Source organism: Enterobacter sp. J49 (genome assembly GCF_002148625.1).
Lineage (GTDB): Bacteria > Pseudomonadota > Gammaproteobacteria > Enterobacterales > Enterobacteriaceae > Enterobacter > Enterobacter ludwigii.
Window position 1 is genome coordinate 1 of the sequence record NZ_MWPY01000030.1, and the last position, 57,671, is coordinate 57,671.

General features: G+C 55.5%; 51 protein-coding genes (1 of these 51 running past the window's edge). 32 read left to right on the plus strand and 19 right to left on the minus strand.

The genetic code is table 11. The annotated features are described in order from the left end of the window. On the plus strand, nucleotides 1-625 hold a 625-nt coding region (locus tag BJP35_RS08855), incomplete at its 5' end, for a molybdopterin-synthase adenylyltransferase MoeB (protein ID WP_047743831.1). Between the two features lie 40 nt (nucleotides 626-665). Here the strand turns inward: BJP35_RS08855 and fsa are convergent. Next, complete coding sequence (gene fsa / locus BJP35_RS08860; RefSeq protein WP_020884894.1) at nucleotides 666-1,328, minus strand: fructose-6-phosphate aldolase; 663 nt, start codon at nucleotides 1,326-1,328, stop codon at nucleotides 666-668. A 128-nt stretch (nucleotides 1,329-1,456) separates the two neighbouring features. Here fsa and BJP35_RS08865 point away from each other — a divergent pair, with 128 nt between their 5' ends. From BJP35_RS08865 to BJP35_RS08880, 4 genes are all read left to right on the plus strand, one after another. Next, nucleotides 1,457-2,356 carry a glycyl-radical enzyme activating protein gene (locus BJP35_RS08865; RefSeq protein WP_047743833.1) on the plus strand — a complete coding sequence of 300 codons (900 nt, stop codon included), beginning with the start codon at nucleotides 1,457-1,459 and terminating at the stop codon, nucleotides 2,354-2,356. 4 nt (nucleotides 2,357-2,360) lie between these two features. Next, nucleotides 2,361-4,793 (plus strand): formate C-acetyltransferase/glycerol dehydratase family glycyl radical enzyme, encoded by a 2,433-nt coding sequence (locus tag BJP35_RS08870; protein ID WP_086463039.1) that lies wholly within the window; start codon nucleotides 2,361-2,363, stop codon nucleotides 4,791-4,793. Between the two features lie 161 nt (nucleotides 4,794-4,954). Beyond that, nucleotides 4,955-5,770, plus strand: a complete 816-nt coding sequence (locus tag BJP35_RS08875; RefSeq protein WP_025204614.1) for a Cof-type HAD-IIB family hydrolase — start codon at nucleotides 4,955-4,957, stop codon at nucleotides 5,768-5,770. A gap of 149 nt (nucleotides 5,771-5,919) precedes the next feature. Next, entirely contained in the window at nucleotides 5,920-7,176 is a 1,257-nt protein-coding gene (locus BJP35_RS08880) for a DUF1479 domain-containing protein (RefSeq protein WP_014169275.1), read from the plus strand. Here BJP35_RS08880 and BJP35_RS08885 read toward each other — a convergent pair. Then, nucleotides 7,173-8,246: a LacI family DNA-binding transcriptional regulator gene (locus BJP35_RS08885; RefSeq protein ID WP_025204616.1), complete on the minus strand. Its 1,074-nt coding sequence runs from the start codon at nucleotides 8,244-8,246 to the stop codon at nucleotides 7,173-7,175. The two genes, BJP35_RS08880 and BJP35_RS08885, sit on opposite strands and share 4 nt — an antisense overlap. 287 nt (nucleotides 8,247-8,533) lie before the next feature. Here BJP35_RS08885 and BJP35_RS08890 point away from each other — a divergent pair, with 287 nt between their 5' ends. Together BJP35_RS08890 and BJP35_RS08895 are read left to right on the plus strand one after the other, a co-directional pair. After that, complete coding sequence (locus BJP35_RS08890; protein WP_020884899.1) at nucleotides 8,534-9,835, plus strand: MFS transporter; 1,302 nt, start codon at nucleotides 8,534-8,536, stop codon at nucleotides 9,833-9,835. Between the two features lie 17 nt (nucleotides 9,836-9,852). Then, nucleotides 9,853-12,216 carry a TIM-barrel domain-containing protein gene (locus BJP35_RS08895; RefSeq protein ID WP_143349619.1) on the plus strand — a complete coding sequence of 788 codons (2,364 nt, stop codon included), beginning with the start codon at nucleotides 9,853-9,855 and terminating at the stop codon, nucleotides 12,214-12,216. A 76-nt stretch (nucleotides 12,217-12,292) separates the two neighbouring features. Here BJP35_RS08895 and BJP35_RS08900 read toward each other — a convergent pair whose 3' ends face one another. Then, entirely contained in the window at nucleotides 12,293-13,888 is a 1,596-nt protein-coding gene (locus BJP35_RS08900; protein ID WP_014169271.1) for an ABC-F family ATPase, read from the minus strand. A gap of 221 nt (nucleotides 13,889-14,109) precedes the next feature. Between BJP35_RS08900 and ldtB the strand changes: the two genes are divergently transcribed. Continuing rightward, entirely contained in the window at nucleotides 14,110-15,030 is a 921-nt protein-coding gene (ldtB, locus tag BJP35_RS08905; RefSeq protein WP_025204618.1) for a L,D-transpeptidase, read from the plus strand. A 70-nt stretch (nucleotides 15,031-15,100) separates the two neighbouring features. Here the strand turns inward: ldtB and BJP35_RS08910 are convergent, their stop codons facing one another. From BJP35_RS08910 to mntR, 9 genes are all read right to left on the minus strand, one after another. Continuing rightward, nucleotides 15,101-15,817 carry a GntR family transcriptional regulator gene (locus tag BJP35_RS08910; RefSeq protein ID WP_086463041.1) on the minus strand — a complete coding sequence of 239 codons (717 nt, stop codon included), beginning with the start codon at nucleotides 15,815-15,817 and terminating at the stop codon, nucleotides 15,101-15,103. Nucleotides 15,818-15,832: 15 nt separating this feature from the next. Then, complete coding sequence (locus BJP35_RS08915; protein WP_014169268.1) at nucleotides 15,833-17,155, minus strand: PTS sugar transporter subunit IIC; 1,323 nt, start codon at nucleotides 17,153-17,155, stop codon at nucleotides 15,833-15,835. A gap of 51 nt (nucleotides 17,156-17,206) precedes the next feature. Continuing rightward, nucleotides 17,207-18,583 (minus strand): glycoside hydrolase family 1 protein, encoded by a 1,377-nt coding sequence (locus BJP35_RS08920; protein WP_032681380.1) that lies wholly within the window; start codon nucleotides 18,581-18,583, stop codon nucleotides 17,207-17,209. Nucleotides 18,584-18,730: 147 nt separating this feature from the next. Continuing rightward, on the minus strand, nucleotides 18,731-19,771 hold the full coding sequence (locus BJP35_RS08925) for an aldo/keto reductase (RefSeq protein WP_047743843.1): 1,041 nt from the start codon (nucleotides 19,769-19,771) through the stop codon (nucleotides 18,731-18,733). 106 nt (nucleotides 19,772-19,877) lie between these two features. Beyond that, nucleotides 19,878-21,398, minus strand: a complete 1,521-nt coding sequence (locus BJP35_RS08930) for an efflux transporter outer membrane subunit (protein ID WP_047743844.1) — start codon at nucleotides 21,396-21,398, stop codon at nucleotides 19,878-19,880. Beyond that, entirely contained in the window at nucleotides 21,398-22,969 is a 1,572-nt protein-coding gene (locus tag BJP35_RS08935) for a DHA2 family efflux MFS transporter permease subunit (protein ID WP_047357135.1), read from the minus strand. The genes BJP35_RS08930 and BJP35_RS08935 overlap by 1 nt, the downstream gene beginning before the upstream one ends. Beyond that, a complete protein-coding gene (locus BJP35_RS08940) occupies nucleotides 22,966-24,060 on the minus strand; it encodes an HlyD family secretion protein (protein ID WP_020884906.1) in 1,095 nt (364 codons plus the stop codon). The genes BJP35_RS08935 and BJP35_RS08940 overlap by 4 nt, the downstream gene beginning before the upstream one ends. A gap of 101 nt (nucleotides 24,061-24,161) precedes the next feature. Further along, nucleotides 24,162-25,271: an anion transporter gene (locus BJP35_RS08945; protein ID WP_040016987.1), complete on the minus strand. Its 1,110-nt coding sequence runs from the start codon at nucleotides 25,269-25,271 to the stop codon at nucleotides 24,162-24,164. Next, a complete protein-coding gene (gene mntR, locus BJP35_RS08950; protein ID WP_014169260.1) occupies nucleotides 25,268-25,741 on the minus strand; it encodes a manganese-binding transcriptional regulator MntR in 474 nt (157 codons plus the stop codon). Before mntR ends, BJP35_RS08945 begins: the two co-directional genes overlap by 4 nt. Before the next feature lie 183 nt (nucleotides 25,742-25,924). On the opposite strand from mntR, the gene mntS reads away from it, so the two are divergent. Together mntS and BJP35_RS08960 are read left to right on the plus strand one after the other, a co-directional pair. Further along, nucleotides 25,925-26,056: a manganase accumulation protein MntS gene (mntS, locus tag BJP35_RS08955; protein ID WP_020884908.1), complete on the plus strand. Its 132-nt coding sequence runs from the start codon at nucleotides 25,925-25,927 to the stop codon at nucleotides 26,054-26,056. A 283-nt stretch (nucleotides 26,057-26,339) separates the two neighbouring features. Further along, nucleotides 26,340-27,923 (plus strand): phosphoethanolamine transferase, encoded by a 1,584-nt coding sequence (locus BJP35_RS08960; protein WP_032677733.1) that lies wholly within the window; start codon nucleotides 26,340-26,342, stop codon nucleotides 27,921-27,923. 96 nt (nucleotides 27,924-28,019) lie between these two features. On the opposite strand, the gene ompX is transcribed toward BJP35_RS08960, so the two are convergent. Then, entirely contained in the window at nucleotides 28,020-28,538 is a 519-nt protein-coding gene (ompX, locus tag BJP35_RS08965) for an outer membrane protein OmpX (RefSeq protein ID WP_020884910.1), read from the minus strand. Nucleotides 28,539-28,892: 354 nt separating this feature from the next. Between ompX and rhtA the strand changes: the two genes are divergently transcribed. The 6 genes from rhtA to ybiO all read left to right on the plus strand — a co-directional run bounded on the left by rhtA (nucleotide 28,893) and on the right by ybiO (nucleotide 35,510). Next, nucleotides 28,893-29,780 carry a threonine/homoserine exporter RhtA gene (rhtA, locus tag BJP35_RS08970; RefSeq protein WP_086463042.1) on the plus strand — a complete coding sequence of 296 codons (888 nt, stop codon included), beginning with the start codon at nucleotides 28,893-28,895 and terminating at the stop codon, nucleotides 29,778-29,780. Nucleotides 29,781-30,080: 300 nt separating this feature from the next. After that, nucleotides 30,081-30,584, plus strand: coding sequence for a DNA starvation/stationary phase protection protein Dps (gene dps / locus BJP35_RS08975; protein WP_010428924.1), 504 nt, complete (start codon nucleotides 30,081-30,083; stop codon nucleotides 30,582-30,584). 362 nt (nucleotides 30,585-30,946) lie between these two features. Continuing rightward, on the plus strand, nucleotides 30,947-31,690 hold the full coding sequence (gene glnH, locus BJP35_RS08985) for a glutamine ABC transporter substrate-binding protein GlnH (RefSeq protein ID WP_014883108.1): 744 nt from the start codon (nucleotides 30,947-30,949) through the stop codon (nucleotides 31,688-31,690). 84 nt (nucleotides 31,691-31,774) lie between these two features. Further along, on the plus strand, nucleotides 31,775-32,434 hold the full coding sequence (gene glnP, locus BJP35_RS08990) for a glutamine ABC transporter permease GlnP (RefSeq protein ID WP_014169254.1): 660 nt from the start codon (nucleotides 31,775-31,777) through the stop codon (nucleotides 32,432-32,434). Continuing rightward, the gene (gene glnQ / locus BJP35_RS08995) at nucleotides 32,431-33,153 is read left to right on the plus strand and encodes a glutamine ABC transporter ATP-binding protein GlnQ (RefSeq protein WP_014169252.1); all 723 of its coding nucleotides are present in this window, start codon (nucleotides 32,431-32,433) and stop codon (nucleotides 33,151-33,153) included. Before glnP ends, glnQ begins: the two co-directional genes overlap by 4 nt. Nucleotides 33,154-33,284: 131 nt before the next feature. Next, nucleotides 33,285-35,510: a mechanosensitive channel protein gene (gene ybiO, locus BJP35_RS09000; RefSeq protein WP_086463043.1), complete on the plus strand. Its 2,226-nt coding sequence runs from the start codon at nucleotides 33,285-33,287 to the stop codon at nucleotides 35,508-35,510. 30 nt (nucleotides 35,511-35,540) lie between these two features. On the opposite strand, the gene rlmF is transcribed toward ybiO, so the two are convergent. Beyond that, nucleotides 35,541-36,452, minus strand: coding sequence for a 23S rRNA (adenine(1618)-N(6))-methyltransferase RlmF (gene rlmF / locus BJP35_RS09005; RefSeq protein WP_044866819.1), 912 nt, complete (start codon nucleotides 36,450-36,452; stop codon nucleotides 35,541-35,543). A 243-nt stretch (nucleotides 36,453-36,695) separates the two neighbouring features. Here rlmF and mcbA point away from each other — a divergent pair, with 243 nt between their 5' ends. The 3 genes from mcbA to ybiJ all read left to right on the plus strand — a co-directional run bounded on the left by mcbA (nucleotide 36,696) and on the right by ybiJ (nucleotide 37,892). Further along, nucleotides 36,696-36,962: a DUF1471 family periplasmic protein McbA gene (mcbA, locus tag BJP35_RS09010; RefSeq protein ID WP_032677729.1), complete on the plus strand. Its 267-nt coding sequence runs from the start codon at nucleotides 36,696-36,698 to the stop codon at nucleotides 36,960-36,962. A 117-nt stretch (nucleotides 36,963-37,079) separates the two neighbouring features. Further along, entirely contained in the window at nucleotides 37,080-37,346 is a 267-nt protein-coding gene (locus BJP35_RS09015; RefSeq protein ID WP_014169247.1) for a DksA/TraR family C4-type zinc finger protein, read from the plus strand. Between the two features lie 285 nt (nucleotides 37,347-37,631). Next, entirely contained in the window at nucleotides 37,632-37,892 is a 261-nt protein-coding gene (ybiJ, locus tag BJP35_RS09020; RefSeq protein ID WP_020884917.1) for a DUF1471 family protein YbiJ, read from the plus strand. A gap of 115 nt (nucleotides 37,893-38,007) precedes the next feature. Here ybiJ and ybiB read toward each other — a convergent pair whose 3' ends face one another. After that, nucleotides 38,008-38,970, minus strand: a complete 963-nt coding sequence (gene ybiB, locus BJP35_RS09025; protein ID WP_073395792.1) for a DNA-binding protein YbiB — start codon at nucleotides 38,968-38,970, stop codon at nucleotides 38,008-38,010. Nucleotides 38,971-39,226: 256 nt separating this feature from the next. On the opposite strand from ybiB, the gene BJP35_RS09030 reads away from it, so the two are divergent. The 5 genes from BJP35_RS09030 to BJP35_RS09050 all read left to right on the plus strand — a co-directional run bounded on the left by BJP35_RS09030 (nucleotide 39,227) and on the right by BJP35_RS09050 (nucleotide 44,596). Then, nucleotides 39,227-39,763, plus strand: coding sequence for a fimbrial protein (locus BJP35_RS09030; RefSeq protein ID WP_014169244.1), 537 nt, complete (start codon nucleotides 39,227-39,229; stop codon nucleotides 39,761-39,763). 68 nt (nucleotides 39,764-39,831) lie between these two features. Further along, nucleotides 39,832-40,506 (plus strand): molecular chaperone, encoded by a 675-nt coding sequence (locus BJP35_RS09035; RefSeq protein WP_068795083.1) that lies wholly within the window; start codon nucleotides 39,832-39,834, stop codon nucleotides 40,504-40,506. Nucleotides 40,507-40,532: 26 nt separating this feature from the next. Next, nucleotides 40,533-43,076, plus strand: coding sequence for a fimbria/pilus outer membrane usher protein (locus BJP35_RS09040; protein ID WP_143349620.1), 2,544 nt, complete (start codon nucleotides 40,533-40,535; stop codon nucleotides 43,074-43,076). Between the two features lie 21 nt (nucleotides 43,077-43,097). After that, the gene (locus BJP35_RS09045) at nucleotides 43,098-44,087 is read left to right on the plus strand and encodes a fimbrial protein (protein ID WP_086463044.1); all 990 of its coding nucleotides are present in this window, start codon (nucleotides 43,098-43,100) and stop codon (nucleotides 44,085-44,087) included. 5 nt (nucleotides 44,088-44,092) lie between these two features. Continuing rightward, the gene (locus BJP35_RS09050) at nucleotides 44,093-44,596 is read left to right on the plus strand and encodes a fimbrial protein (protein ID WP_025204629.1); all 504 of its coding nucleotides are present in this window, start codon (nucleotides 44,093-44,095) and stop codon (nucleotides 44,594-44,596) included. Here the strand turns inward: BJP35_RS09050 and dinG are convergent. Beyond that, nucleotides 44,583-46,760 carry an ATP-dependent DNA helicase DinG gene (gene dinG, locus BJP35_RS09055; protein ID WP_032681388.1) on the minus strand — a complete coding sequence of 726 codons (2,178 nt, stop codon included), beginning with the start codon at nucleotides 46,758-46,760 and terminating at the stop codon, nucleotides 44,583-44,585. The two genes, BJP35_RS09050 and dinG, sit on opposite strands and share 14 nt — an antisense overlap. Nucleotides 46,761-46,856: 96 nt before the next feature. Beyond that, nucleotides 46,857-48,245 carry an ATP-dependent RNA helicase RhlE gene (gene rhlE, locus BJP35_RS09060; RefSeq protein WP_020884924.1) on the minus strand — a complete coding sequence of 463 codons (1,389 nt, stop codon included), beginning with the start codon at nucleotides 48,243-48,245 and terminating at the stop codon, nucleotides 46,857-46,859. A 237-nt stretch (nucleotides 48,246-48,482) separates the two neighbouring features. Here rhlE and cecR point away from each other — a divergent pair, with 237 nt between their 5' ends. Genes cecR through BJP35_RS09085 form a run of 5 tightly spaced genes read left to right on the plus strand, consistent with a single transcriptional unit; the run spans nucleotide 48,483 to nucleotide 54,123 of the window. Beyond that, entirely contained in the window at nucleotides 48,483-49,160 is a 678-nt protein-coding gene (cecR, locus tag BJP35_RS09065) for a transcriptional regulator CecR (RefSeq protein WP_047743855.1), read from the plus strand. Next, nucleotides 49,157-50,152, plus strand: a complete 996-nt coding sequence (gene hlyD / locus BJP35_RS09070; protein WP_014169234.1) for a secretion protein HlyD — start codon at nucleotides 49,157-49,159, stop codon at nucleotides 50,150-50,152. Before cecR ends, hlyD begins: the two co-directional genes overlap by 4 nt. Continuing rightward, nucleotides 50,145-51,884, plus strand: coding sequence for an ATP-binding cassette domain-containing protein (locus BJP35_RS09075; protein WP_032681389.1), 1,740 nt, complete (start codon nucleotides 50,145-50,147; stop codon nucleotides 51,882-51,884). Before hlyD ends, BJP35_RS09075 begins: the two co-directional genes overlap by 8 nt. Continuing rightward, nucleotides 51,874-53,007 carry an ABC transporter permease gene (locus BJP35_RS09080; protein ID WP_047743857.1) on the plus strand — a complete coding sequence of 378 codons (1,134 nt, stop codon included), beginning with the start codon at nucleotides 51,874-51,876 and terminating at the stop codon, nucleotides 53,005-53,007. Before BJP35_RS09075 ends, BJP35_RS09080 begins: the two co-directional genes overlap by 11 nt. A 9-nt stretch (nucleotides 53,008-53,016) precedes the next feature. Next, nucleotides 53,017-54,123: an ABC transporter permease gene (locus BJP35_RS09085; protein WP_014169231.1), complete on the plus strand. Its 1,107-nt coding sequence runs from the start codon at nucleotides 53,017-53,019 to the stop codon at nucleotides 54,121-54,123. On the opposite strand, the gene BJP35_RS09090 is transcribed toward BJP35_RS09085, so the two are convergent. After that, nucleotides 54,085-54,495, minus strand: a complete 411-nt coding sequence (locus BJP35_RS09090; RefSeq protein ID WP_014169230.1) for a YbhQ family protein — start codon at nucleotides 54,493-54,495, stop codon at nucleotides 54,085-54,087. The two genes, BJP35_RS09085 and BJP35_RS09090, sit on opposite strands and share 39 nt — an antisense overlap. A gap of 133 nt (nucleotides 54,496-54,628) precedes the next feature. Here BJP35_RS09090 and BJP35_RS09095 point away from each other — a divergent pair, with 133 nt between their 5' ends. Genes BJP35_RS09095 through BJP35_RS09105 form a run of 3 tightly spaced genes read left to right on the plus strand, consistent with a single transcriptional unit; the run spans nucleotide 54,629 to nucleotide 57,590 of the window. Beyond that, nucleotides 54,629-55,390 (plus strand): endonuclease/exonuclease/phosphatase family protein, encoded by a 762-nt coding sequence (locus BJP35_RS09095; RefSeq protein WP_014169229.1) that lies wholly within the window; start codon nucleotides 54,629-54,631, stop codon nucleotides 55,388-55,390. After that, nucleotides 55,387-56,628 (plus strand): cardiolipin synthase ClsB, encoded by a 1,242-nt coding sequence (clsB, locus tag BJP35_RS09100; protein WP_014169228.1) that lies wholly within the window; start codon nucleotides 55,387-55,389, stop codon nucleotides 56,626-56,628. Before BJP35_RS09095 ends, clsB begins: the two co-directional genes overlap by 4 nt. After that, nucleotides 56,628-57,590, plus strand: coding sequence for a YbhN family protein (locus tag BJP35_RS09105; protein WP_047743859.1), 963 nt, complete (start codon nucleotides 56,628-56,630; stop codon nucleotides 57,588-57,590). Before clsB ends, BJP35_RS09105 begins: the two co-directional genes overlap by 1 nt. Nucleotides 57,591-57,648: 58 nt before the next feature. Here BJP35_RS09105 and BJP35_RS09110 read toward each other — a convergent pair whose 3' ends face one another. Continuing rightward, a protein-coding gene (locus BJP35_RS09110) for a Bax inhibitor-1/YccA family protein (protein ID WP_014169226.1) crosses the window boundary here: on the minus strand, nucleotides 57,649-57,671 show its end. Its footprint extends 685 nt past the window's final position; 23 of the gene's 708 nt are visible here — the last part of the coding sequence; its start codon lies beyond the right edge, outside the window; the stop codon is at nucleotides 57,649-57,651.

Genomic DNA, 57,671 nt, shown 5'->3' on the forward strand with positions numbered 1-57,671 from the left:
GGGCTGCGCTGCGGCCCAGTACCTGGCCGCGGCGGGGGTGGGCAATATGACGCTGCTGGATTTCGATACCGTGTCGGTGTCGAACCTTCAGCGCCAGACGCTGCACAGCGACGCGACCCTCGGCCAGCCAAAAGTGGAATCTGCCCGTGCGGCGCTGGCGCGCATCAATCCTAACGTGAAGTTCACCCTGATTGACGCCCTGCTGGATGATGAGGCGCTGTCGGCACAGATAGCACGACACGATCTGGTGCTGGACTGCACCGATAACGTCACCATTCGCAATCAGTTGAATGCAGGATGTTTTGCCCACAAAACGCCGCTGGTCTCCGGTGCCGCCATTCGCATGGAAGGCCAAATCAGCGTCTTTACCTACGCCGGGGGCGAACCGTGCTATCGCTGCCTGAGCCGTCTGTTTGGCGAGAACGCCCTCACCTGCGTGGAGGCGGGCGTCATGGCTCCGTTAGTCGGTGTCATAGGTTCGTTGCAGGCCATGGAAGCGATCAAAGTGCTGGCGCATTACGGTACGCCTGCCGCGGGGAAAATCGTGATGTATGACGCGATGACCTGCCAGTTCCGCGAGATGAAACTGATGCGCAACCCCGGCTGTGAGGTATGCGGACGCTAAATGGTTGCCGGGCAAGCGTTAGCATAACCCGGCAACCGTATCAGAGCGTCGTTCTGCCAAACGCCCCTTGCCAGTCCTGCTCAAACTTTACTATTGCCGCATCCACCGCAGGCGAAGTAATAAACTGCTGAGCAACATCCAGCGGCAGGGTGATGGATTCACAACCTGCCAGCAGGCAGTCCAGTGCCTGACGCGGCGTTTTGAAGCTCGCGGCCAGCACTTTTGACTGCGGGGCATGCAGCGTCAGAAGCTGCTGCAGTTCAACTACCGTCTGGATCCCGTCCCCGCCCTGCGCGTCCACGCGGTTAACGTAAGGGGCAACATACTCAGCGCCCGCCAGCGCGGACAGCATCCCTTGTGCTGCACCGTACACCGCCGTACCCAGCGTCGGGATCCCTTCCGCTTTCAGCATTTTGATCGCCGCCAGACCTTCCGCCGTTACCGGCACTTTAACCACCAGATCGTTGATAATGGTGCGCAGTTTACGCGCCTCTTCCACCATCCCTTCAGCGGTGGTCGCCATGACCTGCGCGAACAGGCGACCTTTCCCGCCGAGCGCATCCTGCAGCGCCGGTAGCAGCGCCTCGAGCGGCGTTTTCCCTGCCGCCACGATACTGGGGTTCGTGGTCACGCCCGCCAGCGGGAAGATACGCGCCAGCCGTTTCACTGCCGCGACGTCAGAAGTATCGAGATAAAGTTCCATGATGTAACCCTCAAATTTAGCCTGCATTTACCCTATCACGACAAAACCTGCTCAGGAGTTGACCTGCATCAAGATAACTTTCATTCGAAAGTAATTTAATCTTCATATGCAAGATGAGAGGCGAAAACATGATCTTCAATATTCAGCGTTACTCTACCCACGATGGCCCCGGTATTCGTACCGTGGTGTTCCTGAAAGGCTGCTCGCTGGGCTGTCGCTGGTGCCAGAATCCGGAAAGCCGCTCCCGCCACCGGGATGTGCTCTTTGACGCACGGCTGTGCCTGGAAGGCTGCGAACTGTGCCAGAAAGCGGCGCCGGGCATTATCGATCGTGCGCTGAATGGGCTGGTTATCCACCGTGAAAAGCTTAACGAAGAGACTCTCAACGCCCTCACCGACTGCTGCCCAACGCAGGCGCTCACCGTCTGTGGTGAAGAAAAGCAGGTCGAAGAGATTATGTCCACCGTACTGCGCGACAAGCCGTTCTATGACCGCAGCGGCGGCGGGATAACCCTGTCCGGCGGTGAACCGTTTATGAATCCCGATCTGGCTCATGCCCTGTTTAAAGCCAGCCATGAGCAAGGCATACATACCGCCGTGGAAACCTGTCTCCACGTGCCATGGCATTATATTGCACCGTCATTACCGTATGTCGATCTGTTCCTGGCGGACCTGAAACACGTTGATGGCAGGACGTTCAAACAGTGGACCGACGGTTCCGCCAAACGGATCCTTGATAACCTGAAACGCCTGGCCGCCGCCGGTAAACAGGTCACCATCCGCGTACCGCTGATTCAGGGCTTCAACGCCGATGAAGCGTCGATTACCGCCATCACCAATTTTGCCGCAGACGAACTCAACGTCCGCGAGATCCATTTTCTGCCGTACCACACGCTGGGCATGAACAAATATACCCTGCTCGGCCAACCCTACTCTGCCCCTGATAAACCGCTGGATGATCCTGCGCTTCTGGACTTCGCACAGCAGTACGCCTGCCAGAAAGGGTTAACCGCGACCTTACGAGGATAAACTTATGACGACCCTGAATCTCAACACCCTTAGCGAGCGCATAAAAGCACACAAAACGGCCCTCGTGCATATCGTGAAGCCGCCGGTCTGTACCGAGCGCGCCCTGCATTACACCGAGATGTACCAGCAGCATATGGACAAGCCGATCCCGGTGCGTCGCGCGCTGGCGCTGGCGCATCACCTCGCGCAGCGCACCATCTGGATAAAACACGATGAGCTGATCATCGGTAACCAGGCCAGTGAAGTCCGCGCCGCGCCAATTTTCCCGGAATACACCGTCTCGTGGATTGAAAAAGAGATTGACGATCTGGCGGACCGTCCGGGCGCAGGCTTTGCGGTGAGCGAAGAAAACAAGCGCGTATTGCATGAGATCTGCCCATGGTGGCGCGGCCAGACGGTGCAGGATCGCTGCTACGGCATGTTCACCGACGAGCAAAAAGGGCTGCTGGAAACCGGCATTATCAAAGCGGAAGGCAACATGACCTCCGGCGACGCACACCTGGCGGTTAACTTCCCGCTGCTGCTGGAGAAAGGCCTCGATGGTCTGCGCGACAAAGTGGCCGAGCGTCGTTCGCGTATCAACCTGACGGTGCTCGACGACCTTCACGGGGAACAGTTCCTGAAAGCGATCGATATTGTGCTGGAAGCGGTCAGCCTGCACATCGAACGTTTCGCCGCGCTGGCGCGTGAAATGGCGGCAACCGAATCCCGTGAAAGCCGTCGCGACGAGCTGCTGGCGATGGCAGAAAACTGTGATGTGATTGCCCATCAGCCGCCAACAACCTTCTGGCAGGCGCTGCAGCTGTGCTACTTCATCCAGCTTATTCTGCAGATTGAGTCCAACGGCCACTCCGTCTCGTTTGCCCGCATGGACCAGTACCTCTATCCGTACTACCGCCGCGACGTGGAGCTGAACCAGAGCCTCGACCGCGAACATGCCATCGAGCTGCTGCACAGCTGCTGGCTAAAGCTGCTGGAAGTGAACAAAATCCGCTCCGGCTCGCACTCCAAAGCCTCAGCGGGTAGCCCGCTGTATCAGAACGTCACCATCGGTGGACAGACGCTGATCAACGGTGAGCCTATGGACGCAGTCAATCCGCTCAGCTACGCGATTCTGGAATCCTGCGGTCGTCTGCGCTCCACGCAGCCAAACCTGAGCGTGCGTTATCATGCGGGCATGAGCAATGACTTCCTCGACGCCTGCGTGCAGGTGATCCGCTGCGGCTTTGGTATGCCCGCGTTCAACAACGATGAGATTGTCATTCCGGAATTCATCAAGCTCGGCGTCGAAAAAGAGGATGCCTATGACTATGCCGCGATTGGCTGCATCGAAACCGCAGTAGGTGGCAAATGGGGTTATCGCTGCACCGGCATGAGCTTTATCAACTTCGCCCGCGTGATGCTGGCAGCGCTGGAAGGCGGCCGCGATGCCACCAGCGGTAAGGTATTCCTGCCACAGGAGAAAGCACTCTCTGCCGGTAACTTCGATAACTTCGAAGAGGTGATGGCAGCGTGGGATACCCAGATCCGCTACTACACCCGCAAATCTATCGAGATTGAGTATGTGGTGGACACGATGCTGGAAGAGAACGTCCCCGATATTCTCTGCTCAGCGCTGGTGGATGATTGCATAGAACGCGCGAAAAGCATCAAACAAGGCGGCGCGAAGTATGACTGGGTGTCAGGCCTGCAGGTGGGTATTGCTAACCTGGGCAACAGCCTGGCCGCGGTGAAAAAACTGGTCTTCGAACAGGGTACGATAGGTCAGCAACAGCTGGCCGCCGCTCTGGCCGATGATTTCGACGGGCTGACCCACGAGCAGCTGCGTCAGCGGCTGATCAACGGCGCGCCAAAATACGGTAACGATGACGACAGCGTGGATATGCTGCTGACCCGTGCCTACGAAACCTATATTGCCGAGCTGAAGCAGTACCATAACCCGCGCTATGGCCGTGGTCCGATTGGCGGTAACTACTATGCCGGCACGTCATCTATCTCCGCGAACGTGCCGTTTGGCGCGGCAACGATGGCAACCCCGGATGGACGTAAGGCGCATACTCCGCTGGCAGAAGGAGCCAGCCCGGCCTCCGGTACTGACCACCTCGGCCCGACGGCGGTAATTGGCTCTGTCGGCAAACTGCCAACCGAAGCGATCCTCGGCGGGGTACTGTTAAACCAGAAGCTCAATCCGTCGACGCTGGAAAATGACAGTGACCGTCAGAAACTGATGGTGCTTCTGCGTACCTTCTTTGAAGTGCACAAGGGCTGGCATATTCAGTACAACATCGTTTCGCGTGAAACGCTGCTGGAAGCGAAGAAACACCCGGACCAGTATCGTGACCTGGTGGTGCGCGTCGCAGGGTACTCCGCGTTCTTTACCGCCCTGTCGCCGGATGCGCAGGACGATATTATTGCGCGTACCGAGCACACGCTTTAACTCTCTTCAGACTTATGCCCTCTCCCATCAAGGAGAGGGAACCTGTCTTTAAGCGGCAATTTCGGTTGCCGCTTTGCTTTGACTTTCGAATGAAATTAAATTTGTGCTCTCCGTCACCTTGTTATTAGAATGTTTCAAACGCAGTGACTCAGGAGCACAGTATGACCGTAAAAGTTATCGTCACCGATATGGACGGAACTTTCCTTGATGATGCCAAGCAGTACGACCGCGACCGCTTTCAGGCACAGTTTGAGCAGCTTAAAGCCCGTGATATTGAATTTGTTGTCGCCAGCGGCAACCAGTATTACCAGCTCATCTCCTTCTTCCCGGAACTGAAAGATCAGATCTCCTTCGTGGCGGAAAATGGCGCGCTGGTGTTCGATCACGGTGAGCAGATTTTTCACGGTGAACTGACCCGCCATGAGTCGCAAATTGTCATTGGCGAGTTGCTGAAAGACAACGCGCTCAACTTTGTGGCCTGTGGGCTGGAGAGCGCCTACGTCAGCGAACGGGCGCCGGACGCGTTTGTGGCGCTCATGTCAAAGCACTACCACCGCTTAAAACGCATCCGTGATTACCGCGAAATTGACGACGTGCTGTTCAAATTCTCCCTGAATCTGCCGGACAGCGATATCCCGAATCTTGTCGACAAACTGCACGTCTCCCTCGACGGGATTATGAAACCCGTCACCAGCGGTTTTGGGTTTGTCGATTTGATTATCCCGGGCCTGCACAAAGCCAACGGTATTAGCCGTCTGCTGAAGCGCTGGAAAATCTCGCCGCAGGCGTGCGTGGCAATCGGGGACAGCGGCAACGATGCTGAAATGCTGAAGCTGGTGAAATACAATTTTGCCATGGGCAACGCGGCGCAGAGCATCAAAACGATCTGCCGCTACAGCACGGATGACAACAACCATCAGGGCGCACTGAATGTGATTCAGGCCGTGCTTGACGACCACTCCCCGTTCGACGCGTAATCTCTCTCTTGCCGGAGCACTGCTCCGGCACCTCACTCTTTTTCCATCCTGTGGCACACGTCAAATATTTAAACTTGCATTAACTAATTTTTAACTTAAAGTATCACTTGTAGATATTTTTACTTTCGAATGAAAGATGCGAGGCAGTTATGACGTTTACCAGTGAAAGTTTGCCTGCGGACCATAAAGCAGCGATTCGTCAGTTGAAGCGTGAATTACGTGCGCAGATCGGAGACGTTCAGGCGGTATTCGACACGCTCAGCGATAAAATCGCGACCCGCGTGGCGGAAATTAATGCCCTGAAGAACAAAGGTGAAACCGTCTGGCCGGTTATCCCGTTTGCGGATGTGAAAAACGGGACGATCACCCAGGCACAGCGTGACGCGGTCAAACGCCGTGGCTGCGCGGTGATTAAAGGTCACTTCCCTCGCGAGCAGGCGCTGGCGTGGGATCAATCGATGCTCGACTACCTCGATCTCAACCGGTTTGATGAGGTCTATAAAGGTCCGGGCGATAACTTCTTTGGTACCTTAACCGCCTCACGTCCGGAAATTTATCCTATCTACTGGTCGCAGGCGCAAATGCAGGCCCGCCAGAGTGAAGAGATGGCGCAGGTACAGTCGTTCCTGAACCGTTTATGGACCTTCGAGAGTAATGGCAAACAGTGGTTCGATCCGGACGTCAGCGTCATTTATCCGGACCGTATTCGTCGTCGCCCACCGGGTACCACCTCTAAAGGGCTGGGTGCGCATACCGATTCCGGCGCGCTGGAGCGCTGGCTGCTGCCGGCCTATCAGCAGGTCTTTGCCCGCGTTTTTGACGGCAACGTGGATAAATACGATCCGTGGAACGCCGCACACCGTACCGAAGTGGAAGAGTACACCGTGGATAACACCACAAAATGTTCTGTATTCCGTACCTTCCAGGGCTGGACGGCGCTGTCAGATATGATCCCGGGTCAGGGGTTGCTGCATGTGGTGCCTATTCCGGAAGCGATGGCCTACATTCTGCTGCGTCCGCTGCTGGATGATGTCCCGGAAGATGAACTCTGCGGCGTCGCGCCGGGACGTGTCCTGCCGGTCTCCGAGAAATGGCATCCGCTGTTAATCGAAGCGCTGAGCAGCATCCCTGCACTGGAAGCAGGCGATTCCGTGTGGTGGCACTGTGACGTCATCCACTCCGTTGCACCGGTGGAAAATCAGCAAGGCTGGGGCAACGTAATGTATATCCCTGCCGCCCCGATGTGCGAGAAAAACCTCGCCTATGCGAAAAAAGTGAAAGCAGCGCTGGAAACCGGTGCATCGCCGGGCGATTTCCCGCGCGAAGATTATGAAAAAAACTGGCAGGACCGCTTTACCGTGAACGATCTGAATATTCACGGCAAGCGTGCATTGGGTATGGCTTAACTGTCGTATAACCCTTCCCGCTCCACGGCGGTGCGTCGTTTCCCCTGACGTATCCGCCGGACAGATCCCCGCACGGCCAGCGTGCCGTTAAGCAATAACGTTCCCACCGGCGCATCCGGGCGCATCAGCCGTTGCTGAAGCATATGCACCGCTTCGGTTCCCAGTTCATCGCGCGGTACGTGCACCGCCGTGAGCGGAACATCCTGAATGGCCGCCAGATTAAACCCGTCAATGCTCATCACCGAGATATCCTGCGGCACGCGCAAGCCCTGTTTTTGCAGCGCACTGATGGTGCCCGCCGCCATAAAATCGCCGCCGACCAAAAATGCGGTGGGCAGATCCTTACCCTGCATTTGACGGAGCCAGGAGGTGACCAGCTCTTCCGTTTCGCGCGCGCTGAAGCTCGGAGCCACCAGCAGATCGCGTTTATCGTTGAATTTCAGGTTGTGAGATTGCCACGCATCGCGGATCCCGGCCAGACGCAGTTCCATGGTGTAACGCCGCAGGCAGAGGACATTCATCACCTCACGGTGTCCCATTTCAAACAGATAGTCCGCGGCCCGCTCACCTATCGAGCGGTGGTCCGGTGCCACTGCAGGCAGGCGCATATGCCGGTCGCGGCAGTTAATCAGCATGCAGGGTTTACCCACATCCACCGCCAGATCGTGGATATGCGGATCGTCGATACCGAGAAGAATAGCGGCCTGTGTCTCCGGCTCGTTCATCCGTGCCAGAAAAAGCTGTGCGTCGCTGTCATTTTCTTCCAGCGCGCAATAACGCAGACGGACATCGTGGGAAGCAAGGCCTTTACTCACGCTCTGAATCACGCGGTAGTAAAAGATGTCGGACCGCTCGTCAAAGGCGCGCTGTGGCGCAAAAACCACCAGGCTGTTGAGCAGCAGACGCCCCGCCGCCAGACCGTCCATCACCCCCAACTCCCGCGCACAAGCCAGTACTCTGGCGCGCGCTTTTTCACTGGTGTTCGCTTTTCCTGCCAGCACCCGCGACACGGTGCTGATGGAGAGCTGTGTGCGGGCGGCAATTTCGGTGATTTTTAGCCTTTTGTCCATTTTGTGATCTGGCTCCATTTGCGAAATGAAAAAATTTTCATAGCGTACTCATCAGGCAGTAACTGGCATGAAAAGCATCATGCCAGATGATTTATGTCATTGATGAGAAATTTTGCACAAAATCCACTATTGCCCGCTCATTTTCTCCCTTAAGGTGAATTTGTCACACCACTTCCATACTAGTTGTATAGCAACTTCGAAATTAAAACGGATAGAAATCAAAGCCATAAAAATCTGTGTGACACCTGAACCTCCGTCCCCTTACCGTCCGTCTTGTGGAGAGTAAAATGAGTCAGGACATCAATAACACCGTTGCGACAAGCAAAACCCGTCGCGTCATTAAGAACCTGCGCTGGTATGTGCTGGTGCTGTTCTTACTGGGCGTCACCGTTAACTACATCACCCGAAACTCGCTGGGTATTCTCGCCCCTGAGTTGAAAGAGAGCCTTGGGATCACCACCGAGCAATACTCCTGGATCGTCGGGGCATTTCAGATTGCCTACACCATTTTCCAGCCTCTGTGCGGCTGGTTGATCGACGTGATTGGTCTGAAGATTGGCTTTATGGTCTGCGCCGGGATCTGGGCGCTGATGTGTATTTTCCACGCCGGGGCGGGCAGCTGGCTGCACCTGGCTATCTTACGCTTCTTTATGGGTGCTTCTGAAGCGGCCGCCACGCCGGCGAATGCGAAAACCATTGGCGAGTGGTTCCCGAAATCGGAACGTCCTGTCGCGGCCGGTTGGGCGGGCGTAGGGTTCTCCATTGGCGCGATGCTGGCACCGCCCATCATCTATTTCGCGCACGCCTCGTTTGGCTGGCAGGGCGCATTTATGTTTACCGGCGTGCTGGCGCTGCTGTGGGTGATCCTCTGGTGGGCTTTTTACCACAACCCGGAACAGCATCCGAACCTGAGCAAGGACGAACTGGCGTTTATCAAGCAGGATAACGAACCGCCTGCGGTAAAACTGCCCTTCCTCACCGCGCTGAAAAATGTCTCCAAAAATAAGCGCTTCTACGGTATCGCCCTTCCGGCGTTTATGGCCGAACCGGCCTGGGCCGTGCTGAGCTTCTGGGTTCCGCTGTATCTCGCCAAAGAGCACGGCATGGATTTGAAGCAGATTGCGATGTTTGCCTGGCTGCCGTTCCTTGCCGCGGACCTCGGCAGCGTGGCAAGCGGCTACCTCACCCGTCTGTATGCGCGACTGTTCGGCTGCAGCCGTGTGAACTCGGTGGTGGCCAGCTCCGTCACCGGCGCATTCCTGATGATCTCCCTGGCCGTCGTGGCCATTACCCGCGACCCGTATATCACCATCGTGCTGATCTCCATCGGCGGTTTTGGGCATCAGATCATCTCCTGCATGCTCAGCGCCCTGGTCGTGGAGTCATTTGATAAAGGTCAGATGGCGACCGTTAACGGCATGCGCGGCTCGGCGGCCTGGATCGCCAGCTTCCTGTTCTCCCTGTTAATTGGGGTGACCGCCGACAAAATCGGCTTTAACCCGCTCTTTATTGCCATGGGGTTCTTTGACCTGATTGGCGCTGTTTTCCTGGTGGCATTTATTGCTGAACGTCGCGCCAAGCGCGCCTGATAGTGGATGTATTGCATATGAAAACCCTGAAAAACTGGACCGTTGATAAGCAGTCGGCAAATCATCTGGAACTGCTGGTCGATAACCAGCATCGTCTGTGCCTGTATGTGCTGGAAGAAAATCTGTTCCGCGTGCTGATTAAACGCAAAGGTGAGCTGACGCTGGATCGCACCTGGAGCATCGCCCCGCAGCAAGATGTGCCGTGGGAAGGTCGCCGCCGCGACGACCTGAGTGGTTTCACCTGCCCCGCCTGGACGCTGACGCAGCAGGACGACGTGCTGACGGTTGCCACCGAACAGCTGCGTGTGACCGTGCATCAGCCGCTGTGGCTGGAGTGGCACTACCGCAATGAGGCGGGTGAGTGGCAGCCGCTGGTCAACGACCGTCCAACCAGTGCCTATCTGCTGAATGCCCATGGCGACGGTGCGGCGCACTACCTGAGCCGTCGCAAGGATGAACGCTTCTACGGTCTGGGTGAGAAAGCCGGCGATCTGCAGCGTAACGGTAAACGCTACGAGATGCGCAACCTCGATGCAATGGGCTACAACGCGGCCAGCACCGATCCTCTGTACAAACATATTCCGTTCACCCTCACCCGTCGCGATGACGTGAGCTACGGGCTCTTCTACGACAACCTGAGCAGCTGCTGGCTGGATCTGGGCAACGAGATTGACAACTATCACACTGCCTATCGTCGCTGGCAGGCGGAAGCGGGCGACATCGATTACTACCTGTTCACGGGAAAACGGGCGCTGGACGTGACCAAAGCTTTCGTGCGTCTGACCGGGAAAACGCTCTTCGGGCCGAAATGGAGCCTGGGCTACAGCGGTTCGACCATGCATTACACCGACGCGCCGGATGCGCAGAACCAGCTGATGAACTTTATTCGTCTGTGCGAAGAACATGCTATTCCCTGCGACTCATTCCAGCTCTCTTCGGGCTATACCTCGATCAACGGCAAGCGCTACGTCTTTAACTGGAACCACGACAAGGTGCCGCAGCCGAAGGTGATGACCCAGGCTTTCCACGACGCGGGGTTAAAGCTGGCGGCCAACATCAAGCCATGCCTGCTGCAGGATCACCCGCGCTATAACGAAGTTGCGGAAAACGGGTTGTTCATCCGCGATTCAGAAACCGACGCGCCAGAACGCTCTAGCTTCTGGGATGACGAAGGTTCTCACCTCGATTTTACCAACCCACAGACGGTGAAATGGTGGCAGGAAGGGGTAACCACGCAGCTGCTTGAGATGGGGATCGACTCCACCTGGAACGACAACAACGAATATGAAGTGTGGGATGGCGAAGCCCGCTGCCACGGCTTTGGCAAGGAAATCGCGATCAAGCACATTCGCCCGGTGATGCCGTTGCTGATGATGCGTGCCTCGCTGGAAGCGCAGCAGCGTTTTGCCCCGGAAAAACGTCCGTATCTCATTTCCCGCTCCGGCTGCGCGGGCATGCAACGTTACGTCCAGACCTGGAGCGGCGATAACCGTACCAGCTGGGATACCCTGCGCTATAACACCCGCATGGGTCTGGGAATGAGCCTGTCCGGGCTGTTTAATGTGGGCCATGATGTCGGTGGTTTTTCCGGCGACAAACCCGACGCGGAACTGTTCGTACGCTGGGTGCAAAACGGCGTGATGCATCCGCGCTTTACCATTCACTCATGGAATGATGACCACACCGTTAACGAGCCGTGGATGTATCCGGGCGTGACGCCGGCTATTCGTGGTGCCATTGAATTACGTTATCGTCTGCTGCCGTACCTTTATACCCTGCTCTGGCAGGCGCATACCGACGACGAACCGATGCTACGCCCGACCTTCCTCGACCACGAACACGATGCGCAGACGTTTGAGGAGAACGATGATTTCCTGCTGGGTCGCGACCTGCTGGTGGCCAGCGTGGTGGAGGCCGGGCAGCGCGAGCGATGCGTCTGGCTGCCGGATAACGAAACGGGCTGGTACGATTTTTACACCCACGAGTGGTTCGCTGGCGGGCAGTGGATCGTACGTGATGCGCCGCTGGAGAAATTGCCGCTGCTGGTACGTGCCGGTGCGGGTCTGCCGCTCAGCGAACGCATTACGCATGTCAGCGCGGAAAAAGACACTACCCGTGAGCTGAAACTGTTCCCGGTGAAAGGCGTCGGTTCAACCGCGGGCCTGCTGTTTGAAGACGATGGTGAAAGCTGGGGCTATCAGAACGGCAATGCGCTGTGGGTGGAATGGGACATGGCATGCGACGGTGCCACCATCAACCTGAAGGTCAGTGCGCGGGGAGATTATCGTCCGGCGTGGAAAGCGCTGAAGATATCGTTACCGGCCGGGGAAAAACGCACGCTGCTGGTGAATGGTATTGAAGGGAATGAGTGGGCAGTGTAGTGCGGCCTGATGCCCGCTCCCACAGGGAGAGGGCATCAAACACAGGCCCGGTAGGCGTAGCGCCACCGGGCTTTTTTTAACTCTCGATACCTTTACTGCGCAGGTAATCTTCGTAGTTACCGGTGAAGTCCACCACGCGCTCAGGCGTAATTTCGATCACGCGGGTCGCCAGCGAGCTGACGAATTCACGGTCGTGAGAGACGAAGATCAGGGTCCCCTGATACATCTCCAGCGCCATGTTCAGCGATTCGATAGATTCCATATCCAGGTGGTTAGTCGGTTCATCCATCACCAGGATATTAGGTTTTTCCATCATCAGCTTGCCGAACAGCATGCGCCCTTTTTCACCACCGGACAGCACTTTAGCAGGCTTCTTGATGTCGTCCTGGCTGAACAGCAGACGACCCAGAATGCTGCGCACCGCCTGCTCGTCATCGCCTTCTTGCTTCCACTGGCTCATCCAGTCGAAGACGGTCAGGTCGTTTTCGAACTCGTATTCATGGTCCTGTGCGTAGTAACCAATCTGCGCGTTTTCAGACCACTTCACGGTACCGTTATCCGGCTGCAGTTCGCCGACCAGGGTTTTCAGCAGAGTGGATTTACCCACGCCGTTGGCACCCAGAATGGCAATCTTCTCGCCCACTTCCAACAGCAGGTTAAAGTTTTTAAACAGCGGACCGTTTTCAAAACCTTTAGCCAGGGCTTCCACTTCCAGCGCATTACGGAACAGTTTCTTGTCCTGCTCGAAGCGGATGAATGGGTTCTGACGGCTGGACGCTTTCACTTCATCAAGCTTGATCTTGTCAATCTGACGCGCACGAGAGGTCGCCTGGCGAGATTTAGAGGCGTTCGCGCTGAAGCGGCTGACGAAAGACTGCAGATCAGCAATCTGGGCTTTCTTCTTGGCGTTATCCGCCAGCAGACGTTCACGCGCCTGCGTGGCTGCCGTCATGTACTCGTCGTAGTTGCCCGGATAAACGCGCAGCTCGCCGTAGTCCAGGTCCGCCATGTGTGTACACACCATGTTCAGGAAGTGACGGTCGTGCGAGATGATGATCATGGTGCTGTCGCGATCGTTCAGCGTCTGCTCCAGCCAGCGGATGGTGTCGATGTCCAGGTTGTTCGTTGGTTCGTCGAGCAGCAGGATATCCGGATTAGAGAACAGCGCCTGCGCCAGCAGAACACGCAGTTTCCAGCCTGGCGCGACTTCGCTCATCGGGCCGTAATGTTGTTCTACCGGAATACCCACACCCAGCAGCAGCTCGCCCGCACGCGCTTCCGCAGAGTAGCCATCCATTTCGCCGTACAGCACTTCGAGATCGGCCACTTTGTAGCCATCTTCTTCGCTCATCTCCGCCAGAGCGTAGATGCGATCGCGCTCCTGCTTCACTTCCCACAGCTCCGCGTGTCCCATGATAACGGTGTCAAGCACGGTGAACTCTTCAAAGGCGAACTGATCCTGACGCAGCTTACCGATGCGCTCGTTTGGATCGAGCGAAACGTTGCCCAGCGTCGGCTCTAAATCACCGCCGAGGATTTTCATAAAAGTAGATTTACCGCTACCGTTGGCGCCAATCAGGCCGTAACGGTTGCCGCCGCCAAATTTGACGGAAATGTTTTCGAACAGCGGCTTACTGCCAAACTGCATAGTGACGTTGCTGGTAACTAACACGGGGAGATTCCTGCGAAAAGTGTGATAAACACGGCATTATGCCACAATTCCGAATTGAGATCCCGCGTTGCGGCAATCCGCTAAACTTTAACAAAATCGAAAAAAATGTGATTTCGTACACATCTGAATTCCCTGTTAGCGGGAATGCACATATAATGCGCTCCCATCAAGATTCAGACTTATCAACTCATCGCCGGAATGGCTTAGATACCTCGCACAACATGAACATGAAATTAACAACGCTTTTTGCGGCGGCGTTAGCCGTAGTAGGTTTTTGCAAAACCGCTTCTGCGGTGACTTATCCGCTGCCGACAGACGGTAGCCGTCTGGTTGGTCAAAACCAGGTGGTCACGGTGCCTGAAGGTAACGCTCAGCCACTGGAATATTTCGCGGCGCAGTACCAGTTGGGCCTGTCTAACATGCTGGAAGCGAATCCGGGTGTTGACCCGTATCTGCCTAAAGCCGGTACCGTGCTGAACATTCCTCAGCAGCTGATCCTGCCGGATACCGTCCATGAAGGTATCGTCATCAACAGCGCGGAAATGCGTCTGTATTACTACCCGAAAGGCACCAACACGGTTATCGTGCTGCCAATCGGTATCGGCCAGCTGGGTAAAGACACCCCAATGAACTGGACGACCAAAGTTGAGCGTAAGAAAGCAGGCCCAACCTGGACGCCAACCGCCAAAATGCACGCAGAGTACATCGCTGCGGGTGAACCCCTGCCAGCCGTTGTACCGGCAGGCCCGGATAACCCAATGGGTCTGTACGCGCTGTACATTGGCCGTCTGTACGCGATTCACGGGACCAACGCCAACTTCGGTATCGGCCTGCGCGTAAGCCACGGCTGCGTACGTCTGCGTAACGAAGACATCAAATTCCTGTTCGAAAACGTGCCGGTCGGTACCCGCGTCCAGTTCATCAACGAACCGGTTAAAGCGACGTCTGAGCCGGATGGCAGCCGTTACATTGAAGTACATAACCCGCTGTCCACCAGCGAAGACCAGATCAACAACAACGAAATCGTTCCGGTTACGCTGAACAGCGCGGTGCAGTCCGTGACCTCTCAGCCGGATGTAGAGACAGCGATTGTTGACCAGGCCGTTCAGAACCGTTCTGGTATGCCAGTGCGTCTGAACTGACCCTCTGCCCGGTGGCGCTTTGCTGACCGGGTCTGAGAATAAGAAAGCGGGCTCTGATGCCCGCTTTTTTTTATCCGTTATTGACGATAACTATCCCGCCGTGGTCGTAACGGTAGTGACAGTGGGCATACTCAAGCGGTGTGCCATCCTCCAGATAGATAACCTGCTCCACCTCCAGCACCGGATCGGTCTGCTCGCAGATAAGGTGTTGCATATCCAGCGCGTTCGGTTTTAGCGCCCGCACCACCCGGTACGACCCCATGATTTTCAGCCCCAGCGTCTCCTGCACGTAGCGGAACACGGAGCCTTCAAGATGGCTTTTATTCAGACCGGGCACCAGATTAAGCGGCATTACGGTGGAGTCCAGCGACATCGGCTCACCGTTGAGCAGACGCAAACGAACAAAGTCATAGACAGGCGCATCGGCGTTAATCATCAGCGAGGCCTGCTCCTTCTCGTTCGGAAAGCGCAGCTCGAAATGGACCACGACGCTGGAAACGGTGCCCAGATGCTCCCAGGTTTTTGTTGCGCCGAAGTAGTCGCTGCCGGAAAGATCCCACTGCGAGAGTTGCAGGAAATTTTTGCGGATAAACGTCCCCTGCCCCTGACGGGTATAGATCAGCCCTTCCACAATTAACTGGCGTATGGCCTGCTGTATGGTCATCCGGCTGGTGCTGAACTCCGCCGCCAGGGCAAACTGGTCCGGGAGCGGTTCGTTGGCGGAGTATTGCGAGCTAATAATGCGTTTCTTAATTTCCCGCGCTATGGTGATGTACTTCGCCGCCATCGTCCTTCCTTTCTGTTAGTTTTCTGTCCCGCTGTTTTTTAATGCCACTCTCTCGGCAATTTTGAGGAAAGGCAGGTAGAAGAATACACCAAATACAATGATTGCCAACTGCACGACCACGGCGCGCCAGTCCCCTGCCGTTGCCAGCCAGGCGCTCAGAATGGGCGGAGTTGTCCACGGGATCATAACCACACAGCGCGACATTAACCCCAGGGTAGTACAGAACCACGCAAACCAGATACCTATGGCAGGTAGCAGCACAAAGGGGATCATCAGCGGCAGGTTGAACACAATCGGCAGGCCAAAAATGACCGGCTCGTTGATGTTAAACAGGCCCGGCGCCAGCGACAAACGGGCCACCTGTTTCGCCGATTTTTGCCGTGAGAAGATGAAAATGGCAATCAGCAGGGAAATCGTGCTGCCGGTGCCCCCCACCATACCAAAGGTCGGTACAAAGATATTATTGATGATATGTGGGACAGGCTGACCGTTGGCAAAGGCCAGCATATTCTCGTTGGTGTTGATCAGCAGAAACGGCTCCAGCACCACGCTGTTAACCACCGACTGATGGATCCCAAGCGTGAACAGGAAGTTACCAAAGCTATAGATAAAAATCGTGCCCGGCAGGCTGGTGTTGATCAGGCGCAGCGGCTGCTGAATAAAAGTGGTGATCAGGTGGATGAGATCCGTGTGCAACACGTTCGCCAGAAGCGCGGCCAGTATGGCAAACAGGGAAAGCGTCAGGATCGTCGGGATCAGCGCGGTAAACGATTTACTGACCGCCGGCGGTACATTTTCACCTAAAGAAATGTGCAGCGCTTTCAGACGAGAAATGGCGATAAACAGTTCCGTTGAGAGCAGACCAATCAGCACCCCGGCAAAAATGCCGGTTGAGCCAATATTGGAGAACGTCAGCACCTGCGTGACGTTCACCGTGGCGTCACTGCCGACGGGCGTAAGCTGTAAGCGCATCGGCATCATAATGATAAAACTGCTGATGGCGATAACCACTGCCGAGACCGGGTTGTCGAAGTCTTTGTTGCGTGCCAGCGACCAGGCAATCATCGGTGCCAGCAACAGCGCGGCGATATTCAGCGTACCGTTAATAATCGCCTCGCCCCACACCTTAAAATGCGCCAGCGTGTCGCCTTCAAAAATCCATGGGAATACCACGTTATTCACCAGCACCGCCAGACCGGCAAGGATGAAAATGGGCATGACCGTGGCGAAGGCATCGCGCAGGGAACGCAGGTGCACCTGGTTTGCCAGGCGCGCCGAGAACTCAACAAATCTGTCGACAAAAGACTGCATATGCGGTGTTATTTTTGTTTCAGACATAGCGGATATTTCCCTTCAATCAGTCACAAAAACGGCCCGGCAGCGTACGGCTTACATCTCGCGTCCGTTGGTATGGATAACCTGTTTCAACCATGCGTAGCTCTTCTTCGGTACGCGCTTTAAGTCTTTCAGGTCGTGGTTTTCACGGTTCACATAGACCACGCCGTAACGCTTACGCATGTCTCCCTGTGAACTCAGAATGTCGATTAAGCCCCAGCCGAGGTAGCCGATCACCTCTGCGCCATCCTCAAACATGGCTTGTTTCATCGCCTCGATATGCGCCCGGTGGTAGTCAATACGGTAGGTATCTTCAATCGGATTCACACCGTCCCAGGACTCGATCACCCCAATACCGTTTTCAATCGGGAATACCGGCATACGCCAGTCGTTGTAATAGCGGGTGATGATGGTGCGAAAGCCCAGCGGATCAATCTGCCAGTTCCATTCGGTCGCTTTCAGGTACGGGTTATTTTTATCACCGTGCAGAAGGTAATCGTTGACCGGCGTTCCTTCGGGGATCGCATCGCTGTCGAGGGTTTTACTGGCGTAGTAGCTGAAGGCCATATAGTCGTTTTTGGTACGCGCCAGCAGCGCAAGATCCTCAGCGCGGTAGATATCCGCAAAACCTTGCTGTTCAACGACCGCCATCACCGCCGGGCTGTAACCCTGGCCGGCAAAGACGCGCAGCAGGTTCTGGTTGAGGAATTCGTCATACTGCTGGGCGCAGAAGATATCACGCGGTTTACAGGTCGCCGGATAGACCAGCTGGTGCGCCAGCATACCGCCCATCAGCTGGCCCGGACGGGTCTGGTGCAGGTATTCGGTCAGGGTCATATGCGCGACCATGGTGTGGTGCTGCAGTTCATACAGCTCGCGCAGGGTTTTCTCGCCTTTCATATAGCCCGAGATCCGGAAGGCTTCCGGCATGTGGAAGATGTTCTGCTCGTTAAACGTCAGCCAGTACTTCACCCGGTCGCCGTAACAGTCGATCATCTTTTTGCCGTAGCGGATAAACGCGTCCATCACACGGCGATCGTTAAAGCCGTTGTACTCCTGCGCCAGCGCCAGCGGCATATCGAAGTGGTAGAGGCAGATCATCGGCTCAATGCCGCGGGCAATTAAATCGTTAATAAAGCGGTCATAAAAGGCGATACCTTCGTCGTTGAAGTCACCGTCGCCCTGTGGACATACGCGGCTCCAGGCGATCTGAAAGCGGTAGCAGTTCATGCCCAGATCCTGCATCAGGTCGAAATCTTCCCGATAGCGGTGGTAGGAATCGGTCGCGACTTTCCAGTCAGAAACGTTCTCCCCGGCTTCGCGAATGTCATATACCGACATTCCCTTTCCTCCCTCATTCCAGGCCCCTTCCGTCTGCATACTGGATACGGAATTGCCCCATAAAAAATTGGCTGGCAGAAATTGATTCATGATCGCTCCCTATATGACTAGTCATTTAAAATTTCATGACTAGTCATATAGGCGAAGACGAAAAATCAATCAAAGAGGAGGATCGTTTTTTGTGAGCAAGGCGGGAAAAAAACCCGGTCAGCGAAGCGAGACCGGGGGGAAGGACGGTTATTGTTGTGAGAGCTGATGACGACGATATTCACCCTGCCGCTCCAGCATCCAGCCCGGATATTCGCGCGGCAGCGCGCTGACGGCATCAAGCTGTTTAAGCTCGTCTTCGCTTAAACGGATCCCGGTGGCGGCAATGTTGTCGTCCAGCTGGTCGACACGTTTGGCACCAATAATGACGCTGGTTACGGCCTTCTGATGCAGCAACCACGCCAGCGCAATTTGCGCCACAGAGACACCTTTGCGCTCGGCCAGGGTGCGCATCACATCTACGCAATCGAAAGCACGCTCTTTATTCACCGGCGGGAAGTCAAATTCCAGGCGGCGACCGCCGGATTCGCTCTGCCCGTCACGACCATATTTTCCGCTAAGCAGACCGCCTGCCAGTGGGCTCCAGACCATCAACCCGACGCCTTCACTCTGCATCATCGGTATCAGTTCACGCTCCAGATCGCGCCCGGCGATGGTGTAATACGCCTGCAGCGAAGCAAAACGCGCCAGTCCAAGGCGTTCGGAAATGCCCAGCGCTTTGGCAATCTGCCACGCCGCCCAGTTAGAGACGCCGATATAACGCACGTGCCCATGCTGTACCAGGTTATCCAGCGCGTAGAGCATCTCTTCGACAGGGGTTGCCGGGTCAAAACCATGGAGCTGATACAGATCGATATGATCGAGCTGCAGCCGGCGCAGGCTCTCTTTGACACTACTGATGATGTGATAGCGCGAACTGCCGCGGGAGTTCACCCCGGCCGTGCCCGTTTCGCCAAACACTTTGGTGGCAACCACCACATTTTCGCGCGGAATTTTCAGGTTCTTCAGCGCCTGGCCGGTGATCTCCTCCGAGCGCCCTTCCGAATACACATCCGCGGTATCGATGAAATTAATTCCGGCATCCAGTGCACGGCCCACCAGCTGCTCGGCTTCACTTTGCTGCAGCTGACCAATCTTGCCCCACATGCCGCCTTCTCCGCCGAAGGTCATGGTGCCAAGGCACAGTTCAGACACAAACAGACCGGTATTGCCCAGTTTTTGATAACGCATAAGATAATCCTCGCATGTCGTTCGATGGGTACCCGATAGTTATACCCGCCCCATAGCCATCGCGAATGTGGTGTTCCTGTCCGTTTCTTGCCCAATCCTCTGAATCTTATCCGCGCGGAACCTCACCAAAGACCTTGTAATCCGGTAATTGCACCTGCTGATACGGCTCCCAGCCGCCGCCCAGCGCTTTGTAGAGCGCCACCAGATCGAGAGCGCTCTGCACCTGCGCCTGCGCGCGTTGCTGCTGCGCCTGCGCCAGCTGCCGCTGGGCATCCAGCACGTCAATAAAGCTGGCGATCCCCTGCCGGTAGCTGTCGCTTGCCAAATCAAACGCGTTTTGCAACGCATTGATGGTTTTAGCAAGGCCGGCTTCACGCTGCTGATCGGTGCGGTAGCTCACCAGCGCATTCTCTACGTCCCCGAGCGCGGTGAGCACTGTCTGGCGGTAGTCGAGCACTGCCGCGCCCTGCTGCGCACGCGCCACCTTCACGCTCGAGACCAGTCTTCCGCCCTGGAAAATCGGTATCGAGACCTGCGGGCCGAAGCTGTAGAAGTGGCTGCTCCAGTCCGTCAGCCAGTTGGTTTCGCTGTTTCGCAGACCAAACTGCCCGGAGAGGGTAAAGCTCGGGAACAGCTGCGCCACGGAAACGCCAATCTGCGCCGTGGCGGCGTGGAGATTGGCTTCCGCCTCGCGCACGTCAGGACGACGACGGGCCAGCGTGGATGGGATACCCGTTTGTACGATATCCGGCAGGGCGGGCATCGGCTGTGCCGACTGCAGCTCCGCATCCAGCGCCCCCGGCGGCTTGCCGAGTAAAATCGCGAGGCCATTCATTGCCTGCCGTGCCTGGGCCTGATACTGAGGAAGCTGCGCTTCGAGGTTCCCCAACTGGGCACGCGCGTTTTCAACGTCCATCTGCGGTGACAGCCCGCCCCGCTGGCGGCTTTCGGTGAGTTCCAGGGTTTGTTGCGCGCTCTTAATCTGGGTGTTCAGCGTGGCAATGATGCTCTGCGCCCCCCGCAGCTGCAGCCATGCGCGCGCCACTTCCGCCTCCAGCGACACCAGCGCGTCGTTACGCTGCTCTATCGCCGCTTTCTGCTGCGCTTCGGCAGCCTCTACCTGTCGGCGCACCTTGCCCCACAGGTCGATTTCCCACTGCGCGTCGAAACTCCCCTGGTAAAGATTGATCGGCTGCGTCAGCGGTCCTAGCGCGCCCCTGAGTTCAGGATCCACGTTATCAAGCTGGTCGTACACGCCGTGGGATTTCAGCTCCCCCTCCAGCCCAAGCTGCTGGCGCGTGGCCTGCAGATTACCGTTTACGGAAGGGTAAAACGCCCCACCCGCCTGGTTAATCTGTTCGCGCGCCCCGGCAATACGCAACACCGTCTGCTGCAGGGATAAATTTCCCGCGATCGCGCGCTCTATCAGGCTGTCCAGCTGCGGTGAACCGAAGGTTTTCCACCAGCGTGGGTTGGTTGCCGTCGAGGCCGTTTTTGACTTCACGCCGCTGTCACCCGGATCGTTCCAGTGTGTCGGGGTCTGCGACGCCGGCGGCTGGTAATCCGGCCCCACGGCGCAGCCTGCCAGCAGCATGATCATCAGGGGGGTTAAACGTCTGTGTATCATCAATGTGCTCCTGCACTCCCCTCGCTCTTAACCGGCGAGAGCAACAAACAAAACGGAATCAGTAACATGGCTACCACGCTCAGAATGGTGAACACGTCGATATACGCCAGGAAGCGCGACTGCTCGATCATGGTCTGGTACATGCGCCCGGTGGCGATACCGGTAGGGTCCCCGACCTGAGTGGTGAAGTTCTGGATTGCCTGCGCACTTTCGCGTATCGCCAGCTGGAACTGTTCATTAAACGGTGACGCGTGATAGGCCAGATGCGCGCTGTGCGCCTGGGAACGTTCGGTAATGGCCGCCGTAGAAAGCGAGATGCCAATTGAGCCCGCCACGTTGCGGAACATGGTAAACAGTGCCGCCGCATCGGCGTTCAGCCGCCTCGGTATCGAAATAAAAGCAATGGTGGTGAGAGGAACAAACAGGAACCCAAGCCCTATCGACTGGGCGCTGCGGAACAGCACCAGCGTTTCGAAATCGATATCCGGGGTCAGCGTACGTGACCAGAAGAACGACACCGCCAGGCAGGTAAAACCAAAAGCGATAATCCAGCGCGTCTGCACCACCGGCATCAGCTTCAGCACCAGCGGGATAGTCAATACGATCAACACGGCGCCCGGCGAAAGGACCAGCCCGGACCAGGTGGCGGTGTAGCCCAGATCCTGCTGTGCAAGCTGCGGAATCACCACCGAACTGCCGTACAGAATCATCGCCATGCCCGCCATCAGCAGGCTGGAGATGGCGAAGTTGCGATCTTTCATGCAGTGCAGATCTACCACCGGTTTTTTGGCATACATCAGCCAGTAAATCGCTCCAATAATGCCGATGAGCGTCAGCACGGCAAAGGTGCGAATAAAGTTCGAATAAAACCAGTCCTCATCTTCTCCCCGGTCGAGCATCACCTGCAGGCAGCCCAGCCCCAGCGCGATCAGGCCGATCCCCGTCCAGTCGATAGACAGCTTCTCTTTCGATTTGCTTTCCCATGGCGGGTCTTCCAGCAGCTGGTAGATCGCCAGCACCGTTACAATCCCCACCGGAATGTTGATGAAGAAAACCCAGCGCCAGGAGTAGTTATCGGTGATCCAGCCGCCCAGCGTAGGGCCAAGTACCGGCGCAACGATGATGGCGATTGACGACAGGCCAAACGCTTTACCCCGGTCCTCGGGTTTAAAGTAGTCGAGCAGCACCGACTGCTGCGTGGGCTGCAGCCCGCCGCCGAAAAAGCCCTGCATTACGCGAAAAAGAATGATTTGCCACAGCTCGGTGGCGATCCCGCACAGGAACGAACAGACCGTGAACATCACGATGCAGATCAGGAAGAACTGCTTGCGGCCAAAAACCCGACTCAGGAAAGCCGATATCGGCAGCACTATGCCGTTTGCCACCAGGTAGCTGGTCAATACCCAGGTGGATTCGTCGTAGCTGGACGAGAGCGACCCGGCCACATGCGGGAGCGCCACGTTAACGATAGTGGTGTCGAGGATCTCCATAAACACCGCCAGCGTGACCACAATCGCCACCGCCCACGGATTACTGGCAGGTCGCCAGTTGTCGTGGCTGTGATCCGTCATTCCACTGTCACCTTCGGTGCAACCGACAGCCCAAGCGGCAACGGTTTGTTGGGATCCAGCCCTTTATCAATCACGATCTTCACCGGCACGCGCTGAACGATTTTGACAAAGTTACCGGTAGCGTTTTCCGACGGGAAGGCGGAGAAGCGCGAGCCGCTGCCCTGTTGAATACTGTCAACATGGCCTTCGAGCGCCATATCCGGCCAGGCATCTACGGACACCTCGACCTTATCGCCCGGCTTCATGCGTTCGAGCTGCGACTCTTTAAAGTTCGCCACCACCCATACATTCGGCGAGACCAGTGAAAACAGCGCGGTACCCGCCTGCACCAGGGTGCCGGGCTGGACGTTGCGTTTAGTGACAAAACCGTCAAACGGGGCGCGGACTTCGGTGTAAGAGAGGTTCAGCGTCGCGGTTTCCAGCTGCGCTTTGGCCTGATCGACCTGGCGCTGACGCGCTTCCACATTGGTTTCCTGCTGGCGGATCTGCAGCTGTACCTGCTCCGCCACTTCAAGCTGCGCCTGCGCACTTGCCAGGCCCGCCTGGGCACTGCGCAGCTGGGCATTGGCGGTATCAATACTTTGCTGGGTGGTCGCTCGCGGATCAACGCCTCGCTGGCGGCGATACTCCGCCTGCGCATTGGCCAGATCGGCCTGCGCTTTAATCACCTGCGCTTTGGCTTCATCACGCTGAGCGGGATACTGGACTTTTGACAGCGCCAGCTGCGCCTGAGCCTGATGCAGCTGGGCTATCGCCAGCCCAAGCTGGGCCTGCGCCTGATCGCGCTGGGCGGTGGTATCACGCGGATCGATAACCACCAGCAGGTCGCCCTTTTTCACCCGCTGGTTATCGCGCACGCGCAGCTCGGTGACATAGCCTGCCGTTTTCGGGGCAATCGTCACCACATCACCGTCGGTAAAGGCGTCGTCAGTGGTCTCTTCGTTACGGGTTAAAAACCACCAGACCAGCGCCACGATAACCATCACCACCACGACAATGCCAAGGATGATTAACGGTTTTTTGCCCGGGCGCTTACGCTGTTTAGTGTTGTTTTCCTGCTCGTCAGCAGGCAGGTTTTGATCTTCAGCCATAGGTCAGCAACAGTCCTGTCAGTGAGCGGCATCACACTATGCCGTTCACTAAAGCTAGGACGTTGCTATACGTTTGCCAGGAAAAACTGACAAATTGCGCACTATATGAGAAGGAAAATTCCGAAACCGATCGCCGCGGCCCAAATCAGCATCGGGATCGACCAGACATGGAAACGCCACCAGATACGACGATCGTTAGCCATACGCAGGGCAATCAGGTTAGCAAGCGAACCGGGCAGCAGCCCAAACCCGCCGATATTCACCGCCCATGCCAGCAGCGTGTCAGGGGGAACGTAGTTGAGGAGTAAAATGGTGGAAGGCACGTTGCTGATGAACTGTGACAGACCAATCGCCGTGAGCCACAATCCCGGCTGCGACAGGCCACTGACGCTGTGCAGAACGTGTTGCAGTACCGGAAGCTGGATAAGCAGATGCACATCAATAAACATCACCATAAAGACCAGCAATAACGTCCAGTCCACGCTGACCAGCACGCGCCGCGCCAGGAATAAAAAACCGGCGGCGACGAGCAGTACGCCCGCCAGTTCATACTTCAGTTCCAGCGCGAACAGGAAAACGATGTACAGCGCCAGACAACTCCACACCAGACGCGGCTGCCACTGCGGGCCCGTGGTACCGCTGTGGTACTGCAGTTTTTTGACCGGGAATGCGAACCAGCAGACCGCCAGCAGCGACACCATCATCACCAGCGCCAGCGGAGCCATCTGCCAGGTAAAAGCGGCAAACGACAGCCCGGAGCGCCCCCAAAGGAGAATATTTTGTGGGTTGCCGATAGGGGTCAGAAGCGAACCGGCGTTAACGGCCAGCGCCTCGAAGATGATCAGCCGGCTAACCGGTATCTCGCAGAGCTTACGCAACGTGAGCGTGAGTGGCACGATGATAAACAGCGCCACGTCGTTGGTCAGAAACGTCGACAGCACCGCAGCAGAGAACACCATAAACAGCGCCAGGCGGCGTTCAGTGGCAAAGCGGCGCACCATTTTACGTCCCAGGACGTCAAAATAGCCGCTCAACTCTACCCCTTTGGTAAGCATCATCAGGCCACTGAGGGTAATGATGGTGCGCCAGTCAATCACCGCAGGCCAGGTGTGTGGCGCAAACGGCACAAAGATGCTTAATACTGCGCCAATGATGAATAAGAGATGGAAGAAACGATCGCGTGCCAGGGCCTGCAGTCCGGGGATGTTCATTCAGCGGAGGGACCATATTTAAGGGTAAATTCGCGAAACTTAACCAGCGTCTCTTCGCTGACGTGGTGTTCCATTCCTTCCGCGTCCCGGCGGGCAATTTCCGGGCTTACGCCCAGCACCAGTAAGAAGTTTTCGACGAGCTGGTGGCGCTCGCGACTCTCCTGGGCGAGTTTCTCCCCTTCCGGCGTCAGAAAGACGCCGCGCCAGGGGATCATTTCAATCAGGCCCACGGAGGCCAGACGTTTTAACATTTTTGCCACTGTCGGTTGGGAAACGCCCAGCCGTGCAGCCATATCCACCTGGCGCGCCTCCCCGACCTCGCGAATCAAATCGGAAATCAGTTCAACATAGTCATCAATCAGCTCACGACGGTGCGCTTCACGTACCTGGCGAAAACCTTCGACATGTTCTTCAACATTCACCAGTTGCGTCGTTTTTCTGATTGTTGGCTTACCTGCGCGACGGTTCATTGTACTTCCTCAGTGGGGTGACGCTTCCAGCGCCCGGTATCGAGAGCGCACATTGTAAACCATCCCTCTACAAGCACAAAAAATTAACGAAATAGCCATAGCTATACAATATAGCCTGTGCTATATCTGTATGTAATGCAGTCACCCTTCACGGATCGAAGGGATCAAAAATCAGGAGGTCTCATGAACGAATTCAAGAGGTGTATGAACGTGTTTACCCACTCCCCCTTTAAAGTACGCCTGATGCTGTTGAACATGCTGTGCGATATGTTTAACAACAAACCCCCGCATCAGGACGACAAACCTTCCCACTAAGCGGCGTTGCGGTACGCCGCTCCATTTTTCCGTCACAAACCCTCTGTACACTGGCTTTTAGCCGCCCTATTCCCGATCTTTTTTACGGATTTGCAATCCCCTTCGCAAAACATCTGCTTAGCAACTGTTGCTATTATTTAGCGCTCGCACTATCTTCTTGCAGCCCTGCACAATTTGCGGCTCGCTGAAGCGGACCCTCATTCCCTCTCCACGCACTGTCAGGCAGGTTATGACCCTTGACGCCAGGGTGAGCACATGGCGTTTTTATCCATGATAGTGACCTATGAATTTAACCCTGATAGACACCGTTGTTACCCGTAGCCGGGCCTTAAGCCCGTGGACGGGATTTTACTTTTTGCAGTCATTACTGATTAACTTTGCGCTGGGCTATCCCTTTAGCCTGCTCTATGCCGTGGCCTTTACCTGCATATTGCATGTGCTGTGGCGAACGGCTCCGCGCGCGCAAAAAACGTTAGTCGGAATCTGTTCTCTGGTCGCTGCACTCTATTTCCCGTTTGGTCAGGCTTACGGCTCGCCGAACTTTAATACCCTGCTGGCGCTGCACTCGACCAATATGGAAGAGTCAACAGAGATCCTGACGATCTTCCCCTGGTACAGCTACGTGGTCGGCCTCTTTATCTTTGCCCTTGGCGTGATAGCCGTTCGCCGTAAAGCGGAAGAGAAAAAAACGTGGGGAAAAATTGAGCACCTGTGCCTGGCGTTTAGCGTGGTGGCATTCTTTGTCGCACCAGTACAAAACCTGGCCTGGGGTGGGGTGTTCAAGCTGAAGGATACCGGCTATCCGGTGTTCCGTTTTGTGAAAGACGTCGTCGTTAACAATAAAGAGGTGCTCGACGAACAGGCACGTATGGCTGAGCTTTCAAATATGAAAGACACCTGGAACGTGCTGGCCGTGAAGCCCAAATATCACACCTATGTGGTGGTGATTGGTGAAAGTGCACGTCGCGACGCCATGGGAGCATTTGGCGGACACTGGGACAACACACCGTTCGCCAGTTCGGTCAAAGGCACCCTGTTTACCGATTATGTTGCGGCCAGCGGCTCAACGCAGAAATCTCTCGGCCTGACGCTGAACCGGGTGGTCGATGACAAACCCCAGTTTCAGGATAACTTTGTTACCCTGGCGAACCGCGCAGGTTTCCAGACCTGGTGGTTCTCCAATCAGGGCCAAATTGGCGAATACGATACAGCCATTGCCAGTATTGCCAGACGCGCCGACGAAGTGCAGTTCCTGAAGAACGGTGATTTTGAAGCGGACAAGAACACGAAAGATGAAGCGTTGCTGAAAATGACGGCGCAGGTCTTTGCCTCTCCGCGTACCCAGCCGCAGCTGATTGTTCTGCACCTGATGGGGTCTCACCCGCAGGCCTGCGATCGGACCGGCGGTAAATACGCAGAGTTTGTGCAATCCAAAGAGACCTCATGCTATCTCTACACCATGACGCAAACCGACGACCTGCTGAGCAAACTGTACGATCAGTTACGCAATACGGGTGACAGTTTCTCGATGGTCTACTTCTCGGATCACGGGCTGGCGTTTAAAGAGCGCGGTAAAGAGGTGCAGTATCTGGCGCACGACGATAAGTTCCAGCAGAACTTCCAGGTACCGTTTATGGTTGTGTCGAGTGATGATAAAACGCATCGCATTATTAAAGCGCGGCGTTCGGCCAATGATTTCCTGACCTTCTTCTCGCAGTGGACGGGGATTTCGGCACAGCAGATAAAAAATGCGTACCCGTTTGTCTCTAACAAGAAGGCTCCCCCAGTTTACGTTACCAACTTCAAGTTACAGAAAGTTGACTATAACCATCTGGGAACCGATATCTTCGATATTAAGAGTAAATAATCCGGGCAATCTGCTACCCTCTCCTGCAAGGCGAGGGATTAATGTAAAAAAAAATCCGCCACATTGGGCGGATTTTTTACTGGCTCACCGAAGTGATTAGAAGCGGTAACCTACGCCCGCGATCCAGGTGCCAACGTCAACGTTGCGGATACGGCTCTGCTCATAAGAGAAGTCCAGAGCGACGTCCTGGATTGGGTTGAACTGCAGACCCGCGCCATAGGAGAAGCCGTAGTCGCTGTTGCTTGCAGTGCGGTTCAGACCCTGGTTTTCGGTCTGCTGGAATTTACCGTAGCCAACACCTACAACACCGTAGATGCTTGCCCAGTCGTTCAGACGGTAAGCTGGACCAGCGGTGATGCCGTAGTACTGGCCTTTGTTGTATGCGCCGTTTTCAGAACGATCTTTCTCGGTGTAGGTGAAAGAACCGATCACGCCCAGTGGGTTGTTATCCTGCTCGTAACGATACTTCAGGTTGAAACCGTTAGCTTTGTTCATCACGCCCTGCATATCGCTCTGAGCGTAACCACCAGTTACAGTAGAAGTAGCAGCTACAGCGGTACCTGCGGAAACAGCCAGTACAGCGGCCAGTGCTGAAAGACATGCAATTTTTTTCATAACCACCTCAAATGTGCTTCAAGTAAGTCCGTAAGTTTTAAATATATCAAAAAAATTTGCGAAACTCTTTGTGATTCGTGATGTCTAACTGAACCTTTCCTGTAACAGAACGTTTCCAGCGTCAGCTATCTCATTCAAATCACATACAATTTTCGCTATAAAACGCTCATACTGCGCGCCTGCGCCGTTACATTCATCCAGATTATTCCTAATCTGACAGGCGATAAATCCACCAGCGCTTAACCATTTTACGGAATTTACACGTTTTTTTTTCAACGGTCTCTCAACCGTTGCAGCTTATTTCCTTTACACTGCAACCTTTACTTCATTTGACATAAGTTGACAGGAGAAAGGATGCCTGGGTTATCCCGCTCGTCGTCGGTCTGGTTGCCGGTTGTCGTCATACTCATCGCCATGTTGTCCATTCAAAGCGGTGCCTCGCTGGCCAAATCCCTCTTTCCGCTGGTCGGTGCGCCTGGGGTCACGGCCCTGCGTATTGCCCTCGGAACCGCGATCCTGGTGGTGATTTTCAAACCCTGGCGTTTACGCTTTAAAAAAGAACAACGCTTACCGCTGCTTTTTTACGGGCTGTCCCTGGGAGCGATGAACTACATGTTCTATCTCTCCATCCAGACAATTCCGTTGGGGATTGCCGTGGCACTGGAGTTTACTGGCCCGCTGGCGGTAGCGCTTTTCTCGTCCCGTCGTCCCGTTGACTTTATCTGGGTAATTTTAGCCGTTCTTGGCCTGTGGTTCCTGCTGCCGCTGGGTCAGAGCGTCTCAGAGATCGATCTCACAGGCGCGGCGCTGGCTCTGGGGGCGGGTGCCTGCTGGGCTATCTATATATTGACCGGACAGCGCGCCGGGGAAGAGCATGGCCCGGCGACGGTGGCAATCGGTTCATTGATTGCCGCTATCATCTTTGTGCCGGTGGGTATGGCTCAGGCCACCGAGTCCATCTGGCAATGGTCAGTCATGCCCATCGGGCTGGCGGTCGCCATTCTTTCCACAGCACTCCCCTACTCTTTAGAGATGATAGCCCTGACGCGCCTGCCGACGCGCATTTTCGGCACGCTGATGAGCATGGAGCCCGCGCTCGCCGCCCTGTCAGGGATGGTCTTCCTTGGGGAAACCCTGACCTTCACCCAGACGCTGGCCCTGTGTTCGATTATCGCCGCCTCAATGGGCTCAACGCTGACGATGCGCCCGGAACCTAAAGTTGAGAAAATTGACCTCAATTAGCGCCCTATATTCTGCGTGGCTTTATAGCCATGCAGAATAAAGGCCAGTTTCCCGTTTAAAATATTTTTTTACATACTTTGCACTCTTCGTGAAATATTTCCCCCGCTGTCTATAACGTTTTCCTGAATTAGGATTGATCTGCATCAATTTTAAATAATCCTTTTAATTTCATATCATTACAAACGCAACGTCCTTCTCGCTATTAAACTGATAGGCAGAGCCTCCCCGCAGGGAAAAAATCCGGTGCTATACTTAATCCCGCAATTACCTGGGACACAAACATCAAGAGGATATGAGATTATGAGTACCGCTAAACTGGTGAAAACGAAAGCGTCTAATCTGCTTTATACCCGTAACGATGTATCGGATAGCGACAAAAAAGCGACCATTGAGTTGCTGAATCGCCAGGTGATCCAGTTCATCGATCTTTCGCTGATCACCAAACAGGCCCACTGGAATATGCGCGGTGCAAACTTTATTGCCGTTCATGAAATGCTGGATGGCTTCCGCACAGCACTGGTTACCCACCTCGATACCATGGCCGAACGTGCCGTACAGTTAGGCGGTGTGGCACTGGGTACCACGCAGGTGATTAACAGTAAGACGCCACTGAAAAGTTATCCGCTGGATATCCATACCGTTCAGGATCACCTGAAAGAGCTGGCAGACCGCTACGCGATAGTGGCTAATGATGTGCGTAAAGCTATCGGCGAAGCGAAAGACGAAGATACAGCCGATATCTTCACCGCCGCTTCCCGCGACCTGGACCAGTTCCTGTGGTTCATTGAGTCCAACATCGAATAATTCATAAGAATTTCCTATACAACCCTCGCCCTCCGGTGAGGGTTTTGCACATCTATGGTGCACGTTTTTGGCCTGAGACGCTGCAAAAGTGAAAAAATTGTAATAATCACCTCACACAACCGTTAACGGAAGATTGTTTTTTCGTCAGAATTTACGCTAAATAACGCTTCGTCTGTTGAGCCAAATGACGCGCACCAAAACGGTGCTCCACTTTGGTGCAATAAAAGTTCATTGCCCCGTTTTCTGTGCAATGCATGACATCATCCCCTTTGTAAAACAACAGCTTGTAAAGTTGGCACGATTTTTTCATTGTGCCACTCGTTCTCGCAGGGGATCGCCCCGTGGATATAAAAGGAAATGCTATGAAGTCTGTATTAAAAGTTTCACTGGCTGCACTTACCCTGGCTTTTGCGGTCTCTTCCCAGGCTGCCGACAAACTGGTTGTGGCGACCGACACGGCGTTCGTTCCGTTTGAATTCAAACAGGGTGATAAGTACGTTGGCTTTGATGTTGATCTGTGGGCTGCTATCGCAAAAGAACTCAAACTGGATTACACCCTGAAGCCAATGGACTTCAGCGGCATCATCCCGGCACTGCAAACGAAAAACGTTGATCTGGCCCTGGCCGGTATCACCATTACTGAAGAACGTAAAAAAGCGATCGACTTCTCTGACGGCTACTACAAAAGCGGCCTGCTGGTGATGGTGAAAGCCGATAATAACGACGTAAAAAGCGTGAAAGACCTCGACGGTAAAGTCGTCGCGGTGAAAGGCGGTACCGGTTCTGTTGATTACGCGAAAGCAAACATCAAAACCAAAGATCTGCGTCAGTTCCCGAACATCGATAACGCCTACATGGAGCTGGGTACCAACCGTGCTGACGCGGTGCTGCACGATACCCCTAACATCCTGTACTTCATCAAAACGGCGGGCAACGGCAAGTTCAAAGCCGTCGGTGATTCTCTGGAAGCCCAGCAGTACGGTATTGCGTTCCCGAAAGGCAGCGACGACCTGCGTACGAAAGTTAACGGCGCGCTGAAAACCCTGAAAGAGAACGGCACCTACAACGAAATCTATAAAAAATGGTTCGGTACCGAGCCTAAATAATAATTCTTAAAAATGACGTTCACTCGGGGGCGACCTTTCGCCCCTGCTATTTTAGAAACACGGTAACAGTAACAGGAAACTATCATGCAGTTTGACTGGAGCGCCATCTGGCCTGCCATTCCTATCTTGCTTGAAGGCGCTAAAATGACCCTGTGGATTTCGGTCCTCGGTCTGGTTGGTGGGTTGATTATCGGTCTTGTCGCCGGTTTCGCCCGCACCTACGGCGGCTGGATTGCAAACCACATCGCACTGGTTTTCATCGAAGTGATCCGCGGCACCCCAATCGTCGTTCAGGTCATGTTCATCTACTTCGCCCTGCCAATGGCTTTCACCGACCTGCGCATTGACCCGTTCAGCGCCGCTGTCGTGACCATTATGATCAACTCAGGTGCCTATATCGCGGAAATTACCCGTGGTGCGGTCCTGTCGATTCATAAAGGTTTCAGTGAAGCGGGCCTGGCGTTAGGTCTTTCTCGTCGCGAAACGATCCGCCACGTCATTCTGCCGTTGGCCCTGCGCCGCATGCTGCCACCGCTGGGGAACCAGTGGATCATCAGTATTAAGGATACGTCGCTGTTCATCGTTATCGGCGTTGCTGAGCTGACCCGTCAGGGCCAGGAGATCATCGCGGGCAACTTCCGTGCGCTGGAAATCTGGAGTGCGGTAGCCGTTGTCTACCTGATCATCACTCTGGTTCTGAGTTTCGTTCTGCGTCGTCTTGAAAGAAGGATGAAAATCCTGTGATTGAATTTAAAAACGTTTCCAAGCACTTTGGCCCAACCCAGGTGCTGCACAATATCGATCTGAATATCAAACAGGGTGAAGTGGTGGTCATTATCGGGCCATCCGGTTCCGGTAAATCGACCCTGCTGCGCTGCATCAACAAGCTGGAAGAGATCACCAGCGGCGATCTGATTGTCGATGGCCTGAAGGTGAATGACCCGAAAGTCGACGACCGTCTGATTCGTCAGGAAGCCGGCATGGTGTTCCAGCAGTTCTACCTGTTCCCGCACCTGACGGCGCTGGAAAACGTAATGTTTGGTCCACTGCGCGTACGTGGCGCCAGCAAAGCGGCGGCGGAAACGCTGGCTAAAGATCTGCTGGCTAAAGTCGGCCTCGCGGAACGTGCTCATCACTACCCATCTGAGTTGTCCGGTGGACAGCAGCAGCGTGTGGCTATCGCCCGCGCACTGGCGGTAAAACCGAAGATGATGCTGTTCGATGAGCCAACCTCGGCGCTTGACCCGGAACTGCGTCACGAAGTGCTGAAAGTCATGCAGGATCTGGCTGAAGAAGGGATGACAATGGTCATCGTGACCCACGAAATCGGCTTTGCTGAGAAAGTGGCTTCCCGCCTGATCTTTATTGATAAGGGCCGTATCGCTGAAGACGGTAACCCACAAGCGCTGATCGCCAATCCACCGAGCCAGCGCCTGCAGGAGTTCCTGCAGCACGTATCCTGATAGCGCTTCAGCTACGCCATTCTGAGCCGGGCATGCCCGGCTTTTTTACGCCAGATTGTTCCCAAAAATCCTCCCGCGCGCCTCGCCCTCTATACTTATCTTTTTGTTCATTATTTTCACCGGAGGATGCCGTGCCGTGGATCTTGCTGTTGCTTAGCCTGTTTTGTGCGCCATCGTTCGCCGTTTCCATCCCCGGCGTCACCACCGGCACGACCGCCACACAGCAAACGACACCGCCCCCAGAGCCGGATGTTGAACAGAAAAAAGCCGCCTACAGTGCCCTTGCCGATGTGCTTGAAAACGATACTTCCCGGCAGGAGTTAATCGGACAGTTGCGAAAAGTCGCCGCCACGCCGCCGCAGGAGCCAGTGCCGACAATTACCCCTCCGCAAGTGGAAGAACAAAAAACGGTGCTGGAAAATGTTACCGACGTGAGCCGTCACTATGGAAGCGAGCTCTCCTCGCGCTTTGCTCAGCTCTATCGCAACCTGATTGGTTCGCCCCATAAACCGTTTAATCCCCATACGTTTACGACAGCCGCCACGCAGTTTTTGATGCTGGCGGGCGCTGTATTTCTGTTTTACTGGCTGGTACGCCTGTGCGCATGGCCGCTCTACCGTAAGATGGGGCAATGGGGGCGCAAGAAGAACCAGCAGAAAAGCAGCTGGTTACACCTGCCGCTGATGATAGCGTCGGCGTTTATCATCGATTTACTGCTGCTGGCGCTGACGCTGTTTATGGGCCAGGTCCTGGCCGACAGGCTTAACGCCGGCAATAAAACCATCGCTTTCCAGCAGGCGCTCTTCCTCAACGCCTTTGCGCTGATCGAGTTCTTTAAGGCGCTGCTGCGTTTGATATTTTGCCCGCACGTACCGGATCTTCGTCCCTTCTCGATTCGGGATGAGAGCGCCAGATACTGGGCGCTGCGCCTCAGCGTGCTCAGTGGATTGATTGGTTACGGTCTGCTGGTTGCCGTGCCGATCATCTCCAACCAGGTCAACGTGCAGTTTGGCGCCCTGGCGAATGTGCTGATTATGATCTGCATTACCGTCTGGGCGTTGTACCTTATCTTCCATAACAAAAAGACCATTACCCAAAGCTTGCTGCATCTGGCCGATCGTTCCCTGTCGTTTTTCAGTCTCTTTATCCGCGCCTTCGCGCTGGTGTGGCACTGGCTGGCGAGCGCCTACTTTATCGTGTTGTGCTTCTTCTCGCTGTTCGACCCGGGCAACAGCCTGAAATTTATGATGGGGGCGACGTTCAAGAGCCTGGCCATCATTGGCATTGCGGCATTTGTCTCTGGCCTGCTGTCGCGCTGGCTATCGAAAACCTTCACCCTCTCGCCACAGGTGCAGCGCAGTTATCCGGAACTGCAAAAAAGGGTCAACGGCTGGATCTCGGTATCACTGAAAGTGGCGCGCATTCTCACCGTCTGCGTGGCGATTATGCTGTTGCTTAACGCATGGGGATTGTTTGACTTCTGGAACTGGCTGCACAACGGCGCGGGCGAAAAGACCGTCGATATTTTAATTCGCATCGCGCTGATCCTCTTCTTCTCTGCGGTTGGCTGGACGTTGCTGGCGAGCCTTATCGAGAACCGTCTGGTCTCCGACATTCACGGCCGCCCCCTGCCCAGCGCCCGTGCCCGCACCCTGCTGACGCTGTTTCGCAATGCGCTGGCGGTTATTATCAGCACCATTACCATCATGATTGTGCTCTCGGAAATCGGCGTGAACATCGCGCCGCTGCTGGCAGGTGCCGGCGCGCTGGGGCTGGCTATCTCCTTTGGTTCGCAAACCCTGGTGAAGGATATAATCACCGGTGTCTTTATCCAGTTTGAGAACGGGATGAACACCGGGGATCTGGTCACGATTGGGCCGTTAACCGGCACGGTAGAGCGCATGTCCATTCGTTCCGTCGGCGTGCGCCAGGACACCGGGGCGTACCACATAATTCCGTGGTCATCGATAACCACCTTCGCTAACTTTGTCCGAGGCATTGGTTCGGTAGTGGCCAACTACGACGTTGACCGTCATGAAGATGCAGATAAAGCGAAACAGGCGCTACGGGATGCCGTGGAAGAGATGATGGCGATGGAGGATATTCGCGGGCTGGTGATTGGAGAGCCGTCGTTTGCCGGCATTGTCGGCCTGACGAACACGGCATTTACCCTGCGCGTGTCGTTCACCACGCAGCCACTGAAGCAGTGGACGGTGCGCTTTGCGCTCGACAGTATGGTGAAAAAACACTTTGACCTGGCCGCGGTGCGGATGCCGGTGCAGACCTATCAGGTATTACCCTCACCGGCGTCCCCCACACCGCCACAGAGCCCACCTTATAGCGTGGGGGCCGGGTAACGGCGTCGCCTTACCCGGCCTGTCTGTGGGTTATTTACTGCGCTTGTTAGCGTCCATAAAAGACCAGGCGATAAAGCGGCTCTGCTTCTGGCCTTGCGCCATCTCTTTTTTCACCACGTTAACGGCACCCACGTCGGTCAGTGCACGGTAGAGGGGTGGCAGGTTATCCCCACGGGATACCAGCGTCGTGAACCATTTAACCTGACGGCCAAATACTTTACTTTCCTCAATCATTCGCAGGATGAATGCCACTTCTCCCCCCTCGCACCACAGTTCCTGTTGCTGCCCCCCAAAGTTCAGCGCGGCATCTTCCGCCTGACCGAGATTGCGGCGTTTGCGCTCGCTGCCCGCACGGGCGGTGGCCGCGGAGTCATGGAACGGTGGGTTACACAGGGTGGCATCGTAGCTTTCGTTCTTGTGGATAATCCCGTTGAAGATCGATGCGGCATCTTTCTGCCGACGCAAGCGGACAGACCGGCTTAACCCAGGGTTGGCGTTGATAATCGCCTGTGCGCTGGAAAACGCCTCATTACCGATTTCACTGCCGGTAAAGCGCCAGTGATATTCATGAACGCCAATCAACGGATAAATCAGGTTCGCCCCGGTACCGATATCAAGCACGGATGCTTGCTCAGGGATGACACCGTTGCGATCGCCAGCGAGAAGATCGGCAAGATGGTGGAGATAATCGGCCCGCCCCGGCACGGGTGGGCAGAGAAAGCCTTCCGGAATATCCCAGTGCGCCACACCGTAATAGTGTGCCAGCAGGGCTTTATTGAGCATTTTAACCGCCTGCGGATCGGCAAAGTTGACCGAAGGTTCACCGGCAGGTGTCTGCACAATGTAGTCCTGCAGCGAAGGACAGCTCTGACATAACGCATTCATGTCATAGCGGTTACGATGGCGATTTCGTGGGTGCAATCCCGGCTTTTGGGAAGTCATGGCTTTCTCCTTTAAACAGCGGCGTAAGATACCCTTTGCAGGCTCAACGGTAAATATTTCTCTGCGACGCTCAAAAACCCGTCATAAATCAAACACCTTTATGTCTATGATCTGTCAGTAAAACGTCAGTTTATATCGTTCAAAAAATAAGCAGATCATCATCAAATTTTTGCGCTAAATCACACTCGCCAGGCTTCTAAACTTAAAGGGAATCACCTGTTGTTTCCTCATGAGGATGTGATTATGAAAAAATACCTGACCCTTGTTGTTCTCGCGGGTGCACTGGCTACCGCGTCATTCTCTGCCATGGCGGTACAGTCATTGACCGACAATACAGATACCAGCCAGCTTAAGCCTGCGGGCACCGTCTCGGTAAGCCGCGCAAGTAACCTTGACGATCTCCAGAATAAACTCGCCGAAAAAGCCCGCCAGGAAGGGGCTAAAGGTTTCGTGGTTAACGCCGCGGGCGGGGATAACCATATGTATGGCACGGCGACCATTTATAAATAACGTCTCTTTCTATAAACAAACTGCATCTGCCTGACAGATGCAGTTCCTCTCTGCCTTGACTGCACGTTTTTTCACCCCATAGTAAAAACAGGGCTTAACAGATCCCAGGAGTAAACCATGGCTTCGGGTTGGGCGAATGATGACGCCGTTAACGAACAAATCAACAGTACAATTGAAGATGCGGTTGCGCGCGCTCGCGGTGAAATTCCGCGCGGTGAAAGTCTCTATGAATGTGAGGAGTGTGGAGAAGTGATCCCGGAAGCGCGGCGCAAAGCCATACCGGGCGTGCGGTTATGCATCGCCTGCCAGCAGGAGAAAGATTCGAAAAATAGCGCACACTCAGGATATAATCGCAGAGGATCGAAAGACAGCCAGCTACGTTGACTTTCCTTTACCGAAGTTAACGGCGCAAGCGGTTACCTTTACGCTCACGGTTTTTTGTGAACCGCGTAGCAAAATGTGCCCTTCTCGTCGCTTCTGTAAAGCGCAGCTACAAGAAGTGTAAAGTCGTCCTCTGAATTTATTAATATTCAATAAGTTATTTGTCATTCAATTTTTTTGAGCAACCACGTCAATTCTCTTCGATTTTCTCTCGCATAAAAAAACGTGATACTTATCACATCGACGGAACATCGTCCCCTTAACAGAATCACCTGCGAGAGATTAATTATGAAAACCATCAAATATGCTGTTGCTGCTGTTGCCCTGTCCGCTCTGTCTTTCGGCGCTTTTGCTGCAGAACCTGTGTCTCCATCTCAGGCGCAGAGCATGAACAAACTCGGTGTGGTAAGTGCTGAAGGCGCGACCACTCTGGACGGTCTGGAAGCGAAACTGGCTGAGAAAGCTGCTGCTGCCGGTGCAAGCGGATACACCATCACCTCCGCGAACACCAATAACAAACTGAGCGGTACTGCGGTTATCTATAAGTAATTGACTGAATGCTCCACCCTCGCCATACCCTCTGGTGAGCTGCTCCAACCCTCATTGACCCTGTTGTTGTTACCCTTGCTTGCCCGTCCGCCACTGGACGGGCTTTTTTTTGGGCTTAAAACATCTCCCCGACGCGTTCCATCCCTGCCTCTACGGATTCAACTTCACCGGTCGCCAGCAGGCAACAGGCCATCTGCAACTTGATCGCGTGCGGTACCGGAACCTTTCCGGCCAGGCACTGCTCAATCCAGTGGGCGGTGGTATGCGGATCTTTTGCGTCAGGCAGGATCGCGTCGGAACGCTCTTCCCCTCGCTCGAGAATGGCGCGCGTGCCAGCGGAATCAATCAGCATCATCTGTGGGCAGCGCTGCGGGTTAGCATACACCTCGCCTTCCGTGCCGTGCATCAACAAGGCCCTGCCGCCTATGTCTTCAAAGAATTTCCCCACGCGCGTCACGTACTCCGGGTGAGAGACGCTGGAAAGACGCAGAGCCGCGTCTTCGCCAAACGGCGTAGCCAGTTTCGCCAGCGTATGCGCGCTGTTACGCACGCCCATGCGCCAGCGCATATCCAGCTGCTTCTCCAGCGGGGGGCAAAGGGCTCCGACAGGGATATAAACCGGCTGATGGCCATCAAGCTTCGCCTGTGCCTGGCCGGCATGCCGTGTGGGTTCGATACCCAGCATGCCGAAAATCGTTTCGGTCAGCACGCGGGTTGGATCTTCGCTTACACCATGCACCACCACCGGGAAGCCCAGCTTGTGCAATAAAATAGCGAGCAGCGGCGTCAGGTTGGCCTGCTTGCGTGCCCCGTTATAGCTCGGGATCACAATCGGCATCGGTTTTGCCACTGGCGCGTTTAAGCGCAGGGTCTGCGCCTGCATTGCTTCGTAGAAGCCACGCATCTCCGCTTCGCCTTCTCCTTTGATACGCAGCGCTATCAGGATACCGCCCATTTCAAGGTCGGGTACGTCACCGTTGAGCATATGCGTATAGAGCGCACGAGCGGTTTCATGGTCCAGATCGCGGGCATGATTTTTCCCTCGTCCTACCTCTTTGATAATTTTGCGATAGTCCACGACATCTCTCCTGACAGCTTCATCTTGTTAACAATATAGCCCTGAAGAACGTCTGGCCGTTAGTGTTTTTGAACCGGATCATCCTTCTGTTTTTATGACGAAAAAAGAAACTCAAGCACTATTTCAATTATTTGTGATTGCCGTTGAAGATTCTTACCCCACCCGTTTCTGATTAAATAACCAACGGAAAATCATTTAAGGTCAACGGTGAAAACGTCCAGGCAACGTTCTCACCAGAAACATACCAGGATTTGTTATGAACAAGGTTGCTATAGGTTTATTTATCGCCGCAACGGCAGGATGTTCTGCATCCGCATTTGCGGCAACAAACGGTGAAGGTCAGATTAACTTCACCGGTGAAATTATTGATTCTGCTTGTCAGGTAGTGAACGGGTTAAGTAATCCATTAAATGTTCAGTTAGGCAAAGTGTCTAAAACGGTATTTACCGGGGCTGGATCTACCAGCACATTAACGAAGTTTGATATTCAATTAAAGAATTGCCCGGAGACCGTGACATCTGCCGCCATTAACTTCGGCGGCACGCCGGATCCGGATAACAACACTACGCTTGCATTAACGCCGGATGTAGACGCTGCAACAGGTGTCGCTATTCAGCTGGTGGACGCGTCTGAGCAACCGGTGAGTCTGTATACGCCCTCTCAGCAATATCCGTTAGCCTCCGGTACGGCGGTCAATAACCTGGAGTTTGGAGCCCGTTATATTCAGACCCAGGCCGCAATCACCGCAGGCCTGGCAAACGCCGTGTCGACCTTCACCGTTATTTATAACTGATATTATCCATCCTGAGATATTAGCTTTGCTCTGAGAGTTAATATCTCTTCTTTTATTGAGATACCTTTATGCGCCACGGTTATTTACTGAGTGCTCTTTTACTGGTAGCCGCCACTTCCCATGCCGGTGTCGTTATTAATGGCACACGCCTGGTCTATCAGGGCGACAAAAAGGAGTCGTCTCTGGGTCTTTCAAACCCAGATGCCACGGATTATCTGGTACAGTCCTGGGTTGATTCTGGCGGTAAAAACCCGGCTAAAGCCCCCTTCCTGATCACCCCACCGCTGTTTCGTCTCGATGCGAAAGAGGATAATGTCCTGCGTGTCGTGCGCACCGGCGGGAATTTGCCCGAGGATCGTGAGTCTCTCTACTGGCTTAATATCAAAGCTATTCCCTCGTCAAAGCACGTCGAAGGGGTAAATACCCTGCAGATTGCCATTAATACACGCATTAAATTGTTGTATCGCCCGTCAGCAATAACAGGAAAACCCGAAGCTGTGGCGGACAAGCTTCAGTGGCATCGTGAAGGTCACGACCTGGTTGTGAATAACCCGACGCCTTTCTATATGAATTTCCAGACGGTGATGTTTAACGGCCATAAAGTGGATAAAGCCACCTGGGCAGTCCCCAAAACGGAAACGCATTTTGCCTTACCCGATAATGCCAGCGGGTCGACCGTCACCTACTCCATTATTACTGATTACGGCAGCATCAGTCAGACCTGGTCGGCATCCGTTCATTAACACCCACTCAGGCTATTAATATCATCATGTACAGCCATAAAAAGCCGTTCATCCATCGCCTTTCTTCAATGCTGGTCATTTTATGTGGCCTGGCACTGGCGATCTTTGCGCAGCAGGTTATGGCTGATGATTATTTCAACCCGGCATTACTGGATATTGATAATCCTCAACAGGGGAAAACCGACCTGTCTGTTTATGAAAAAGGACCGGGACAAGCCCCCGGGAAATATCAGGTCAACATTTTCATCAACAATAATAAAATTGATACCCGTGATGTCACGTTCAAATTAATAAAAGACGCTCAGGGCAATCATTCTCTTCAACCCTGCTTTAGCCTGGATGAGCTAAAAAACCTTGGGATCAAAACCCGGCAGTATCCCGCGCTGATGGCTAAAGGCCAGTGCGCCGATATAAGCGCCATTCCCGCGGCATCCGCAACGTTTCAGGTTCGTCATCAGCAACTGTTACTCAGTATTCCACAAACGGCGCTGGGCCAGGTCCCACGCGGGTATATCGACCCGAAAACGTTCGACGAAGGGATCACCGCAGGTCTGCTGAACTACAGCGCCACCGCCAGCCAGAGCCATGCCCGTGTGCAGGGAGAGCAGGATAACAGCAGCCAGTACGTTAATCTGCGCCCGGGCCTCAATGTGGGGGCCTGGCGCATACGCAATTATTCCACGTGGAATCGCAGTACAACGGGCAACGAGGAAGAGCACAGGTTCTCCTCCGTCTACACCTATGCTCAACGCGATATCGTGGCGATGAAAAGCGATATGACCGTCGGGCAAAGCACCTCCCCGTCGGACGTTTTCGACAGCGTGCCCTATACCGGGGTTGAGCTGAAATCCGATACCGACATGCTCCCGGACAGTGAAAAAGGCTATGCGCCGATTATTCGCGGCACTGCCCACAGCAATGCGCTGGTGATGGTTCGTCAGAACGGTTACGTCATTTATCAGAACACGGTTGCACCCGGTGCGTTTGAAATTAACGATCTCTATCCCACCGGCAGCAGCGGCGATCTGCAGGTCACCGTGAAAGAGACCGACGGCAGCGAAAGTCACTTTGTCGTGCCCTACGCCTCGGTCCCGGTACTGCAGCGTGAAAAGAATCTCCGCTACAGCGTGACCGCCGGGCGTTACCGGTCTTACGACAAGGACGTCGAACAAACCCCGTTTGCCCAGGGCAGCGCCATCTACGGCATGCCATTGGGTTTCACCGCCTACGGTGGTGCGCAGCAGAGTCGCCATTATCAGTCCCGGGCGCTGGGCGTCGGGAAAAACCTGGGCGATTTGGGTGCTTTCTCCCTTGATGTCACCCGCGCCAAAGCGCTGCTGAAAAAACAGCAGACCAGCAAAGGCCGCTCCTGGCGCGTTCGCTACAGCAAAGATTTTGTCGCCTCGGGCACTCACTTCTCCCTGGCGGGCTATCGCTACAACAGCAAAGGGTTTTACACCCTGGAAGACACGATGGAGTCTTACACCCGTTCAGATGACGGGTCTGCGCCGCAGCAGCGACGTGCCCGAACGGAAGCCACCGTCGACCAGACGCTGCCCGCGGGCTGGGGCTCTGTCACCCTGAGCCTGGTCAAAGAGACCTACTGGAGCCAGAGCCAGGATATGACCTCCATGAGCGTCAGCTACAACAATAGCTGGCACGGCGTCAGCTACAGCCTGAGCTACAGCATGAACAAAAACACCCAGGACAGCGATGCGAACGGTGAGGATGTGATGAACGACAACCAGTTCTCGTTAAACGTCTCCGTTCCACTGGATCGCTGGATGCATAACACCTGGGCCACCTACAACCTCAACAACACCAAAGACGGTACGACGCAGAACATCGGCCTTAACGGTACCGCGCTGAAGGGAGACAACCTGAACTGGAATATTCAGGAGGGGCTGAGCAGCACCGGTAGCCGAAACTCCACAAGCATGAACGCCGATTATAAAGCGACCTATGGCGAAGTGAGCGGCGGGGTAAGCCAGGATAAATATCAGCAAACCGTAAACGTCGGGCTGCAGGGTGGCGCGATCGTGCACGCCAACGGGATAACCCTGAGCCAGCCGCTCGGAGAGACCATTGCGCTGGTGAAAGCACCGGGAACACACGGTACCCATATCGCCAATCAGACGGGCGTTGAGACCGACTTCCGCGGCTATACCGTCGTGCCGTTTGTTACCCCTTATCGCCACAATACCATTGCGCTGGATACCGAAACCCTGCCCGACGAGGCCGACGTGACGCACGCAGCGTTCGTTGTTACCCCGACACGCGGGGCCGTGGTGCGCGCCAGCTTTAATATCCGCGTGGGCAGCCGGGTCCTGATGACGCTGACGCACAACGGTAAACCGCTGCCCTTCGGTGCGACGGTAACAACGGAGGATAAGGACAGCGAATTTATTGTCGGCAATGACGGCCAGACCTATCTCTCCGGCCTGCCAAAGCAAGGGCATCTCGCCGTCACCTGGGGACAGGATGCGAGCGAGCACTGCGAGGCCGACTACGTCCTTACGGATGAGACAGAGAAAACCAACATCCTTAACGCTGCTGCGCAGTGCCACTGATTCACCGTTAGGCAAACCATTATGCAAATGATTAAACAGTGCTTTTTCTTCCTGGTCCTGGGAACCGCCGCGTTATTTATGCCTCATGCTAACGCGCTCTGTACCTCCTCCGATCTGCCAAAACAGATTAATGTGACCTCCGTATCCGTCTCGAGCACGTTGCCGGTAGGTGCCACCATTCCGGGCACCGAGCAGACCGTTCACGTGGCGGGCAACTGCTATAACCCTTCTGACTTCGGGCTTCCGATTGTTGCGTGCTATTACGGCGCAGGTCTGGAGATCCCCGGTCTTTCTGGGGTGTATGAATCAGGGCTGGAAGGAATTGGCGTAGCGCTGATGAATGACAAAGGCCAGCGAATTACCGGTGCCGGGGGAATTTACTGTAACTCAAGCGGCACGCCGCTGGGCTATGTCTCCAACGACATTTCTGAGTCCTTTAACTTTAATGTCACGCTGGAACTGGTGAAAACGAGCAATACGGTCAAATCAGGTTCGCTTTCTCAGGCGGAGTCTAAATTTGGTGTCGGGGTTTATCAGCATGAAGGCATCAGCGATCCCAATACGATTTCCTATGCGGGCAATGTGAACCTCGAAACGGTTACCTGCTCTGTCCTGCCCAAAAATCTCACCGTGAACCTGGGCGATTTTCCCGTCAGTGATTTTATCAGTATCGGGTTGCTATCCAGCCCTGCACAAAACTTTGACGTCACGATTAATTGCGACAGCACCGTCCAGCCTGAGCTAAAGGTGACCAGCGCAAACGGCTACGAAACGGCATTCGAAGGGGTGATCAAATTGACTCAGCAGAACGGCATGGCAACCGGCGTGGGCGTGAGAATGCTCTTTGATGACCATCTCGCCACCTTTGACACCTATGTCAGCACCCGAAGCCAGGCCATCGCCAACGAAACCCTGCGAATACCGTTCGAGGTTCGTTACGAACAGGTCAACAACGTGGTGACACCGGGGCCGGCCAATACCGTGGCGACGATCACTCTGGCTTATAAGTGACCAACATGAAAAAGACACTTGCGATCCTGATTCTCGGCTTGATTGCCCGGGCACAGGCGGACGATATTCAGATCCAGATGACAGGCAATATTTACGCCAACACCTGCATTATTGACAGCGCCAGCCGCAACCTGACGGTGGATTTAGGCCAGGCGGTATCAGGGGATTTTAAAAATGTGGGCGATACCGGCGCGTGGAAAGACTTTACGCTCTCGGTCTCGCATTGCCCTCCCACACTTGCGCTGGCGACCGCCTTTTTCTATGGTCAGGCCGACAGTACGCACCCGACAAAATTCGCCAATATCGGCAGTGCGAAAGGGTTAGCACTGGAACTGGCAGACCGCCAGGACAATATACTCATTGCCCCGCAGGCAGCCTTTAACGTTCCGGTTAACTCAGCGGACCACACGGCAACGTTTCCTCTGGCTGCCCGCTATTATGCCAGCGCATTGCCCGTCACCGCCGGAACGTTTAACAGCGTGGTCCAGGTGACCTTTACTTACCAGTAGGCCCGCGCCCCTTCGTACGGATGCTTTTACGCCGTCCGGCGGCAGGTTTTGCCGGACGTTTTTTAACGTCGGGCACGTCCGGCTGTTCAATCGGAAAAACAGGCAGAGCGTTGAGTAACCGCTGGCCGTAATTTTTGGTGAGCAGACGTTTGTCATAAATCACCACCTCTCCCCAGCAGCTGTGGCTACGGATGAGACGCCCCACCTGCTGAATCAGATTAAACGACGCCGCGGGTAAGCTTTGGACCTCGAACGGATAGCGATTGAGGCTTTTGAGCCATTCACCTTCGGTGATGACGACCGGGCTGTCGATGGGCGGGAAGGCGATTTTATGGATATGCACCTGCGTCAGGTAATCCCCCTTCAGATCCAGCCCCTCCGCGAATGATTGCAGCCCGATCAGCACGCTACGTTCCCCGTTATCAATGCGTTTGCGGTGCAGCTCTACCAGCCGGTAGCGGGGCTGATCGCCCTGCACCAGCAACAGCAATCGCAGGTCGGTAACGTGCTCCAGAAAACGCTGCATCGCCCTTCCACTGGCAAACAGGACCAGCATGCCGGGATATTTTTCACTCTCCAGCTGCTCGCGGAAATACGCTGCCATTTCGGCAATGTGCTGTTCTTCGTTGTCGATAAGCGGCTCATACTTCATGCGCGGAATGACCAGCTTGCCCTGTTCACAGTGGTTAAACGGCGAATCCAGCGCCACAAAACGGTCGCCGGCTTTCTCTTTCAGCCCGCTCATCTCTTGTAAACGGGAGAAACTGTTCAGGGAACGCAACGTCGCGGAAGTCACTACCACGTGCGGCACGCTGCGCCAGATAAGCTTTTCCAGCTGATCGGCAACACGAATCCCCACGCAGTGGAAAAACAGGTGCGCCTGTCCGTCTTTCACGTCACGGGTTGCCCATTTGGTGACCGGCGCACCGGACGCCTGCGCCATCGAGGCCAGACGCCAGAGCTTGCTCTGGGCTTCGAACATGCCCAACGCACGGTTCATCTGCAGCAGAATGCGGTGCAAACGCACCACGTCGTGGGTACCGGTTTTCTCACTGAGATCGTTTAAGAACATCTCCGCCAGCCCGCGCAGCTTTTCAAGGTGCTTCGCCAGCTGCTGGCAGATCTCCATTACTTCGTCGGGCAGCTCTCCCATCGCAAAGCGGTGCTCTGCTTCCTGGGTCGCCGGGAGATAAAGATTGAGAATGTTATTAAGGGAAGCAATAAGGCTGTAGACCGCTTCGCAATGTTCGCTCAGCCGCTCGGGCACCGCCAGCGGCGGCGTGGTTTTCGGGCGGAACTGCTCCATGCAGGTCGCCACCAGCTTGCAGAACAGATCCAGCTGCAGGCGGAACCACGGCGCGGTGATTTCGGCGCTCATCTCCAGCGCATCCCGCGCCACATCGGGCAAATGGTGGCCTTCATCGAGCACCAGCAGCAGGTTTTTGGGCTCCGGCAGGACGGCCTCACTCTCCAGCGCGGCCATGACCAGCGCGTGGTTAGCGACAACCACCTCCGCTTCCTGAATCTCCCGCCGTGCGACAAAGAACGGGCACTCGCGGTAGTAGTGGCAGTTGCGGTTAAGGCAACTGGCTTTATCGGTGCTGAGCCTGCGCCACAAATCATCGCTGATGGCATGGCTGGTGTGATCGCGAAGGCCGTCCCACTTGTAGCTGTCGAGCTCGGTTTTTAGCTTCGCGCACTGCTCCTGTTCCGCTTTGTTGTTCGGCGTCAGTTCATCATCCAGGAAGGCCAGCAGATCCTGCTGAGAGGGCTCACTGCTGGCGAGAGCCGCGAGATTGCGCGGACACACATAACGCCCGCGGCCAAAGGCGGCTGTAAATCGCAGTTCAGGGATAATTTTGCGCAGCAGCGGCAGGTCTTTGCTGAAGATTTGATCCTGCAGGGCCACGTTAGCGGTGCTGACCACCAGCGTTTTTTGCTCTTCCCGCGCGATGGCAATGCCCGGGATTAAATACGAAAGGGTTTTCCCGACACCCGTCGGGGCTTCAATCGCCAGATGTCGTCCGTCGTCCCCGGAGAGCGTTTTTGCCACATCAGCAATCATCTGCCGCTGAGGCGCTCGGGGGATAAAATCGGGGATCTGCTGTTGTAGCGCCTTATACCAGGCGCCAATTTGCGCTTTGAGCGCCGCGGTTAAAGCCATCGGAGGACCTGAAATACTGTATAAACAGCCACTATTGTGGCACTTTCTTTCCGCTGCCGCAAAAGAAAAGCCCGGCTTTACGACCGGGCTTCCAGATTACTGCGGGTTAGCAGGTTTACGCGGGCGGCGTCGGCGCTGCCCTTCCCCTGCCGGTTTCCCCTCGCCGCTACGCCATGGGCTTTCACCGCCTGGCTTAGCCTCTGTATTACGACGCGGAGGTTTGCCCGCGGCTTTCGGTGCACCGCCTTCAGAACGACGCGGCTGCTGACTGCGCCCTCCGCCACCCTGACCACGACCACCGCCGCCGCCCTGACGGCCATTCTGAATAGGCTCCGCCTTGATGGACGGGTCAACGTCATAGCCCGGGGTTTCGATACGCGGGATCTCTTTTCTCAGCAGACGTTCGATATCACGCAGCAGTTTGTGTTCATCCACACACACCAGCGAAAGCGCTTCACCGGTTGCCGCCGCACGACCGGTACGACCGATACGGTGAACATAGTCTTCCGGTACGTTTGGCAGCTCGTAGTTTACGACATGCGGCAGCTCTTCAATGTCCAGACCGCGGGCAGCAATGTCGGTGGCAACCAGGACGCGAATGTCACCGGATTTAAATTCAGCCAGCGCGCGGGTACGTGCCCCCTGGCTTTTGTTGCCGTGGATCGCCGCGCTGCGGATACCGTCTTTATTCAGTTGTTCCGCCAGATGGTTAGCGCCGTGCTTGGTACGGGTAAAGACCAGCACCTGCTGCCAGTTGCCCTGACCAATCATATGGGAGAGCAGTTCCCGCTTACGTTTTTTATCAACGAAGTGCACGTGCTGGGTAATTTGCTCAGAGGCGGTGTTGCGGCGCGCCACTTCCACTTCCAGCGGGTTATGCAGCAGTTTTTCCGCCAGCGCCTTGATCTCATCAGAGAAGGTGGCAGAGAACAGCAGGTTCTGACGACGCGGTGGCAGCTTAGCCAGCACGCGACGAATGTCGTGGATAAAGCCCATATCCAGCATGCGGTCAGCTTCGTCCAGCACCAGGATTTCGATGCTATCAAGCTTCAGGGCATTCTGGTGCTCAAGATCCAACAGACGACCCGGCGTTGCCACCAGCACGTCCACGCCACCGCGCAGCTTCATCATCTGCGGGTTAATGCTTACTCCACCGAAAACCACCAGCGAGCGAATGTTGAGATAGCGGCTGTACTCACGCACGTTCTCACCAATCTGGGCCGCCAGCTCACGCGTTGGGGTGAGGATCAGGGCACGCACCGGACGACGTCCTTTGGCATGCGGCTGATTTTTTACCAGCAGCTCTAACAGCGGCAGGGTAAAACCCGCGGTCTTACCGGTACCGGTCTGGGCGCTGGCCATCAGGTCGCGGCCCTGCAGAACGGCCGGAATAGCCTGCTGCTGGATTGGGGTTGGCTCGACGTAGCCCTGCTCTGCGATAGCGCGCAAAATTTCAGGGTTCAGGCCAAGGGAATCAAAAGACATAAAAACTCCGAACCGCCCCGACCATCACAGGTGTAGTTTTCAGGGAGATATAACGAATAGGGAAGGACAAAAACCACAATGTCGTGAAGCAGCGGAGTGTAGCAGGTTTTGTGACGTGGCGCATAAAATATCCCGCGGCGCTGCGTTGACGAAAGATTTCCCACCGTGTGGTCACTGGACAAAATGGGCAACCGGGCATAATGTTAATCAATCGATTGATTAATTTTTAAAACCGCCATGAATACGACCCCAACGACATCGAAAGGTGAACAGGCCAGAAACCAGCTTATTGCCGCCGCGCTGGCGCAGTTTGGCGAATATGGTCTGCATGCCACCACGCGGGACATCGCGGCGCAGGCCGGGCAAAACATTGCGGCTATCACCTACTATTTTGGCTCAAAAGAGGATTTGTACCTCGCCTGTGCCCAGTGGATCGCCGACTTTATCGGTAACCATTTTCGGCCACACGTTGAAGAGGCCAGCGGGCTATTGAGCCAGCCGTCGCCGGATCGCGCCGCCATCAGGCAGCTGATTATCAGCGCCTGCGACAATATGATTCGCCTGCTGACCCACGACGAGACGCTGAGCCTGAGTAAGTTCATCTCCCGTGAGCAGCTCTCCCCTACGGCGGCTTACCAGCGAGTGCACGATCAGGTGATTGCTCCGATGCATACGCACCTGACCCGGCTGATCGCGGCCTATACCGGACGAGACGCCGACGATACCGAGACTATTTTGCATACCCACGCCCTGCTGGGTGAAATTCTCGCCTTCCGTCTTGGGCGCGAAACGATCCTGTTACGCACCGGCTGGACACAATTTGATGAGGATAAAGCCGCGCAGATTAGCCAGGTCATCACCTGTCATCTCGATCTGATCCTGCAAGGCTTAACGCAAAGGAGCCTGAAGTCATGAAAAAACCTGTCGCCATCATTCTGGTGGTCGTTGTTCTGCTTGCCGCAGGTATCGGCGGCTGGCTGTGGTATCAAAGTCACCAGGACAGAGGCCTGACGCTGTACGGTAACGTCGATATTCGCACCGTGAATATGAGTTTCCGCGTCGGGGGGCGCCTGGCCTCCCTCACCGTTGATGAAGGCGATACCATCAAAACCGGTCAGATGCTGGGGATGCTCGACAAGGCCCCGTACGAGAACGCGCTGATGCAGGCGAAAGCAGGCGTTTCCGTGGCGCAGGCGCAATATGACCTGATGCTGGCCGGCTACCGTGACGAAGAGATTGCTCAGGCCGCCGCCGCGGTCAAACAGGCCCAGGCCGCCTATGACTACGCACAAAACTTCTATGCCCGCCAGCAGGGGCTGTGGAAAAGCCGCACCATTTCCGCCAACGACCTGGAAAACGCCCGCTCCTCCCGCGACCAGGCCCAGGCGACGCTGAAATCCGCCCAGGATAAATTAAGCCAGTACCACACCGGTAATCGCCCGCAGGACATCGCCCAGGCAAAAGCCAGCCTGGAACAGGCGCAGGCGCAGCTGGCGCAGGCGGAACTGGATCTGCACGACACCACGCTCATTGCCCCGTCTGACGGCACGCTGATGACCCGCGCCGTGGAGCCGGGCAGCATGTTAAGCGCGGGAAGCACCGTCCTGACGCTTTCGCTGACGCGTCCGGTATGGGTGCGCGCCTACATTGATGAGCCTAATCTCGGCCAGATGCAGCCGGGCCGCGAGCTGCTGCTCTACACCGACGGTCGGCCGGATAAACCGTATCATGGCAAAGTTGGCTTTGTGTCACCGACGGCTGAGTTCACGCCTAAAACGGTTGAAACGCCGGATCTGCGTACCGACCTGGTTTATCGCCTGCGCATCATCGTGACCGATGCCGATGACGCGCTGCGTCAGGGCATGCCTGTCACCGTAAAAGTCAGCGACGGGGAACGACATGAATGACGCGGTTATTCAGCTCAACAATCTGGTCAAACGCTTCGCGGGAATGGAAAAACCTGCCGTCGCCCCGCTGAACTGTACCATTCAGAAAGGCTATGTGACCGGGCTGGTTGGCCCGGACGGCGCAGGCAAAACGACGCTGATGCGGATGCTGGCGGGTTTGTTAAAGCCCGATGAAGGAATCGCCAGCGTGCTCGGACTCGACCCGATTAAAGACGATGGCGCGCTCCATGCCATGCTGGGCTATATGCCGCAGAAGTTTGGTCTGTATGAAGACCTGACGGTGATGGAAAACCTCAATCTGTATGCTGACCTGCGCAGCGTCACTGGCGAAACCCGTCAGAAGACCTTTGCCCGTTTGCTGGAATTTACCTCGCTTGGCCCCTTCACCGACCGGCTGGCGGGCAAGCTCTCCGGCGGGATGAAACAGAAGCTGGGGCTGGCCTGTACGCTGGTGGGCGAGCCGAAGGTTCTCTTGCTCGATGAACCTGGCGTGGGCGTCGACCCGATTTCGCGCCGCGAGCTGTGGCAGATGGTGCATGAGTTAGCCGGCGATGGGATGCTGATCCTCTGGAGCACCTCGTACCTTGATGAAGCGGAACAGTGCCGTGACGTTCTGCTGATGAACGAAGGTGAACTGCTTTATCAGGGAGAGCCGACCACGCTGACGCAGAGCATGGCTGGACGCAGCTTCCTGCTGCACAGCGCCCAGGCCTCCAACCGTCAGCTGCTGCAGCGGGTGCTAAAGCTGCCTCAGGTCAGCGACGGAATGATTCAGGGCCGTTCGGTGCGCGTGATCCTCACGAAAGAGGCGACCGCGGACGATATACGCCGTGCACCGGGAATGCCTGAAATTGAGATGGAGGAGACCGCGCCACGCTTTGAAGATGCGTTTATCGATCTGCTCGGCGGCGCAGGGACATCAGAATCCCCCCTCGCCGCGATCCTGCACACGGTTGAAGGCACGCCGGGTGAAACGGTGATTGAAGCCAAATCCCTCACCAAAAAGTTTGGGGATTTCGCCGCCACCGATAACGTCAATTTCGCGGTGAAACGCGGTGAGATTTTTGGCCTGCTCGGGCCAAACGGTGCCGGGAAATCGACCACTTTTAAGATGATGTGCGGCCTGCTGGTACCGACCTCGGGCAAAGCGCTGGTGCTCGACATGGACCTGAAGGTCAGCTCCGGCAAGGCGCGTCAGCATCTGGGCTATATGGCGCAGAAATTCTCACTGTATGGCAACCTGACGGTCGAGCAGAACCTGCGCTTTTTCTCCGGCGTGTACGGCCTGCGGGGCCGCGCGCAGAACGAGAAAATCCACCGCATGAGCGAGGCCTTTGGCCTGACGGGCATTGCTTCCCATGCCACCGACGAACTGCCGCTCGGCTTCAAGCAGCGGCTGGCGCTGGCCTGCTCATTAATGCATGAGCCCGATATCCTGTTTCTCGATGAGCCGACGTCCGGCGTTGACCCCCTCACCCGCCGCGAGTTCTGGCTGCATATTAACAGCATGGTGGAGAAAGGGGTCACGGTCATGGTAACCACCCACTTTATGGATGAGGCGGAATACTGCGACCGCATCGGGCTGGTGTATCGCGGCAAGCTGATTGCCCACGGTACGCCGGACGACCTGAAAGAACAGGCCGCCGATGACGAGGTCCCGGACCCGACCATGGAACAGGCGTTTATTACCCTCATCCACGACTGGGATAAGGAGAATGCCCATGCGCAATAACGCCATTTCGTGGCGCAGGGTGCGTGCGTTGTGTATCAAAGAGACGCGCCAGATCGTGCGTGACCCCAGCAGCTGGCTGATCGCTGTGGTGATCCCCCTGCTGCTGCTCTTTATCTTTGGCTACGGGATCAACCTCGACTCCAGCAAACTGCGGGTCGGGATTTTGCTGGAGCAGCAGAGCGAAGAGGCGCTTGATTTCACCCACACCATGACCGGCTCCCCTTACATCGACGCCACCATCAGCGACAACCGGCAGGCGTTAATCCAGATGATGCAGGCCGGGAAGATACGTGGGCTGGTGGTGATCCCGGTGGATTTTGCCGCCAACATGGCGCGCACCGATGCCAATGCGCCGGTGCAGGTGATCACCGACGGCAGCGAGCCAAACACCGCGAACTTTGTACAAGGCTATGTGGAGGGCATCTGGCAGCTGTGGCAAATGCAGCGCGCCGAAGATCGCGGGGAAACCTTCGAACCGCTGATCGACGTGCAGACGCGCTACTGGTTTAACCCTGCGGCCATTAGCCAGCATTTTATTATCCCGGGTGCGGTGACCATCATCATGACGGTTATTGGCGCCATTTTGACCTCGCTGGTGATTGCCCGCGAGTGGGAACGCGGCACCATGGAGGCGCTGCTGTCTACCGAGGTCACACGGGTTGAACTGCTGCTCTGTAAGCTTATCCCCTACTACTTCCTCGGCATGCTGGCGATGCTGCTCTGCATGCTGGTCTCGGTGTTTATCCTCGGCGTGCCGTACCGCGGATCGCTGGTGGTGCTCTTCTTTATCACCAGTCTGTTTTTACTGAGCACCCTCGGGATGGGGCTGCTTATCTCCACCATCACCCGTAACCAGTTCAACGCCGCGCAGGTGGCCCTGAACGCCGCCTTTTTACCGTCGATTATGCTGTCCGGGTTTATTTTCCAGATAGACAGCATGCCCGCCGTGATCCGTGCCGTGACCTACATTATTCCGGCGCGCTACTTCGTGAGTACGCTGCAAAGCCTGTTCCTGGCGGGGAATATTCCGGTGGTGCTGATCATCAACACGCTGTTTTTGCTGGCATCGGCAACGATGTTTATTGGGCTGACGTGGATAAAGACCAAACGGCGTCTGGATTAAGGAGCGAACATGTTTCACCGTTTATGGACATTGATACGCAAAGAGCTGCAGTCGCTGCTGCGCGAGCCGCAGACGCGCGCCATTCTGGTATTACCGGTGTTGCTTCAGGTGTTGCTCTTCCCGTTTGCCGCCACGCTGGAGGTGACTAACGCCACCATTGCTATCTACAACGAAGATAACGGCAAACATTCCGTCGAATTGACGCAGCGTTTCGCCCGGGCGAAGGCTTTTACCCACATCCTGCTGCTGAAAAGCCCCCAGGAGATCCAGCCCACCATCGATACGCAAAAAGCATTATTGCTGGTGCGTTTTCCGGCCGATTTTTCCCGCAACCTGGATACCTTCCAGACGGCACCAATGCAGTTAATCCTCGACGGGCGCAACTCCAACAGCGCCCAGATTGCAGCCAACTATCTTCAGCAGGTGGTGAAAGATTACCAACAGGAGTTGATGGACGGGAAACCAAAACCTAACAACAGCGAGCTGGTGGTGCGCAACTGGTATAACCCGAATCTGGATTACAAATGGTTCGTGGTGCCATCGCTGATCGCCATGATCACCACCATCGGAGTGATGATCGTAACGTCGCTCTCCGTCGCCCGTGAGCGCGAACAGGGGACGCTCGATCAGCTGCTGGTTTCCCCGCTCGCAACATGGCAAATTTTCGTCGGCAAAGCGGTTCCGGCGCTGATTGTCGCGACCTTCCAGGCCACCATCGTGCTGGGCGTGGGAATATGGGCCTACCAGATCCCGTTCGCCGGTTCGCTGGCGCTGTTCTACTTCACCATGGTGATTTACGGGCTGTCGCTGGTCGGGTTTGGACTGCTGATTTCCGCGCTCTGCTCTACCCAGCAGCAGGCATTTATTGGCGTGTTCGTCTTTATGATGCCGGCGATTTTGCTTTCGGGTTACGTCTCGCCCGTCGAGAACATGCCGGTATGGTTACAGGATTTGACGTGGATAAACCCGATTCGGCACTTCACGGATATCACCAAGCAGATCTATCTGAAGGATGCGAGTCTGGACATTGTCTGGGGAAGTTTGTGGCCGCTACTGATTATAGCGGCCACGACGGGCTCAGTGGCGTACGTGATGTTTAGACGAAACATCGCGTAGCTTTTTCTCTTTGGTCAGTAACGAGACCACGGCAGGCCCTGCGAGGATTGCCAGACCGGCCAGGGCCAGCAGCAGGTTGTTTTGCAGCACACGCGACAGCAACCAAAGCACAATCATCGCCGCACCAAAGTACCAGGTGGTGGTGAGCTCTTCGAGCACATCACCCACCTCACGCCAGCGTGCTTCGTGGTGGCGCTGTAAAAACAGCATCGACAGTACGGTGACGCCATAGAGGACGCATAGCCCTAAGCCGACCCGCACCAGCGTGCCGCTCATCCAGCCCATCACCAGTACGGCCACGACCAGTAAATGCAACATTATCTGCCAGCAACTCAGGCCAGTTGCGACACGAACGCGTTGTTGCCACTTCATGGCTTCTCTCCTGAAGGATTTTTCTCTGCTTAATCAGACTACCGCACTTTACGGAAAATTCCGTAACACCGCATCTTTTTGTGACGCCTACTACACTTTATTTTCATCGGGATAGTCACCCTGGAAGGAACGTATGACCAAAAAAATGCAGCATTTCTCGCTTAAAGTGCTGACGATAAACATTCATAAAGGCTTCACAGCATTTAACCGCCGCTTCATTTTACCGGAGCTGCGCGACGCGGTACGCACCGTCAGCGCGGACATTGTCTGCCTTCAGGAAGTCATGGGCGCGCACGAAGTGCATCCGCTTCACTTTGAAAACTGGCCGGACACCCCGCACTACGAATTCCTGGCCGACACCATGTGGAGTGATTACGCCTACGGGCGCAACGCGGTGTACCCGGAAGGGCATCACGGTAATGCGGTGCTGTCACGTTTTCCCATCGAACATTACGAGAACCGCGACGTCTCTGTGGGTGAAAGTGAAAAACGCGGGCTGCTTTACTGCCGCATCGCCCCGCCGGACCTGGCGTTCCCGGTGCACGTGGGCTGTGTTCATCTGGGCCTGCGCGAAGCCCATCGCCAGGCACAGCTAAAAATGCTGGCCGAATGGACCAATGCCCTGCCCGAAGGTGAACCCGTGGTCGTGGCCGGTGATTTCAACGACTGGCGGCAGCGGGCTAACCATCCGTTGAAGGTTGATGCGGGACTTGAGGAGATTTTCACCCGTGCAAACGGCAGGCCTGCACGCACCTTTCCGGTACGGTTCCCGTTTTTGCGACTCGACAGAATCTACGTGAAAAACGCCCATGCCAGCAGCCCGACTGCACTGGCGTTACTTAACTGGCGACATCTTTCCGACCATGCGCCGCTCAGCGCGGAGATCCACTTATGAAATGTTCATGGCAGGAAGGCAACCGGATCACGCTGCTGGTCAACGGGGATGAATATTACCCCGCGGTGTTTGACGCGATTGACCACGCAAAGCAGAAAGTGATCCTTGAGACGTTTATCTGGTTCGAAGACGACGTCGGTAAGCAGTTGCACAGCGTGCTGCTGCGTGCTGCCCTGCGTGGCGTCAAAATCGAAGTGCTGCTGGATGGCTATGGCTCACCGGACCTCAGTGATGCGTTCGTCAATGAGCTCACCTCAGCAGGCGTCGTGTTCCGTTATTACGATCCTGGCCCTCGCCTTTTCGGCATGCGTACCAATCTTTTCCGCCGGATGCACCGCAAAATTGTGGTGGTGGATGAGACGGTAGCGTTTGTTGGCGGCATTAACTACTCCGCTGAACATATGTCCGATTACGGCCCGGAAGCCAAGCAGGATTACGCGATTCGCATTGAAGGACCGGTGGTGCAGGATATCCTGCTCTTTGAGCTGGAAAACCTGCCCGGTAAAGAGGCTGCCCGGCGCTGGTGGCAGCGCCGCCATCATCGTCCGGAAGAGAACCGTCACCCCGGTGAAGCGCAGGCGCTGTTTGTCTGGCGGGACAACGGTGAGCACCGGGACGACATTGAGCGGCATTACCTGAAGATGCTGGCGAATGCGAAGCGCGAAGTGATCATCGCCAACGCCTACTTTTTCCCGGGCTATCGCCTGCTGCATGCCATGCGCAATGCGGCCCGACGCGGCGTGCGCGTGAAGCTCATCGTTCAGGGCGAGCCGGACATGCAGATTGTCAAAATCGGTGCCCGGTTGCTGTACAACTATCTGGTGAAAGGTGGCGTACAAATTTACGAATATCGCCGCCGGCCGCTGCACGGCAAAGTAGCCCTGATGGACGATCACTGGGCCACCGTGGGCTCCAGCAATCTCGACCCGCTGAGTTTGTCACTCAATCTTGAAGCTAACCTGATCATCCACGATCGCCAGTTCAACCAGACTCTGAGGGATAACCTGCAGGCGTTGATCGTGAACGACTGCGTGCGCGTGGACGAATCCATGGTGCCCAAACGCACCTGGTGGAATCTGGGCATTAGCGTGGTGGTGTTCCACTTCCTGCGTCATTTCCCGGCGATGGTGGGCTGGCTGCCGGCGCACACGCCAAAACTTGCGCTAGTGGATCCGCCTGTCCAGCCCGAAATGGAAACCCAGGACCGCGTTGAAGCGGAAGATGGAGGGAAAACCTGATGTCGAAATCACATCCACGCTGGCGGCTGGCTAAAAAGATCCTCACCTGGCTGTTTTTCATCGCCGTCGCGGTTCTGCTGGTGGTTTACGCCCAGAAAGTTGACTGGGAAGAGGTGTGGAAAGTTATCCGCAACTACAACCGGCTGGTGCTGCTGGGCGCGGTGGGGCTAGTGATTGTGAGCTACCTTATGTACGGCTGCTATGACCTGCTGGGCCGCACCTACTGCGGCCATAAGCTTGCGAAGCGCCAGGTCATGCTGGTGTCGTTTATCTGTTACGCCTTTAACCTGACATTGAGTACCTGGGTGGGCGGGATCGGCATGCGCTATCGCCTTTACTCGCGCCTCGGCCTGCCGGGTGGGACCATTACGCGCATTTTTTCCCTCAGCATCACCACCAACTGGCTGGGTTACATTCTGCTCGGCGGGGTGATTTTCACCATCGGCGTGGTGCAATTGCCTGCGCACTGGTACATCGATGAAACCACGCTGCGGATTTTAGGCTTTGCATTACTGCTCATCATTGCGCTCTATCTTTGGGCCTGCGCCTTTGCCAAACGCCGACATATGACCATCAAGGGGCAAAAACTGGTGCTGCCTTCGTGGAAATTCGCGGTCCTGCAGATGGCCGTGTCCAGCGCCAACTGGATGGCGATGGGGGCGATTATCTGGATGCTCATTGGTGAAGATGTGAATTACTTCTTTGTGCTGGGCGTGCTGCTGGTCAGCAGCATTGCCGGCGTGATCGTGCATATTCCGGCGGGGATTGGGGTGCTGGAGGCGGTATTTATCGCCCTGCTCGCCGGAGAGCATGTTTCACAGGGTACGATTATTGCCGCCCTGCTGGCCTACCGTATGCTCTATTACTTCCTGCCGCTGGCGCTGGCAACGGTATGTTATCTGGTGCTGGAGAGTCGGGCGAAGAAACTGCGGGCGAAGAATGAAAAAGCGTTAGCGAAGTGAGGTCTGGCGGGGGAACTTACCCGGCCTGCGCAACGCAGGTCGGGTAAGGGAAACACCCTTAACGACGGTTGCCTAAAATAC

Coding starts and splice junctions, on each gene's coding strand:
- fsa (WP_020884894.1), bottom strand. CDS start 1,328: ATGGAACTTTATCTCGATACTTCTGACGTCGCGGCAGTGAAACGGCTG.
- BJP35_RS08865 (WP_047743833.1), top strand. CDS start 1,457: ATGATCTTCAATATTCAGCGTTACTCTACCCACGATGGCCCCGGTATT.
- BJP35_RS08870 (WP_086463039.1), top strand. CDS start 2,361: ATGACGACCCTGAATCTCAACACCCTTAGCGAGCGCATAAAAGCACAC.
- BJP35_RS08875 (WP_025204614.1), top strand. CDS start 4,955: ATGACCGTAAAAGTTATCGTCACCGATATGGACGGAACTTTCCTTGAT.
- BJP35_RS08880 (WP_014169275.1), top strand. CDS start 5,920: ATGACGTTTACCAGTGAAAGTTTGCCTGCGGACCATAAAGCAGCGATT.
- BJP35_RS08885 (WP_025204616.1), bottom strand. CDS start 8,246: ATGGACAAAAGGCTAAAAATCACCGAAATTGCCGCCCGCACACAGCTC.
- BJP35_RS08890 (WP_020884899.1), top strand. CDS start 8,534: ATGAGTCAGGACATCAATAACACCGTTGCGACAAGCAAAACCCGTCGC.
- BJP35_RS08895 (WP_143349619.1), top strand. CDS start 9,853: ATGAAAACCCTGAAAAACTGGACCGTTGATAAGCAGTCGGCAAATCAT.
- ldtB (WP_025204618.1), top strand. CDS start 14,110: ATGAACATGAAATTAACAACGCTTTTTGCGGCGGCGTTAGCCGTAGTA.
- BJP35_RS08910 (WP_086463041.1), bottom strand. CDS start 15,817: ATGGCGGCGAAGTACATCACCATAGCGCGGGAAATTAAGAAACGCATT.
- BJP35_RS08915 (WP_014169268.1), bottom strand. CDS start 17,155: ATGTCTGAAACAAAAATAACACCGCATATGCAGTCTTTTGTCGACAGA.
- BJP35_RS08920 (WP_032681380.1), bottom strand. CDS start 18,583: ATGAATCAATTTCTGCCAGCCAATTTTTTATGGGGCAATTCCGTATCC.
- BJP35_RS08925 (WP_047743843.1), bottom strand. CDS start 19,771: ATGCGTTATCAAAAACTGGGCAATACCGGTCTGTTTGTGTCTGAACTG.
- BJP35_RS08930 (WP_047743844.1), bottom strand. CDS start 21,398: ATGATACACAGACGTTTAACCCCCCTGATGATCATGCTGCTGGCAGGC.
- BJP35_RS08935 (WP_047357135.1), bottom strand. CDS start 22,969: ATGACGGATCACAGCCACGACAACTGGCGACCTGCCAGTAATCCGTGG.
- BJP35_RS08940 (WP_020884906.1), bottom strand. CDS start 24,060: ATGGCTGAAGATCAAAACCTGCCTGCTGACGAGCAGGAAAACAACACT.
- BJP35_RS08945 (WP_040016987.1), bottom strand. CDS start 25,271: ATGAACATCCCCGGACTGCAGGCCCTGGCACGCGATCGTTTCTTCCAT.
- mntR (WP_014169260.1), bottom strand. CDS start 25,741: ATGAACCGTCGCGCAGGTAAGCCAACAATCAGAAAAACGACGCAACTG.
- mntS (WP_020884908.1), top strand. CDS start 25,925: ATGAACGAATTCAAGAGGTGTATGAACGTGTTTACCCACTCCCCCTTT.
- BJP35_RS08960 (WP_032677733.1), top strand. CDS start 26,340: ATGAATTTAACCCTGATAGACACCGTTGTTACCCGTAGCCGGGCCTTA.
- ompX (WP_020884910.1), bottom strand. CDS start 28,538: ATGAAAAAAATTGCATGTCTTTCAGCACTGGCCGCTGTACTGGCTGTT.
- rhtA (WP_086463042.1), top strand. CDS start 28,893: ATGCCTGGGTTATCCCGCTCGTCGTCGGTCTGGTTGCCGGTTGTCGTC.
- dps (WP_010428924.1), top strand. CDS start 30,081: ATGAGTACCGCTAAACTGGTGAAAACGAAAGCGTCTAATCTGCTTTAT.
- glnH (WP_014883108.1), top strand. CDS start 30,947: ATGAAGTCTGTATTAAAAGTTTCACTGGCTGCACTTACCCTGGCTTTT.
- glnP (WP_014169254.1), top strand. CDS start 31,775: ATGCAGTTTGACTGGAGCGCCATCTGGCCTGCCATTCCTATCTTGCTT.
- rlmF (WP_044866819.1), bottom strand. CDS start 36,452: ATGACTTCCCAAAAGCCGGGATTGCACCCACGAAATCGCCATCGTAAC.
- mcbA (WP_032677729.1), top strand. CDS start 36,696: ATGAAAAAATACCTGACCCTTGTTGTTCTCGCGGGTGCACTGGCTACC.
- BJP35_RS09015 (WP_014169247.1), top strand. CDS start 37,080: ATGGCTTCGGGTTGGGCGAATGATGACGCCGTTAACGAACAAATCAAC.
- ybiJ (WP_020884917.1), top strand. CDS start 37,632: ATGAAAACCATCAAATATGCTGTTGCTGCTGTTGCCCTGTCCGCTCTG.
- BJP35_RS09030 (WP_014169244.1), top strand. CDS start 39,227: ATGAACAAGGTTGCTATAGGTTTATTTATCGCCGCAACGGCAGGATGT.
- BJP35_RS09035 (WP_068795083.1), top strand. CDS start 39,832: ATGCGCCACGGTTATTTACTGAGTGCTCTTTTACTGGTAGCCGCCACT.
- BJP35_RS09040 (WP_143349620.1), top strand. CDS start 40,533: ATGTACAGCCATAAAAAGCCGTTCATCCATCGCCTTTCTTCAATGCTG.
- BJP35_RS09045 (WP_086463044.1), top strand. CDS start 43,098: ATGCAAATGATTAAACAGTGCTTTTTCTTCCTGGTCCTGGGAACCGCC.
- BJP35_RS09050 (WP_025204629.1), top strand. CDS start 44,093: ATGAAAAAGACACTTGCGATCCTGATTCTCGGCTTGATTGCCCGGGCA.
- dinG (WP_032681388.1), bottom strand. CDS start 46,760: ATGGCTTTAACCGCGGCGCTCAAAGCGCAAATTGGCGCCTGGTATAAG.
- rhlE (WP_020884924.1), bottom strand. CDS start 48,245: ATGTCTTTTGATTCCCTTGGCCTGAACCCTGAAATTTTGCGCGCTATC.
- cecR (WP_047743855.1), top strand. CDS start 48,483: ATGAATACGACCCCAACGACATCGAAAGGTGAACAGGCCAGAAACCAG.
- hlyD (WP_014169234.1), top strand. CDS start 49,157: ATGAAAAAACCTGTCGCCATCATTCTGGTGGTCGTTGTTCTGCTTGCC.
- BJP35_RS09075 (WP_032681389.1), top strand. CDS start 50,145: ATGAATGACGCGGTTATTCAGCTCAACAATCTGGTCAAACGCTTCGCG.
- BJP35_RS09080 (WP_047743857.1), top strand. CDS start 51,874: ATGCGCAATAACGCCATTTCGTGGCGCAGGGTGCGTGCGTTGTGTATC.
- BJP35_RS09085 (WP_014169231.1), top strand. CDS start 53,017: ATGTTTCACCGTTTATGGACATTGATACGCAAAGAGCTGCAGTCGCTG.
- BJP35_RS09090 (WP_014169230.1), bottom strand. CDS start 54,495: ATGAAGTGGCAACAACGCGTTCGTGTCGCAACTGGCCTGAGTTGCTGG.
- BJP35_RS09095 (WP_014169229.1), top strand. CDS start 54,629: ATGACCAAAAAAATGCAGCATTTCTCGCTTAAAGTGCTGACGATAAAC.
- clsB (WP_014169228.1), top strand. CDS start 55,387: ATGAAATGTTCATGGCAGGAAGGCAACCGGATCACGCTGCTGGTCAAC.
- BJP35_RS09105 (WP_047743859.1), top strand. CDS start 56,628: ATGTCGAAATCACATCCACGCTGGCGGCTGGCTAAAAAGATCCTCACC.